This is a genomic window from Paenisporosarcina sp., assembly GCF_057785155.1.
In genome coordinates, this window is record NZ_JBYNRN010000050.1 from 1 (window position 1) to 50,462 (window position 50,462).

At 36.3% G+C, this 50,462-nt stretch carries 52 protein-coding genes, 1 tRNA gene, 2 rRNA genes and 2 riboswitches; of the genes, 47 read left to right on the plus strand and 8 right to left on the minus strand.

Going from position 1 to position 50,462, the window contains the following annotated elements; all coding sequences use genetic code 11:
* Nucleotides 1–74, plus strand: a 5S ribosomal RNA gene (gene rrf, locus AC3EA5_RS17580); the annotation flags it as partial.
* Nucleotides 75–605: 531 nt separating this feature from the next.
* On the opposite strand, the gene AC3EA5_RS17585 is transcribed toward rrf, so the two are convergent.
* Nucleotides 606–1,214, minus strand: coding sequence for a hypothetical protein (locus tag AC3EA5_RS17585; RefSeq protein WP_488609501.1), 609 nt, complete (start codon nucleotides 1,212–1,214; stop codon nucleotides 606–608).
* 183 nt (nucleotides 1,215–1,397) lie between these two features.
* On the opposite strand from AC3EA5_RS17585, the gene AC3EA5_RS17590 reads away from it, so the two are divergent.
* The 5 genes from AC3EA5_RS17590 to tsaD all read left to right on the plus strand — a co-directional run bounded on the left by AC3EA5_RS17590 (nucleotide 1,398) and on the right by tsaD (nucleotide 4,252).
* Nucleotides 1,398–1,473 (plus strand) — tRNA-Asp (locus AC3EA5_RS17590).
* 152 nt (nucleotides 1,474–1,625) lie between these two features.
* Nucleotides 1,626–2,078 carry a tRNA (adenosine(37)-N6)-threonylcarbamoyltransferase complex ATPase subunit type 1 TsaE gene (gene tsaE / locus AC3EA5_RS17595; RefSeq protein ID WP_488609502.1) on the plus strand — a complete coding sequence of 151 codons (453 nt, stop codon included), beginning with the start codon at nucleotides 1,626–1,628 and terminating at the stop codon, nucleotides 2,076–2,078.
* Complete coding sequence (gene tsaB, locus AC3EA5_RS17600) at nucleotides 2,075–2,785, plus strand: tRNA (adenosine(37)-N6)-threonylcarbamoyltransferase complex dimerization subunit type 1 TsaB (protein ID WP_488609503.1); 711 nt, start codon at nucleotides 2,075–2,077, stop codon at nucleotides 2,783–2,785. The genes tsaE and tsaB overlap by 4 nt, the downstream gene beginning before the upstream one ends.
* The gene (rimI, locus tag AC3EA5_RS17605) at nucleotides 2,778–3,233 is read left to right on the plus strand and encodes a ribosomal protein S18-alanine N-acetyltransferase (protein ID WP_488609504.1); all 456 of its coding nucleotides are present in this window, start codon (nucleotides 2,778–2,780) and stop codon (nucleotides 3,231–3,233) included. Before tsaB ends, rimI begins: the two co-directional genes overlap by 8 nt.
* Nucleotides 3,230–4,252 (plus strand): tRNA (adenosine(37)-N6)-threonylcarbamoyltransferase complex transferase subunit TsaD, encoded by a 1,023-nt coding sequence (gene tsaD / locus AC3EA5_RS17610; protein ID WP_488609505.1) that lies wholly within the window; start codon nucleotides 3,230–3,232, stop codon nucleotides 4,250–4,252. The genes rimI and tsaD overlap by 4 nt, the downstream gene beginning before the upstream one ends.
* Nucleotides 4,253–4,780: 528 nt before the next feature.
* Here the strand turns inward: tsaD and AC3EA5_RS17615 are convergent.
* Complete coding sequence (locus AC3EA5_RS17615) at nucleotides 4,781–6,712, minus strand: ABC-F family ATP-binding cassette domain-containing protein (protein ID WP_488609506.1); 1,932 nt, start codon at nucleotides 6,710–6,712, stop codon at nucleotides 4,781–4,783.
* A gap of 124 nt (nucleotides 6,713–6,836) precedes the next feature.
* Here AC3EA5_RS17615 and AC3EA5_RS17620 point away from each other — a divergent pair, with 124 nt between their 5' ends.
* The 13 genes from AC3EA5_RS17620 (at nucleotide 6,837) to AC3EA5_RS17680 (ending at nucleotide 15,833) form a co-directional block, all read left to right on the plus strand.
* Nucleotides 6,837–7,493 (plus strand): redox-sensing transcriptional repressor Rex, encoded by a 657-nt coding sequence (locus AC3EA5_RS17620; protein WP_488609507.1) that lies wholly within the window; start codon nucleotides 6,837–6,839, stop codon nucleotides 7,491–7,493.
* A gap of 63 nt (nucleotides 7,494–7,556) precedes the next feature.
* Nucleotides 7,557–7,751: a twin-arginine translocase TatA/TatE family subunit gene (locus tag AC3EA5_RS17625; protein WP_394191860.1), complete on the plus strand. Its 195-nt coding sequence runs from the start codon at nucleotides 7,557–7,559 to the stop codon at nucleotides 7,749–7,751.
* 17 nt (nucleotides 7,752–7,768) lie between these two features.
* Complete coding sequence (gene tatC / locus AC3EA5_RS17630) at nucleotides 7,769–8,572, plus strand: twin-arginine translocase subunit TatC (protein WP_488609508.1); 804 nt, start codon at nucleotides 7,769–7,771, stop codon at nucleotides 8,570–8,572.
* Between the two features lie 234 nt (nucleotides 8,573–8,806).
* Nucleotides 8,807–9,466, plus strand: a complete 660-nt coding sequence (locus tag AC3EA5_RS17635) for a GntR family transcriptional regulator (protein WP_488609509.1) — start codon at nucleotides 8,807–8,809, stop codon at nucleotides 9,464–9,466.
* A 3-nt stretch (nucleotides 9,467–9,469) separates the two neighbouring features.
* Nucleotides 9,470–10,141, plus strand: coding sequence for a DUF2848 family protein (locus AC3EA5_RS17640; protein ID WP_488609510.1), 672 nt, complete (start codon nucleotides 9,470–9,472; stop codon nucleotides 10,139–10,141).
* Nucleotides 10,142–10,152: 11 nt separating this feature from the next.
* Nucleotides 10,153–10,950: a carbon-nitrogen family hydrolase gene (locus AC3EA5_RS17645; protein ID WP_488609511.1), complete on the plus strand. Its 798-nt coding sequence runs from the start codon at nucleotides 10,153–10,155 to the stop codon at nucleotides 10,948–10,950.
* Nucleotides 10,951–10,962: 12 nt separating this feature from the next.
* Nucleotides 10,963–11,955: a TRAP transporter substrate-binding protein gene (locus AC3EA5_RS17650; protein ID WP_488609512.1), complete on the plus strand. Its 993-nt coding sequence runs from the start codon at nucleotides 10,963–10,965 to the stop codon at nucleotides 11,953–11,955.
* A gap of 41 nt (nucleotides 11,956–11,996) precedes the next feature.
* Complete coding sequence (locus AC3EA5_RS17655; RefSeq protein WP_488609513.1) at nucleotides 11,997–12,449, plus strand: TRAP transporter small permease; 453 nt, start codon at nucleotides 11,997–11,999, stop codon at nucleotides 12,447–12,449.
* Nucleotides 12,450–12,456: 7 nt separating this feature from the next.
* The gene (locus tag AC3EA5_RS17660) at nucleotides 12,457–13,719 is read left to right on the plus strand and encodes a TRAP transporter large permease (RefSeq protein WP_488609545.1); all 1,263 of its coding nucleotides are present in this window, start codon (nucleotides 12,457–12,459) and stop codon (nucleotides 13,717–13,719) included.
* A 235-nt stretch (nucleotides 13,720–13,954) separates the two neighbouring features.
* A complete protein-coding gene (locus AC3EA5_RS17665; RefSeq protein WP_488609514.1) occupies nucleotides 13,955–14,332 on the plus strand; it encodes a hypothetical protein in 378 nt (125 codons plus the stop codon).
* 111 nt (nucleotides 14,333–14,443) lie between these two features.
* Complete coding sequence (locus AC3EA5_RS17670) at nucleotides 14,444–14,917, plus strand: hypothetical protein (RefSeq protein WP_488609515.1); 474 nt, start codon at nucleotides 14,444–14,446, stop codon at nucleotides 14,915–14,917.
* A 177-nt stretch (nucleotides 14,918–15,094) separates the two neighbouring features.
* Nucleotides 15,095–15,352 carry a hypothetical protein gene (locus tag AC3EA5_RS17675; protein ID WP_488609516.1) on the plus strand — a complete coding sequence of 86 codons (258 nt, stop codon included), beginning with the start codon at nucleotides 15,095–15,097 and terminating at the stop codon, nucleotides 15,350–15,352.
* A 61-nt stretch (nucleotides 15,353–15,413) separates the two neighbouring features.
* Nucleotides 15,414–15,833 carry a VOC family protein gene (locus AC3EA5_RS17680; RefSeq protein ID WP_488609517.1) on the plus strand — a complete coding sequence of 140 codons (420 nt, stop codon included), beginning with the start codon at nucleotides 15,414–15,416 and terminating at the stop codon, nucleotides 15,831–15,833.
* 81 nt (nucleotides 15,834–15,914) lie between these two features.
* Here the strand turns inward: AC3EA5_RS17680 and AC3EA5_RS17685 are convergent, their stop codons facing one another.
* Complete coding sequence (locus AC3EA5_RS17685) at nucleotides 15,915–16,649, minus strand: CPBP family intramembrane glutamic endopeptidase (RefSeq protein WP_488609518.1); 735 nt, start codon at nucleotides 16,647–16,649, stop codon at nucleotides 15,915–15,917.
* Between the two features lie 194 nt (nucleotides 16,650–16,843).
* Between AC3EA5_RS17685 and groES the strand changes: the two genes are divergently transcribed.
* Both groES and groL read left to right on the plus strand, forming a co-directional pair.
* Entirely contained in the window at nucleotides 16,844–17,128 is a 285-nt protein-coding gene (gene groES / locus AC3EA5_RS17690) for a co-chaperone GroES (RefSeq protein ID WP_394191846.1), read from the plus strand.
* Between the two features lie 39 nt (nucleotides 17,129–17,167).
* On the plus strand, nucleotides 17,168–18,802 hold the full coding sequence (groL, locus tag AC3EA5_RS17695) for a chaperonin GroEL (RefSeq protein WP_488609519.1): 1,635 nt from the start codon (nucleotides 17,168–17,170) through the stop codon (nucleotides 18,800–18,802).
* A gap of 257 nt (nucleotides 18,803–19,059) precedes the next feature.
* Here groL and AC3EA5_RS17700 read toward each other — a convergent pair whose 3' ends face one another.
* A complete protein-coding gene (locus tag AC3EA5_RS17700) occupies nucleotides 19,060–19,212 on the minus strand; it encodes a hypothetical protein (protein ID WP_488609520.1) in 153 nt (50 codons plus the stop codon).
* Between the two features lie 96 nt (nucleotides 19,213–19,308).
* Nucleotides 19,309–19,734: a hypothetical protein gene (locus AC3EA5_RS17705; RefSeq protein ID WP_488609521.1), complete on the minus strand. Its 426-nt coding sequence runs from the start codon at nucleotides 19,732–19,734 to the stop codon at nucleotides 19,309–19,311.
* Between the two features lie 521 nt (nucleotides 19,735–20,255).
* On the opposite strand from AC3EA5_RS17705, the gene AC3EA5_RS17710 reads away from it, so the two are divergent.
* The 3 genes from AC3EA5_RS17710 (at nucleotide 20,256) to AC3EA5_RS17720 (ending at nucleotide 21,679) form a co-directional block, all read left to right on the plus strand.
* On the plus strand, nucleotides 20,256–20,405 hold the full coding sequence (locus AC3EA5_RS17710; RefSeq protein ID WP_488609522.1) for a hypothetical protein: 150 nt from the start codon (nucleotides 20,256–20,258) through the stop codon (nucleotides 20,403–20,405).
* Between the two features lie 323 nt (nucleotides 20,406–20,728).
* Nucleotides 20,729–21,016 (plus strand): hypothetical protein, encoded by a 288-nt coding sequence (locus tag AC3EA5_RS17715; protein WP_488609523.1) that lies wholly within the window; start codon nucleotides 20,729–20,731, stop codon nucleotides 21,014–21,016.
* A gap of 45 nt (nucleotides 21,017–21,061) precedes the next feature.
* Nucleotides 21,062–21,679 carry a YdcF family protein gene (locus AC3EA5_RS17720; protein ID WP_488609524.1) on the plus strand — a complete coding sequence of 206 codons (618 nt, stop codon included), beginning with the start codon at nucleotides 21,062–21,064 and terminating at the stop codon, nucleotides 21,677–21,679.
* Between the two features lie 110 nt (nucleotides 21,680–21,789).
* Here AC3EA5_RS17720 and gndA read toward each other — a convergent pair whose 3' ends face one another.
* Entirely contained in the window at nucleotides 21,790–23,205 is a 1,416-nt protein-coding gene (gene gndA, locus AC3EA5_RS17725; protein ID WP_488609525.1) for an NADP-dependent phosphogluconate dehydrogenase, read from the minus strand.
* A gap of 26 nt (nucleotides 23,206–23,231) precedes the next feature.
* Nucleotides 23,232–24,575 carry a glucose-6-phosphate isomerase gene (locus tag AC3EA5_RS17730; protein WP_488609526.1) on the minus strand — a complete coding sequence of 448 codons (1,344 nt, stop codon included), beginning with the start codon at nucleotides 24,573–24,575 and terminating at the stop codon, nucleotides 23,232–23,234.
* 373 nt (nucleotides 24,576–24,948) lie between these two features.
* Between AC3EA5_RS17730 and AC3EA5_RS17735 the strand changes: the two genes are divergently transcribed.
* The 5 genes from AC3EA5_RS17735 to rlmN all read left to right on the plus strand — a co-directional run bounded on the left by AC3EA5_RS17735 (nucleotide 24,949) and on the right by rlmN (nucleotide 29,206).
* The gene (locus tag AC3EA5_RS17735) at nucleotides 24,949–25,467 is read left to right on the plus strand and encodes a YehS family protein (RefSeq protein ID WP_488609527.1); all 519 of its coding nucleotides are present in this window, start codon (nucleotides 24,949–24,951) and stop codon (nucleotides 25,465–25,467) included.
* A 123-nt stretch (nucleotides 25,468–25,590) separates the two neighbouring features.
* Nucleotides 25,591–25,977 (plus strand): DUF302 domain-containing protein, encoded by a 387-nt coding sequence (locus AC3EA5_RS17740; protein WP_488609528.1) that lies wholly within the window; start codon nucleotides 25,591–25,593, stop codon nucleotides 25,975–25,977.
* A 239-nt stretch (nucleotides 25,978–26,216) separates the two neighbouring features.
* The gene (locus tag AC3EA5_RS17745) at nucleotides 26,217–26,480 is read left to right on the plus strand and encodes a DUF1292 domain-containing protein (protein ID WP_394191818.1); all 264 of its coding nucleotides are present in this window, start codon (nucleotides 26,217–26,219) and stop codon (nucleotides 26,478–26,480) included.
* A 281-nt stretch (nucleotides 26,481–26,761) separates the two neighbouring features.
* Nucleotides 26,762–27,910 carry a cation:proton antiporter gene (locus AC3EA5_RS17750; protein ID WP_488609529.1) on the plus strand — a complete coding sequence of 383 codons (1,149 nt, stop codon included), beginning with the start codon at nucleotides 26,762–26,764 and terminating at the stop codon, nucleotides 27,908–27,910.
* 225 nt (nucleotides 27,911–28,135) lie between these two features.
* A complete protein-coding gene (gene rlmN / locus AC3EA5_RS17755) occupies nucleotides 28,136–29,206 on the plus strand; it encodes a dual-specificity RNA methyltransferase RlmN (RefSeq protein WP_488609530.1) in 1,071 nt (356 codons plus the stop codon).
* 164 nt (nucleotides 29,207–29,370) lie between these two features.
* Here the strand turns inward: rlmN and AC3EA5_RS17760 are convergent, their stop codons facing one another.
* Nucleotides 29,371–29,835, minus strand: coding sequence for a YhfM domain-containing protein (locus tag AC3EA5_RS17760; RefSeq protein WP_488609531.1), 465 nt, complete (start codon nucleotides 29,833–29,835; stop codon nucleotides 29,371–29,373).
* A 202-nt stretch (nucleotides 29,836–30,037) separates the two neighbouring features.
* Between AC3EA5_RS17760 and AC3EA5_RS17765 the strand changes: the two genes are divergently transcribed.
* The 18 genes from AC3EA5_RS17765 to AC3EA5_RS17850 form a co-directional block, all read left to right on the plus strand.
* Nucleotides 30,038–31,438 carry a hypothetical protein gene (locus AC3EA5_RS17765; RefSeq protein WP_488609546.1) on the plus strand — a complete coding sequence of 467 codons (1,401 nt, stop codon included), beginning with the start codon at nucleotides 30,038–30,040 and terminating at the stop codon, nucleotides 31,436–31,438.
* A gap of 137 nt (nucleotides 31,439–31,575) precedes the next feature.
* Nucleotides 31,576–31,749 (plus strand): hypothetical protein, encoded by a 174-nt coding sequence (locus AC3EA5_RS17770; protein WP_394191810.1) that lies wholly within the window; start codon nucleotides 31,576–31,578, stop codon nucleotides 31,747–31,749.
* A 389-nt stretch (nucleotides 31,750–32,138) separates the two neighbouring features.
* On the plus strand, nucleotides 32,139–32,342 hold the full coding sequence (locus AC3EA5_RS17775) for an alpha/beta-type small acid-soluble spore protein (RefSeq protein WP_488609532.1): 204 nt from the start codon (nucleotides 32,139–32,141) through the stop codon (nucleotides 32,340–32,342).
* A 154-nt stretch (nucleotides 32,343–32,496) separates the two neighbouring features.
* Entirely contained in the window at nucleotides 32,497–33,966 is a 1,470-nt protein-coding gene (locus tag AC3EA5_RS17780; RefSeq protein ID WP_488609547.1) for a nicotinate phosphoribosyltransferase, read from the plus strand.
* Nucleotides 33,967–33,978: 12 nt separating this feature from the next.
* Nucleotides 33,979–34,806 (plus strand): NAD(+) synthase, encoded by an 828-nt coding sequence (gene nadE, locus AC3EA5_RS17785; protein WP_488609533.1) that lies wholly within the window; start codon nucleotides 33,979–33,981, stop codon nucleotides 34,804–34,806.
* Between the two features lie 331 nt (nucleotides 34,807–35,137).
* Nucleotides 35,138–36,088: an AAA family ATPase gene (locus AC3EA5_RS17790; protein ID WP_394191804.1), complete on the plus strand. Its 951-nt coding sequence runs from the start codon at nucleotides 35,138–35,140 to the stop codon at nucleotides 36,086–36,088.
* Nucleotides 36,085–37,299 carry a DUF58 domain-containing protein gene (locus AC3EA5_RS17795; protein ID WP_488609534.1) on the plus strand — a complete coding sequence of 405 codons (1,215 nt, stop codon included), beginning with the start codon at nucleotides 36,085–36,087 and terminating at the stop codon, nucleotides 37,297–37,299. Before AC3EA5_RS17790 ends, AC3EA5_RS17795 begins: the two co-directional genes overlap by 4 nt.
* Complete coding sequence (locus AC3EA5_RS17800; RefSeq protein WP_488609535.1) at nucleotides 37,296–39,488, plus strand: DUF4129 domain-containing transglutaminase family protein; 2,193 nt, start codon at nucleotides 37,296–37,298, stop codon at nucleotides 39,486–39,488. Before AC3EA5_RS17795 ends, AC3EA5_RS17800 begins: the two co-directional genes overlap by 4 nt.
* Before the next feature lie 34 nt (nucleotides 39,489–39,522).
* Nucleotides 39,523–39,624, plus strand: a riboswitch (purine riboswitch).
* A 127-nt stretch (nucleotides 39,625–39,751) separates the two neighbouring features.
* A complete protein-coding gene (gene guaA, locus AC3EA5_RS17805; RefSeq protein ID WP_488609536.1) occupies nucleotides 39,752–41,305 on the plus strand; it encodes a glutamine-hydrolyzing GMP synthase in 1,554 nt (517 codons plus the stop codon).
* Nucleotides 41,306–41,711: 406 nt separating this feature from the next.
* On the plus strand, nucleotides 41,712–42,032 hold the full coding sequence (locus AC3EA5_RS17810; protein ID WP_488609537.1) for a hypothetical protein: 321 nt from the start codon (nucleotides 41,712–41,714) through the stop codon (nucleotides 42,030–42,032).
* A 324-nt stretch (nucleotides 42,033–42,356) separates the two neighbouring features.
* Nucleotides 42,357–43,802 (plus strand): DUF5677 domain-containing protein, encoded by a 1,446-nt coding sequence (locus AC3EA5_RS17815; RefSeq protein WP_488609538.1) that lies wholly within the window; start codon nucleotides 42,357–42,359, stop codon nucleotides 43,800–43,802.
* Complete coding sequence (locus AC3EA5_RS17820) at nucleotides 43,799–44,899, plus strand: hypothetical protein (RefSeq protein ID WP_488609539.1); 1,101 nt, start codon at nucleotides 43,799–43,801, stop codon at nucleotides 44,897–44,899. The genes AC3EA5_RS17815 and AC3EA5_RS17820 overlap by 4 nt, the downstream gene beginning before the upstream one ends.
* Before the next feature lie 214 nt (nucleotides 44,900–45,113).
* Complete coding sequence (locus tag AC3EA5_RS17825) at nucleotides 45,114–45,839, plus strand: hypothetical protein (protein ID WP_488609540.1); 726 nt, start codon at nucleotides 45,114–45,116, stop codon at nucleotides 45,837–45,839.
* 52 nt (nucleotides 45,840–45,891) lie between these two features.
* Entirely contained in the window at nucleotides 45,892–46,449 is a 558-nt protein-coding gene (locus AC3EA5_RS17830; RefSeq protein ID WP_488609541.1) for a hypothetical protein, read from the plus strand.
* Nucleotides 46,450–47,135: 686 nt separating this feature from the next.
* Nucleotides 47,136–47,861 carry an abortive infection family protein gene (locus AC3EA5_RS17835; protein ID WP_488609542.1) on the plus strand — a complete coding sequence of 242 codons (726 nt, stop codon included), beginning with the start codon at nucleotides 47,136–47,138 and terminating at the stop codon, nucleotides 47,859–47,861.
* 60 nt (nucleotides 47,862–47,921) lie between these two features.
* Entirely contained in the window at nucleotides 47,922–48,056 is a 135-nt protein-coding gene (locus AC3EA5_RS17840; protein WP_488609543.1) for a hypothetical protein, read from the plus strand.
* Between the two features lie 84 nt (nucleotides 48,057–48,140).
* Nucleotides 48,141–48,242: riboswitch (purine riboswitch) on the plus strand.
* Nucleotides 48,243–48,415: 173 nt separating this feature from the next.
* Complete coding sequence (locus AC3EA5_RS17845; protein ID WP_488609544.1) at nucleotides 48,416–49,756, plus strand: NCS2 family permease; 1,341 nt, start codon at nucleotides 48,416–48,418, stop codon at nucleotides 49,754–49,756.
* 609 nt (nucleotides 49,757–50,365) lie between these two features.
* Nucleotides 50,366–50,462, plus strand: a 16S ribosomal RNA gene (locus AC3EA5_RS17850); the annotation flags it as partial.

Sequence of the window (50,462 nt, forward strand, 5' to 3'; positions counted from 1 at the left end):
AACACGGAAGTTAAGCTCTTTAGCGCCGATGGTAGTTGGGGGTTTCCCCCTGTGAGAGTAGGACGTCGCTAGGCACTAAGAAATCAGTACCGAGAGGTACTGGTTTTTTTGTGTTCTTTTTTAGGTTGAGCGTGGTAGGGGTAATCGTGACATTCTCGATTTCGCGGGTGGTATTCAAGGATTAGATGGGGCTGTTCTCCATTTGGATGATGCTATTCTAGAATTCGCATGGGCTATTCAAGGATTCGGGCATCACATTCTAAAATTCACGAAATCCAAAGAATTTAACGCGCAAGAATGGTGTCAGTTGGCGAACCAACTGACACGTATTCTGTTCGTGCGGTCTTTTCAACTGTATCATGCCAATACAGGTTGTAGTTTTTAGATATAGAGTAGCCAGAAAAAAGACATTCTCAATTTCGCGGCTGGTATTCAAGGATTAGATGAGGCTGTTCTGCATTTGGACGGTGCTATTCTAGCATTCGCATGGGCTATTCAAGGATTCGAGCCTCACATTCTAAAATTCACGAAATCCAAACAATTTAACACGCAAGAATGGTGTCAGTTGGCTTACCAACTGACACGTTTTCTGTTTGAGCGAATTTTTAACGGGTATTTCGCTTTCGAAATCCAATATAGAATATGACTAGTAATGAAAATGCGATGCCAATCATCACTACTCCACTTAAATTATATTGAATATTGGTTGCCATGGTTCTTTCCATATAGTGAAAAAATGGTTCAGGAATGGGTTCATTGCGTTTTTCTATATATTTTATATGTTCAACAGAATATCCTGAAAGAACGGGTTTCCAACCGTATTCTCCTTTGTCTAGCCAGATTTCGATGACGTCATTGATTGTAATATCCATTGGCTTTCCACCAACATATTCTCTCGCACGCCATGAAGGTAGATAGGAGTAGTAGACTTCGACACTAGTAGCCTGTGCCTCACTATCCTCACTTTTAATCACTTCATCAATTTCTATTGTCATTTTCCTTAATTGATAGGCACCATCTTTTTCTTCTGATAAATCTTTAATCTTCACATCTGCAATTACTTCTCCTGTGATATGGAAAGGTGCTTCCGAATGTCTCTTTTTGATTTCGGCAGGATCCATAGATGCAAACGCACTAGTAGCGAAAAAAGCATGGATAATAATCGTTATTAAGAAATAGACTGTGATACTCTTGAATGTTTTTTTTCTGATCATCAACACTCCCCAATTTCATATCAAATTGTTAGAAATTAAACTAAATTATACCATTTATATATAAAATTCCACTCATTTAATTAACCTTTAAAATAAAATCTATTATATTTAAAACTATTTTCAATTATGCTATTGTTTTTATTTCATACATTGGTATAATAAATCTTGTCGTTAAATATTTGAGGTCCCGTGGTGTAGCGGTTAACATGCCTGCCTGTCACGCAGGAGATCGCGGGTTCGATTCCCGTCGGGACCGCCATTTTAATTTAAATTATCAATCCGCAAAGAGAGGAAACTTTCTATGTGGATTTTTTTGTTTCGTTGATTAATTAAAATTATTAATATAAATAAAGTGAAGTATTGTGATGTATTCGGTACACTAGAGAAAATATGTGCGAAGGAAATGAAATTATGACATACATGAAACAAGTCGCATCACTAGAAGAAACAGAACAATTTGGTCAGAAACTCGGATCGTTGGTTCAAGCTCAAGATGTAATTACGCTTGAAGGTGATCTGGGGGCTGGCAAGACGACGTTTACCAAAAGCTTTGCAAAAGGCTTAGGGGTTCTTCGCAATGTGAACAGTCCGACTTTTACGATATTAAAACAATATGAAGGCAGGCTGCCTTTTAACCATTTAGATGTGTATCGTCTCGCAGGTAGTGAAGAAGATTTAGGATGGGATGAGCTTTTCTATGGGGATGCGGTGACGGTAATCGAGTGGGCAAAGCTGATTGAACATGATTTGCCAAAAGAACGATTACAGATTGAAGTCTATTATGAAGATGAATTTGCTCGCCGTTTTGAAGTAACGCCATTTGGAGAACGGTACGAGCAATTATGTAAGGAGTTATTTGAATGATTTGGTTAGGAATTGATACATCGAATATGCCCTTATCAGTGGCTGTCGTTAAAGATGATACATTATTAGTTGAATGGACAAGTTCTGTTAAGATCACTCATTCAGTCGGGGCGATGCCTGCTGTAGAAGAGGCTCTGAAACAGGCTAACTTGAAGCCATCTGATTTGGATGCAATTGCGGTTGCTGAGGGACCAGGATCGTATACTGGGGTTCGTATAGGTGTCACGATTGCGAAGACGCTAGCTTGGACACTTAAGATTCCATTAGTCGGCGTATCGAGCTTAGAAACATTAGCTGGTAACGGCTCCATGTTTAACGGATTAATTTGTCCTATTATGGATGCGCGTCGACAAAATGTGTTTTCTGCTATCTATTCGAATACAGGTGAGCAAAAGGTAGAAGATGGACATTATGCACTTGAGGATTTATTAACCAAAGTTTCCGATATGAACGAGGATATTTTATTCGTTGGTCAAGATGTTGCGATTCATTGGGATACGATTCAATCAGCTTTAGGCGATCGTGCTGTTCGAGCGCCGTTCTATCAAGACTTGCCTCGAGCATCTGTGTTAATTGCTCAAGCGAAGTTGAAAGAAATCCCGACCAATGAAGCTACTCATCATTTTGTGCCTGATTATAAGCGTATTACGGAAGCTGAAGCTAACTGGCGAGAAGACCAGAAAAAGGCTGGAAATACGCATGACTAACTCGATATCCTATCGTAAAATGACGGTGGAAGATATTGATGCCGTTTTAAAAATAGAACATGAGGCATTTAGCCTTCCTTGGACTCGCGATGCGTTTGTTCAAGAAATGACGACAAATTTACATGCTTATTATGTAGTGGCAGAAACGAATGATAAACAAATTGTTGGTTTCTGTGGGATGTGGTTAGTGATGGATGAGAGTCATATAACCAATGTGGCTGTTACGGAAGCGGTTAAAGGGCAGGGCATTGGGGAAGGGCTTATGCGAGAAGCCATCCGTGTATCTAAAGAACATGAAGTTGTTGTGATGACTTTAGAAGTTCGAGTAAGTAATACAATTGCACAGAATTTATATCGCAAACTGGATTTTCAAAATGGAGGCATCCGAAGAGGGTATTATACGGATACGAATGAGGATGCTTTAGTTATGTGGGTGGAATTTAAATGAGCAAAGATCAACTGATTTTAGGAATTGAAACGAGCTGTGATGAAACAGCAGCTTCAATCGTACGAAATGGAACTGAGATTATCTCTAACGTGGTTTCATCGCAAATTGAGAGTCACAAGCGTTTTGGAGGAGTCGTGCCTGAAATTGCTTCTCGACATCATGTGGAACAAGTGACGCTTGTGATTGAGGAAGCGTTGAAGCAAGCAAATCTTCAACCAGCAGATTTAGATGCCGTCGCTGTAACAGAAGGTCCAGGACTTGTAGGGGCTTTATTAATCGGCATTAACGCAGCTAAAGCATTTGCATTTGCGAATGAACTGCCTCTAGTGGGCGTTCATCATATTGCAGGACATATCTATGCTAACCAATTGGTGGAACCGATGCAATTTCCTTTGTTGGCTTTAGTGGTTTCTGGTGGCCATACAGAGATTGTTTTAATGCGGGAACATGGTTCGTTTGAATTGATTGGAGAAACACGTGATGATGCAGCAGGAGAGGCTTATGATAAAGTAGCAAGAGTTTTAACGCTGCCGTATCCAGGCGGTCCTCATATTGATAAATTGGCACAAGAATCTAAAGAAGAAGCCATTGCATTCCCTCGGGTTTGGTTAGAAGAAGGATCCTATGATTTTAGTTTTAGTGGATTAAAATCATCTGTGATCAATTATATGCATAATGCGGAACAACGTGGAGAAGACATTAAACCTGGAGCGGTTGCTGCTGGGTTCCAAGCGAGTGTTGTCGAAGTCCTGACAGCGAAGACGCTACGTGCTGCAAAAGAATTCAATGTGAAGCATGTTATAGCGGCTGGAGGCGTTTCTGCCAATAAAGGTCTGCGTGCATCATTAGAAACGACATTTGAAAATGAAGGCATTCCATTTACAGTGCCACCGTTATTTTTATGTACGGATAATGCAGCGATGATAGCAGCTGCTGGATCAGTTATGTTTGAAAAAGGAATCTTGGGTACGATGGCTATGAATGGGAAGCCAGGAATGCCGTTATTTAACTGGAAATAAGAAAAATCGACTTTCTCGAAAGAGGAAGTCGATTTTTTTTGTGGCAATCAAATTTGTGATTTGTATCAGGGTGATTATTATAACTGTCCATTTTTTATCCATCAATTAATACGATAAATGTTTTAGAAATTCCATATAGGAAATACATAACTTATTCCATTGTCGATTAAGCTGTTTTTTAAGTTTAAAAAAGAATATGTTATCCCCAAACTCATCTTGTGATAAACAAAAAAGTAGGTCAGTGTCAATAGAGAACATCTGTACTTATGCACAATTTGTTGATAACTTGTGTATAAGTAGGTGGAATTCAATATATAGTAGGTCATTAATCCACCGGTAATGTGTACAAAAACTTTTTTACCTGTGGACAGTGTGGATAAGTCTGTTGATAGATTGATATATCAAGGTTTTGATGTGAATAAATTTGTGGAAAGAAAAATATCGAAATTTGCTATTGACCTATATATATAATCGAAACAAGGCGAAATAAATGCCACATGGTCTCCCATGTGGCAAGAATGATAAAATTTATAAATTTTCCAATTCTTCTTCTAATTCAACCCATTCAGTCATGTAGACATCTTGCTCTTGTTTAACTGAATCTAATTCTTTTTGAAGGGCCATTAACTGTTCGTGATCTTGAAAAATAGCTGGATCACAAAGCTTCTCTTCAACTTGTTGAATTTTACCTTCAATTGTTTGTAATTCAACTTCTAAATCTTCTAATCGACGTGTGATTTGACGTTCTCTTTTCTTCGCATCTTTATCAATCGTTGAAGTAGATTGTTTAGCAGTAGGAGATTCAATTTCTTGAAGCCCCATTTTTTCTAATTTAATTTCTTCTAACTCTTTTTTCTTTTCTACGTAGTAATCATAGTCGCCTAAATACTCAAATGCGCCGTCACTTGATAACTCAATAACCTTTGTAGCTATTCGGTTAATAAAGTATCGATCATGCGAAACAAAAAGGATGGTTCCCGGGTAGTCTATCAATGCGTTTTCAAGAACTTCCTTACTATCAAGGTCCAGATGGTTGGTTGGTTCATCGAGTATTAACGTATTTGATTTCAACATCATTAATTTAGCTAAGGCAACGCGTGATTTTTCGCCACCTGACAATGAAGAAATGGACTTCGTCACATCATCCCCGCTAAATAAGAAGCGACCTAATACATTCCGAACATCTTTTTCATTCATCAGTGGCCATTCATCCCACAGTTCTTTTAATACAGAACGGCTGCCGGTTAGTTTGGCTTGTTCTTGGTCATAATAGCCAAATTGCACATTCGTGCCGTATTTGATATTTCCACTAATTGGCGGGATGTCTTTAACAACTGTTTTTAATAAAGTGGATTTACCCACCCCGTTTGGTCCGACTAAAGCAATTCGGTCCTCACGGAATACACGAAGATTCACATCTGTTGAAACGGGTTTCCCAGCATAACCAACGGTCATCTGATCTATTGCTAAAACATCATTTCCGCTTTGACGTTCAATTGAGAAGCCGAAATTTGCGGATTTCTCCGATCCATCAGGTGAATCCATCCAATCTGTTTTTTCTAAAACCTTACGTCTCGACTGTGCCATTTTCGTTGTGGACGCTCGAGCTAAATTGCGTTGGACGAAATCTTCGAGTTTCGCTTTTTCTTCCTGCTGTTTATCAAAAGTCTTTAAATCGCGTTCATACGTTTTCGCTTTCTCATCCAAATATGCACTGTAGTTCCCTACAAAGCGTTTTACTTTATGACGAGATACTTCATAGACAAAGTTTACAACTTGATCGAGGAAATAGCGGTCATGGGAAACAATTAAAATAGCACCTGGATATCCTTGTAAATAACGCTCAAGCCAACTTAATGTATCGATATCTAAATGGTTAGTAGGCTCATCTAAAATTAATAAGTCTGGTTTTGTTAAAAGGAGTTTAGCTAATGCTAATCGCGTTTTTTGACCACCGGATAAGGATTGAATTGGTTTTGTGAAATCTTCAGGGAAGAATTGCATCCCGTGAAGCACGGAGCGGGTATCAGCTTCATATTGATAACCACCCGAATCCTTAAAATTCACTTGTTTTATGTCATAATCAGCCATTAAGCGGGCGTATGCTTCCGCATCTTCATAGATAGAAGGGTCCGCCATTTGCTTTTCAAGGGTTCGAAGTTCTTGTTCTGCAGCTTGATGATGTGCAAATATGGTCATCATTTCATCCCAAATGGAAAGGTCGGAATCGATTCCAGCGTGTTGCTCCATGTAGCCAACCTTTGTGCCTTTAGGAATGATGATTTCACCTGAATCGTATGACATTTTACCAGCAATAATTTTTAAGAGTGTTGACTTTCCAGCACCATTTCGACCGACTAATGCAACACGATCACGATGATTAATTTCGAGTTTAACACCGCTTAATATTTCATCTACAACAAACGATTTATGTAATTGGTTCACTTGTAAGACAATCATAATTCCACCTCAGTTCTCACTTAGTTTAAAGGATGGTTCAAACACTTGCAACGACCGAACTTTACTTATACATACGACTGATGTAAGATGGAATCGATTTCGCTTAAATCGCAGGAGGAACTGCATGAAACAAGAACCGATTAAAATTCCACAAGCCACGACAAAACGACTGCCACTTTACTATCGTTTCATTCAAAATTTATCGAGCACTGGCAAAAAACGTGTGTCTTCACAAGAGTTAAGTGATGCCATGAAAATCGACCCTGCAACGATTCGAAGAGACTTTTCTCATTTTGGTGCTTTAGGAAGAAAGGGATACGGCTATGATGTCCCTCATCTTTTAGAATTCTTCCGTCAAACATTAGACCAAGATGAAGAAACGAATGTCGCTTTGATTGGAGTAGGTAGTTTAGGAACTGCTTTTTTGAAATACAATTTCCATAAAAATCACAATACACGTATTGTGCTCGCATTTGATACAAGTGCCACTGAAGACGGTACGATGATGAGTGATATTCCTGTTTTCGAACCTAGTAAATTAGAAGAAAAAATCAAAGAGTTTGGAATTGAACTTGTCATTTTAACTGTGCCTTCACGCGCTGCACAAGAAGTAACCGATCGACTAACCAAAACCAATGTAAAAGGGATTCTAAATTTCACCCCTGTTCGTTTATCTGTGCCTGATTCTATTCGTGTACATACGATTGATTTATCTGTTGAATTACAGACCTTGATCTACTTGATTAGACAGGACGAGGAAACGTTCACATATCGTTCATAGTAGCATTAGCATAGATTCGGCAAATACGTTAAAATGAAATCACACTATAAGGAGGTGTCTGCAATGTCTCCAGGTCCATTAAGTTTAATCATTATCGGTATCGTCGCATTACTTGTGTTCGGTCCTAAAAAATTACCTGAACTAGGTAAAGCGTTTGGTTCGTCATTACGTGAGTTTAAAAATGCAACAAAAGGTTTAGCAGATGATGACGAAGAAGATAAAAAGAAAATAGACGTTCAAAAAGACGAACTGAAGTAAGTTAGGATGAACATTCAATGAATGAAAAAGACTTAACACTCGTTGAACATATAGATGAAATAAGAAAACGACTGATGATCATCGTCGTTTTCTTTGTTATTGCAGTAGTGGCAAGTTTCTTTATTGCTGAACCATTAATAAACTTCTTACAATACAGTGAAGAAGCCAAATCGTTACCGCTTCATGCATTTACGATTACAGATCCAATCATGATTTACTTAAAAGTTATCCTATTTGTTGCGTTCTTACTCACGTCTCCCGTTATTTTGTATCAACTATGGGGATTTGTAAGTCCGGGTCTTTATGAGCCTGAGAGAAAAGCAACCCTTAGTTATATTCCTTTTACTTTCTTATTATTTGTAGCAGGAATTTTGTTTTCATATAAAGTGTTATTTCCCTATGTCATTCACTTTATGATCTTACTAGCAATAGATTTAGGAATAAACCAAGTAATTGGAATTAATGATTACTTCAATTTCCTATTCCAAATTACGATTCCGTTCGGTATTATTTTTCAATTACCGATCGTGTTATTATTTTTAACTCGACTTGGCGTGATCACGCCAATGTTCATGGTGAAAGTAAGAAGATATGCATACTTTGTTTTATTTGTCATAGCGGCATTTATCACGCCACCAGATATTATTTCTCACCTAATCGTCACGGTGCCATTGTTCGCATTATATGAACTGAGTGTCATGGTTTCACGTGTCGGATACAAAAAGTATTTGAAATCAGAAGAATTACGTCAACGTGAAGAGCACCAATCACTAGTTGATGAAGCAAATAGACGACGAAACGAAAACCTTCCACCGGAATGATCTAGTGGAAGGTTTTTTTGTTTGGATTTCATTAAGTCGGTTTGTATGATTTTGTACTTGAAGTAAATAGATTGATTGAATACTTTATCAAAATCTATTCTCACTATTTGAAAGGTTATAGATAATAAAATTCAATTTAATAAATAATATATTGACAATTTTCAAATTATTTATGTATTATGTATACATAACACATAATACATAAATAATAATACTTTATTAGGAGGAGGAAAGATGAAACTTCAAATGAAACCGGTTTCAAAAAATAAGACAACTAGAGAATTAATTTATGAAGAGTTAAAAAAGGCTATATTAACAAAAGAGATAAGTGAGAAAGAAATACTTACTGAAACACTTCTAGCAGAAACGCTAAATACTTCAAGGACACCGATACGGGAAGCAGTAGCGGAATTAGTAAAAGAGGGTTTGCTAGTTCATATACCTCGAAAGGGCTTCCAAGTTAGAAAAATTTCAAGAAATGAGAGTAACCAGATTATCTTTCTGCGTCAAACAATTGAAGCTGAAGGAATGAAAAATCTTTCTTCTACAATTCAGATTCATCAAATTGAGGAAATTGAAAATGTAGTGGAACAACAAAAGAATGCGATGGAAAACAATGACCGTATTTTATTTATTGAACTAGATTTGTTGTTTCACACCAAACTATTACAATTTGCAAATCTAAATGTATTTGAACAAGTCTTACATGAAATGTACAATTTAACTCTTTTAGTTGGACACCATGCATTGATGAAAGAAGGTCGGATGAAAGAAGTTATTATTGAACACAAAAATATAATTTTGGCATTAAAAGAATCTGGTAATGCAGAAGAGAAATTGCTTAACCATCTCAATATCACAAAACAGCATGTCATGAATATGTCGGAGGAATAAGAAATGGAAAAAAAGAAAATTATACTTTCGATTGACCAAATCCCTAAAGAATTTACAGTAGAACGCACTTACTGCATAGGTTACACAGGTAGAAATAAAGAAAAAGTATACGAACATATACAGGAATTAGCTGAAATAGGTATACCAGAACCAGTAGAGGTGCCAATGCTTTATCCTGTAAGCGCATACACAGTAAATCAAAATAATGATATTCAGGTCATAGGTAATAAGACGAGTGGAGAAGCAGAGCTCGTACTTATGTTTGAAGAAAATGAGGTTTTTTTAACTGTAGGCAGTGACCATACAGATCGCGGACTTGAAACAGTAGACATTAATAAGTCTAAACAAGTATGTGATAAACCGATTGGAACGGAAGCATGGCATATTAATGAAGTATTGAATCACTGGGATGAATTAATTATTCGTTCTGAACAACTGATTGAAAATGACTGGGTTCTATATCAAGAAAATCCTGTCTCTTCAATAATTACTTACGATGAAATTCTTGCATTTTTAAAGAAAAAAGAGGTTTCTTTAAACAACACATTAGTATTGGCAGGTACTGTTCCTTTAAGTGATGGATTTAAATACGGACAAGCGTTCAAAATGAAAATTATTGATCCGGTTCGTAAGAAAGAAATACAAGCAAATTATACAGTGAATCAAATTGCATAAGAGGTGAGAGAGTGAAATATTCAATCTATCAAATGGATATTGTTCCAGGTAACCCAAAAGCAAATCACCAAAAAGTATTAGAATGGCTAGTTAGTATTTTAGATGTCGAAAAACCCGATACAATCATTCTTCCTGAAATGTGGACTACTGGATATACGTTAGATGTATTAAAGGATATTGCGGATATAAATGGAGAAAATACACGGGAATTTTTAAGTTTACTTGCTGCGAGTTATGGCATCAATATTATTGGCGGGTCTGTTGCGAATAAAGTAGGAGAAAATATTTATAATTCTTCATTTGTTTTTAATAGAAAAGGAGAACTGGTTTATTCATATAATAAGGTTCATTTAGTGCCGATGCTTAATGAACACAATTATTTGACGGGTGGAACAGCGGTACCAGAGATTTTTGAACTAGATGGGATCAAAATGGGATTAATCATTTGCTATGATTTGCGCTTCACAGAAATCATTCGCCCGCTTGCTTTAGAAGGAGCTCAGGTGTTACATATCGTTGCAGAATGGCCATCAGCAAGGACACTGCACTGGAAAAGCTTGCAAGTAGCTAGAGCGATAGAAAATCAAATGTATGTCATTTCATCTAACAGGGTTGGTGAGTATGCCGGAGTTGAATTCTGCGGTTCATCTATGATTATCGATCCTTCTGGAGAAATTTTAGTTGAAGGTTCAAAAGATAAAGAGGAAACGCTCACTTATCAATTAGATTTTGAAAAAGTAAATCAAGCGAGAGTAAATGTTCCGATTTTTTCTAGTCGAGTACCTGGACTATATAAACAACATCAATAGGGGGAAAATATGATGAAAATGAATTTAATGAAAAAGTTATCAGTAGTTGGAATTTTGTCACTTAGCTTAGCTGCTTGTGGTTCAGAAAACGCAGGGTCGGGAAGTGATGGAGATTCAATTACATTGAAACTCGCACATACTGGATCGGAATCTCATCAGTACCATATCGCATCTGAGAAATTTAAAGAACTTGTAGAAGAAAAGACGGATGGAACCGTAGAAGTTGAGATTCATCCAAATGCTACGTTAGGCAGCGAAGGTGAAGCTATTGAGCAAGTCATGGAAGGTACAATTCAAATGACGACAGTTGCGGCGGATAGTTCACTTGCAAACGTTATTCCAGAAATGAATGTCTTTGGACTACCTTATTTATTTGAAGACAAAGAACACGTCTATAGTGTGTTAGATGGAGAAATCGGTGATGAGTTATTAACAAAAGCGAATGATCAAAATATGAAGGGCTTAGGATATTGGGAAGTAGGATTCAGACACTTAACGAATAATAAGAAAGAAATCAATACACCTGAAGACGTAAAAGGGTTAAAAATTCGAGTTCAACCTGCCCCTGTTTGGGAAAATCACATGAAGGCTTTAGGTGCTAATCCAACGCCTGTTGATTTTAATGAACTTTACTCTTCTCTTGATCAAGGTGTAGTAGATGGCCAAGAGAATCCACTGCCAACAATTGATTCTATGAAGTTTTATGAAGTGCAAAAATATGTATCACTCACTGCTCATACATATACACCTGCAGTAGTCCTGATGAACTCTAATGTTTGGGAAGATTTAAGTGAAGAGCAGCAAAAGGCTTTGGAAGAGGCTGTAAAAGAAACTACTGAATACCAGCGGGAATTCTTAGCAGATAAGGAAGAAGAAATTGTAAATACACTGAAAGAAAATGGTGTAACAATTACTGAGCCAGATCGTAAAGCGTTCCGTGATGTTACAAAAGATGTTAAAAACGAACAAGTTCCTGAAGACTTAATTAATCGAATTAAAGAATAGATTAATGTCGGAATCTATCTTACGTTAAGGGGTGGTGAAATTTGCAGAAGGTAGATTATATGTTAGGGAAAGTTCTGCAGGTATTGGCTACGGTTTCTCTATCATTAACAGTGATTATTACATTTTTACAAGTACTGTTTAGATATGTATTTAAATCACCAATTAGTTGGTCGCAAGAAGTTTTAATGATTAGTTTTGTTTACAGTATTTTATTTGGTGCGGCACTGGCAGTTAAGAATAAAGAACACTTAACTGTTGACTTATTTGATAATCTTTCTTCCATAAAAGAAAAGATTCTAGTAGTCATAGAATTTATTATCACTGGTACTGTCATCCTTATCCTTTTGTATTTTGGTTGGGAACTAGTAAGGGCTAATCTTGAATCTGGTCAGATTGTAGGTATTCTACCTCTCAAGAAAGCTTACGTCTATTTAGCTATTCCTTTAAGTGCATTGTTTATGTTGTACTTCCATATTAGGAAGGTGATTAAATGATTGGCTAATCGTTTTACTATTCGTATTGATTTTATTAAGAGTTCCAATCGCATATGGATTAGCGTTTGTTTCAATAGTTGGGATTTTCCTAACAAACTCAGATCTATTAATTAACGTTCCAAGAAATATTTTCAGTGGAATTGATAGCTTTACTTTGGTCGCAGTACCTTTATTTATACTTGCAGGTGAAATTATGACCAAAGGAGGAATCTCTAAAAGACTCGTTGATTTCTCGAAAATGATTGTTGGACCTTTACCAGGTGGATTGGCAATGGTCGTGATTTTAGCAAGTATGTTCTTCTCTGCTTTAACGGGAACAGCAATAGCTGCAGCTGCTGCTATAGGTGGAATGATGATTCCTGCTATGACACGTGAGGGGTATGATATCAGGTTTTCATCAAGTCTAGTGGCAAGTGCGGCAACAATTGGACCTATTATTCCCCCTAGTATTGTATTAATTCTGTATGGAGTAATTGCGAGTGTTTCCATTGGGGACTTATTTATTGCGGGTGTTATTCCAGGTCTATTAATGGGAATTGGATTAATGATTTACAGTTATTACGTAGGGAAGAAAAATAACTACAGATCAAGTGATACCCGTGCTTCTTTTAAAGAGATATTGATTGGTGCAAAAGATGCATTACTTGCACTACTGATGCCTATAATCATAATCGGGGGAATTATTTCTGGAGTATTTACTGCGACAGAGTCAGGAGTAATTGCTGTAGTTTATGCAATTATTATTGGGATGTTTGTTTATAAGGAGATTACATTTAAAGATCTTGGACCAATTATGTTAGAAACTGCAAAGACAACGTCTGCAATTGTATTTCTAATTGGTGCAGCATCACTTTTCATTTGGTTCCTATCATTTAATCAGATTCCTAACCAATTAATCGATATTCTTGGACCAGTGGCAGATAATCCATTGTTATTATTATTGATTATTAACGTGGTCTTACTAATTTCAGGAACATTTATAGATACGATTAGTGCCGTATCAATTTTCACACCGTTATTTTTGCCATTAATTCTTGTAGCTGGTATAGACCCAATACATTTTGGCATAATTATGGCTGTCAATTTGACTATTGGTATGGTTACTCCACCACTTGGAGTATGTCTATTTGTTACTGCTTCAATTGCAAAAATAAAAGTGCCACAAATGTTCAAATATCTTATTCCACAAATTGCAGTTTTGATAATTGTATTGATAGTTATTACTTATATTCCTAGTTTAGTATTGTTCCCAGTAGAGCTCTTTAATTAATAACAAATAGAGGATGACTTCGGTAAAGTTCCGGAGTCATCTTCTTATAACTCCATGCTACTGATTAAGATTAATACTAAATAATAAGAACAAACAGAAGACGAAACGAAAACCTTCCACCGGAATGATTTGGTGGAAGTTTTTTTTGTTTTCATTAATTACCAAATATTGAAACTTAAGTGATTTCATTTCGTAAATAAACGAAAGCATTTTGAAAAAGTTGGAGGTGAGAGATATGAAAAAATTGTGGGTAGTGCTATTCTCAACGTTCTTTTTAGCAGCATGTACAAACGAATATCCAGCAGAGAAAAGTCACTTAGAAGACATCATATTTTCTGAACAAGGTAACACAAGTAATCAACTCATTTTCAGTGAAGGTACCTTAACGATTATCCAAAGTGGTCTTGAAATAAAACCTGATATGGACCCTAAAGATGGAGAACGAAAGGAACCCTCTGAGGTTGTATATCGAGACATTCAAGTTAAAACAAAAGGGGACACCTACTTCATAACAAGTGGCAATGATTTGTCATTGGAACTACAACGAATTGGTGAGCGTATTTTGCAAGATGAAAATGGGGAGAGGTATGGTACAAGTCAAACTCTTGAATAAAACTGCGGAAATAAACTGCAGGTATTTGTTTGAACGTGTTGAATTAATTCATGAAGAAAGTTTCGGCAATAAATAGAGTGGGAACTTGAAGTTTTACCTAAGGGGGATAAGATGAAATTTAAGTTGGCAATTATATTTTCAGCAATAATCTTGCTAGGTTTATTAGTCGGTTGTTCACCTAATTTCACTGAATTTAATGATGAAAAAATTGTGTTCAATGTAGTCAATACTAAATCAACTAGTGAATATAACTCGTATACCATTGAAATAGAAAATGAGACAGGATTTGAATTAACCCATCTAATGTTTACTATGAGTTATCCAATTAAAATTTCGAATGGTACAAAGGAAAATCCTTTCGTAATTGAAGGGAAAACAGTTAATACGGTAAACCCGGTAACTTTAAAATCAGGAGAGTCCATTCAATTTTCTATTTCTGCACCAATTAAAGAGGTTTTTTCAGTTAATGATTTACTTGATTTTGAGAATCCGGATGTAGAATTGAAAGGTTTTGTGAAAGAAAGATACAAGGAAATTCCTTTTGGCATAGCTGGTGGACTAAACATTTTGGCTGATAGTAAATAACCTGCAAATTAAGTTGAATTGCTGAGATAAATTGAAAAATTCATCATTGAGGAGAAGAATTCCTTTAAAATAAAAAATATCATAATTGTATTATCCATTGTCCTTAATTTTATATTAGTTACTATGATTTTTATTGAAAAGAATGATGACAATAATGGTCCTACCGAGGTAGGGATTTTGTTCAAAGAAGCAGTAAGAACTGAGGATTATACGCTTGCTAAAAGAATAGTTGCTCAAGATCGAGATGAGTATGTTACTGAAGAAACTCTAAAAAAAATTAATGAAATCATGAGTTCTAAAACCAGCTTTAAAACATACGAATTGTTAGAGTTTGATAATGGCGAAATGGTCTTACTTAACTTAACTCCAAATAACGAATATAAGATTCTGGACGTAACAATTGTCCCCGAAGAATTTAAAGCGGTGTTTAAATAAATACCGGTATAAGGAAGGGGAAAGAAATATTAGTTGAAATTAATTAAAGGAGGCAATCAGAGTGAATGAAACATTATTGAGGGTTGGAACTATGTATATCCCAGTTTCCAACGTTGAACTTTCATCTGAATGGTATGTCAGTAAATTAGGGGCAGAGTTAAGCTATAAGGACGATGATAAAGCAATATTAAACTTTGCAAACCAAAGTTTCTTCCTTGTTAAATCAAATGAAAACCAGAGCTCTAATTTTCATGATTGTTACGGTACGGAGCGTTTTTCAATCACATTTGAAGTGAATGGGTTAAATGCATTAGAAGCTATACATAAAGACTTTATTGAAAAGCAAATAAGAGTTGGTGTAATTGAAGAGAGAGGTCACTCTGGCAAAAATTTCGTTTTCACCGATCTAGATGGCAATAAATTTGACGTATGGAGTGAATTAAGTCCAATTTTCAAGGAAAGGTATTTTATTTCTCAATAGACAAATTCAAAAAGAAAGCACATTTTAGATTAGCCTAAAATGTGCTTTCTCTTACTTTCAATTAGAAGCCTTCATTTGATTTCAATAAAACAAATTCAAAATCATTTCAAGTTTCGGCTGCATCTTTTGAATGACGTCTTGATTTAGTTGAACAAGGACGACAAAGCCATTTAATAACATATGGGCAATAATCGACGTGAGAATTCGTTTCGTTTTATAGTACAAATATGCGAATATAAATCCTGATACCGCATAGAGTAGTATGTGTGTAAAATCAAAATGGATAATCGCAAACACGATTGCACTAACAGATCCAGCTATAAAGAAATTAGTCGTTTGGACAAGAGTTCCAAAGATTACGCGTCTAAAGATTAGTTCCTCTAAGATCGGAGCAAAGATTGCAATAGAAAGAATTGTAACAGGAGCCGTTTTTGCAATCGTCATGAACATGGTGGTGTTTTCGGAACCAGGGTCAATTCCAAGTTGTTGTTCTATTAAAGCGGCCATCGTTTGGCCAAATAAAACAAGGAAGAAACCTAGAATTCCGTAAAGGACAGAAACGCCAATGGAACTTTGTTTGCCGCGTAAGTTATTAAAAAAGGTTTTATCCTTTCGAATAATGGCGACAAAGATCAATGTAGCTACTGACATACTGATGAATACCCACCAACCACTCGCGAGTAATTCAGCTCGCTCTGTGGACGTTCCATTCTGAGAAGAAAAGAACATGAAAAGTAAGGGTGCAAAAAGTAGTCCAGAAAGCTGCATAGTGATATATACCATGATTAAATAAAATGCGGTTTTGTTATTTTTCACGAGGTAATTCCTTTCATTCTAAGAAGTTCTATTTATATTGTAGGGCTTTTTGGAAAGCCTCGCAAAGAATACAAAAATTTACGAGTTCCTACTTGCAAAAATTCAGCCAATTCATTATGATAATACTTGTGTTAGCACTCAAAGACAGAGAGTGCTAATAAAACATATTTAACCAATCAGGGAGGTTGTTTCACTTGTTAAAACCATTAGGCGATCGTATCGTAATTGAATTAGTCGAGTCTGAAGAAAAGTCAGCATTCGGTATTGTACTTCCAGACTCTGCTAAAGAGAAGCCACAAGAAGGCAAAGTAGTAGCAGTTGGTACTGGACGAATTTTAGACAATGGCACACGTGTCGAGCTAGATGTTAAAGAAGGAGACAAAATCATCTTCTCTAAATACTCTGGTACAGAAGTGAAATTCCAAGGCACTGAATTCTTAATTTTACGCGAGAGCGATGTTTTAGCTGTAATTGGCTAATAAATAAATAATCAACCAACTACTAGGAGGGTTTATTAAATGGCAAAAGAAATTAAATTTAGCGAAGACGCGCGCAGCTTAATGCTTCGCGGTGTAGATAAATTGGCAGACGCTGTAAAAGTAACACTTGGACCAAAAGGACGTAATGTCGTTCTTGAGAAAAAATTTGGTTCACCACTAATCACAAATGACGGTGTAACGATTGCAAAAGAAATCGAACTTGACGATCCATTTGAAAACATGGGTGCTAAGCTAGTTGCTGAAGTAGCTTCTAAAACAAATGAAATCGCTGGAGACGGTACAACAACTGCAACGGTTCTTGCGCAAGCAATGATTCGTGAAGGTTTGAAAAACGTTACAGCTGGAGCAAACCCAGTAGGTATCCGTAAAGGTATCGAAAAAGCAGTTGCTGCAGCAGTAACTGAGTTAAAAGAAATTTCTAAAGAAATCGAAGGCAAAGAGTCAATTGCTCAAGTAGCAGCAATCTCTGCAGCTGACGAAGAAGTAGGTCAATTAATCGCTGAAGCGATGGAGCGCGTTGGGAACGACGGCGTCATCACGATTGAAGAATCTAAAGGATTCACGACTGAACTTGATGTAGTTGAAGGTATGCAATTTGACCGTGGATATGCATCTCCATACATGGTAACTGATTCAGAGAAAATGGAAGCTGTTTTAGAAAATCCATATATCTTAATCACAGACAAAAAAATCACAAGTATTCAAGAAATCCTTCCAGTTTTAGAGCAAGTAGTTCAACAAGGTAAACCGTTGATCTTAATCGCTGAAGACGTTGAAGGCGAAGCATTAGCAACATTAGTTGTGAATAAATTACGTGGTACATTCAATGCTGTAGCTGTTAAAGCTCCAGGATTTGGTGATCGTCGTAAAGCAATGCTAGAAGATATCGCGATCTTAACAGGTGCTGAAGTAATTACGGAAGAACTTGGATTAGATTTGAAATCAGCTAACATCTCTCAATTAGGACGCGCAGCGAAAGTTGTTGTTACTAAAGAAAACACAACAATCGTTGAAGGTGCTGGCCAACCTGATAGAATCACTGGTCGCGTAAGCCAAATTCGTTCACAATTAGAAGATACAACTTCTGAATTCGATAAAGAAAAACTACAAGAACGTTTAGCTAAACTTTCAGGTGGTGTTGCCGTAATTAAAGTCGGTGCAGCAACTGAAACAGAACTAAAAGAGCGCAAACTTCGTATTGAAGACGCATTAAACTCTACACGTGCAGCAGTTGAAGAAGGTATCGTTTCTGGTGGTGGTACTGCACTAGTAAACGTATATAACAAAGTAGTAGAAATGACTTCATCTGAAGTAGGCGACGTAGCAACTGGTGTGAAAATCGTTCTTCGTGCACTTGAAGAGCCAGTTCGTCAAATTGCTAACAATGCAGGCCTTGAAGGTTCAATCATCGTTGACCGCTTGAAGCGTGAAGAAATCGGTATCGGTTTCAACGCAGCTAACGGCGAATGGGTAAACATGATGGAAGCGGGAATCGTGGATCCAACGAAAGTGACACGTTCTGCACTTCAAAACGCAGCATCTGTAGCAGCAATGTTCTTAACTACTGAAGCAGTAGTTGCAGACATCCCTGACAAAAATGCTGGTGGTGGAATGGGCATGCCTGATATGGGTGGCATGGGCGGCATGATGTAATAAATTCTGAAATTAAGTGCGAGAAACCCTATTATTAAAGGGTTTCCGTACTTTTTTTTATAGGGTTATTTTAATATTGACTATCAAATAGACCATCAAACGGTAAATTAATCATTCCTTTCTTAGAAAAGATGTCTTATTGTACATTTTGCGTTTACTACAAGATTTGGCTGATCATTGCATCTGAGTATTTCTCTAATGTCCCACTAAAAAGCGTGTTAAAACCTAAGTGTTTAGGTTTTAACACGCTTTTCGAGTTAAATTATATTTTCATTTTCGACAACTTCATCATTCTCTAAATAATTTTGATTTTCTTCTTCATCACTTGAATACTTCTTTTTTGGCATTTTGAATTTCTCGGTAGGGTTTTTGGAAATCATATCCCAATTTACTGCTGCGGTGAACATCATACTTGCACTTCTATGCATACCATCTAGGTAATTCTTCGAGTATAAATAACAAGAAGTCTTTCTGTTTTATCAGAAAGACTTCTTATTTTGAAGTTGTTAATCAGGTTGTTTATTTGTTCGGTATCTAACGCCTTTTTCATCTTTAATAATACGTTCTCCAATTTTTGTAAACACAAGATTAATTCCATCATCTGCTGTAATCGTATACTTATCTTTATCTGTTGTTATTTTTACATTAGAAAAAGTTTTAACTCGTTGTTCCCCTGTTCCGACACTAATAGTGGAAATAATGTCATCTAGGCTTGTTTTAATCTTTGCTTCTTTATCATAGATTCCTGAAATTCTCAGTTCTTTTCCGAGTACACCAATGCTTTGATTTTGACTACTATTATAAATGTTGTCCTCAAAATCACTTACCTTAGCAATGTAGTTCTCTGTTGTATGTTCATTAGAACATCCTATAATGAGCAATGAAATACTCAGTAAGAAAACTGAAAACAACGATCTTCTCAAATGTTTCATTTAATGCTCCCCCTTTATTTTTCCTCATTAGTTAGTACGATTGAGAATGTAGAAAGTTTCAGAAAATTTCCAAACCTTCCAGCGGTAACCTAGCTGTTAAATTGAAGACTTAGTCTGAGGCTCATTAGTCGTAGATGAGAGTAAATTAATTTTTGACCATCACTTAGACCATCATCTATTCAAATTTTGTACAAACATAATTAAAGTAAGTCCAATTTAACGTTAATAAATAGACGTTTCATTAATTATAAAGAGTTATTTAGTGGTTAATGGAATGAGCGGCATGATGTAAGGGTTGAGCAACTTTTACACCTTGTAAAATGAGCTTAAATTTTTCGAGAAATATTCACTTTTTCTGAAGTGGTATAACTCCCAATTTAAACGTAAAGCAATTACCATCTCCCAAGAGTAACTCTTGGGAGGTGGTTTTTTTATGCTCTTTAAGGTTTACTTCAGTAAAATAAGGTATATTATATTTGTGAATAGATTCTCTTTCAGGACAAGAAAAGTAGGTGAACAAAGTGGGGAAATATCATTTGGATACCAAAGGTAAGGCAGCTGTGACAAAGTATCATGAAAAACAGAAGCCTGCCAAATTTGATAAAAAGCAGCAACTTGAAAAAATACGTGCGGAGTATTTAAAAAAGAAACAAGAACAAGAAGATAAATAATATCAATGAAAACATATAACGGGTTCAACAGCTACAAGTGAGCAAAAGAATTACATGAATTGAACATCAATACTTGTGTACAGAAACTTTTATTAAAGTAGATGACCCAGCGGCCTAGGGGTAACAGACGAGTTACATTTTCTTGAATTAGATTTTTCATTTTAGAGGTTTCCCATTAGTTCTTTGAACTTTTGGGGAGCCTCTTTTTTCATTTCAAGAAGGAAAAGCAGTGTTTTTAGAGAACTAAATAAATGCTGGAGAGTGCAAGAATGACCATTACGAATCTCCTTGTAGATAAATAGTAAGAAAGGGGAAACGAAAGGATGAAAAAAGTGATTAAACCTACAATGAAGTATAAATTGCATGATCGCATTTCACAAAATGTTGATAGTGAGTATGACATTGTGTTTGATAAATGCACGGCTATTGTTAACGGTGTTCCACAAAAAGATGAACAACTATTAATGAGGTACACCAAAAACGGAAAAACAATTAATAATGCTCCTGCTTTCAATGAAATTGATATGATGAAAATCATCGTAAAACTGTATAACAGTACGCTTATATCAGCGGAAGCAAAAGGGGTTTTAAGAAAAGGTATCATTAAGTAAAAGCATTATTGAAGTGAATGGCTTAATCAATTGTCGAGGTGAAATATGTTAATAAATATATCTCAGTTAGAACCTAATAAACTTACTGACCTACAAATGACCGAACTCATTTATAAAAATTTGGAAGATGATAACGAGATTGGTGATTGCATTCTTGTTCCAGGTAGTAATAAGGCTGTGGAATATCGCTTACCAAAAGCTATACAACTGTATAAGGAAGGTAGAGCAAATAAGATTTTGTTTTCAGGTGGAGTAATTTGGGAAGGTAACAAGTTATCAGAAGCACAATTATTAAAAGAGAAAGCTATTGAACAAGGGATACCAGAAGAGGACATAATAGTAGAGGATGTTTCCCTTCATACGAAAGAAAATGTTCTTGCTTCTTTGCTAGTTTTGGATAGAGTTTTTTATTTACATAATATAAAGAGAATAATTGTGGTTACCACAAATTTTCATATGCGTAGGTTCCATTTAACACTAAAAACGTTTATGCCAGATTGGATAGAATATTCTCTGTGTACAGTTAATGACCAAACAACCAGGGAAGATAACTGGTTTAATTATCCATGCGGCAGGAAAAGAATAGAGATGGAATCGGGCAAACTAATAAATTACGTTAAACAAGGGGTTATTATAGATGATAAGGTTGAAATATCTAAATAATAATTGATTATAGACGATATTTTTCGTGCAAATTCAAGAACAGGAAAAAGCATCAGGCACGAAACAACTTTATGTTGTTTCGCTACCTGATGCTTTATTATTGCTACTAATTATTTAGCCGACCACTCCGTATGGAACGTTCCCTCTTTGTCAGTACGCTCATACGTATGTGCACCAAAGTAATCACGTTGTGCTTGGATCAGGTTAGCTGGTAACGTTTCTGTACGATAACTATCATAGTAAGCTAATGCACTTGAGAAAGCAGGCGTTGGAATCCCTTTTTGGATTGCCAATGCTAGTACTTCTCGAAGTGAACTCTGATAGTCACCAACGATTTCTTTGAAGTACGGATCCACTAATAGGTTAGGCAAGTCACTGTTCTGGTCAAAAGCTTCTTTAATCTTTTGTAAGAACTGAGCTCGAATGATACAACCTCCACGGAAAATCATCGCTACATCTCCGTAAGGAATGTTCCAACCGTACTCCTCAGATGCTGCACGCATTTGTGCAAAACCTTGGGCATATGAACAAATTTTACTCATATACAGAGCTTTACGAATCGCTTCAATAAATTCTTTTGGATTACCTTCATACTTTTTCGACTCAGGACCTTTAAGTATTTTACTTGCTGCCACGCGTTCTTCTTTAATAGAAGAAATAAATCTCGCAAATACGGATTCAGTAACAATTGGGAGAGAGACACCTAAATCTAAAGCATTTTGACTCGTCCATTTTCCAGTCCCTTTTTGACCAGCTACATCTAAAATCTGATCAACGAGTGGGTTCCCGGTTTCATCATCCATCTTAGTGAAAATGTCCGCAGTGATCTCGATTAAGTAGCTATCAAGTTCTCCTTTATTCCACTCTGAAAAGATTTCATGCAATTCCTGAGCTGTAAGACCAAGTGCATGTTTCATGATGAAGTACGCTTCAGAAATCAGTTGCATATCTCCATATTCAATCCCATTATGAACCATCTTCACATAATGTCCTGCTCCATCTGGTCCCATGTATGTGCTACATGGTGTGCCGTCGACTTTTGCAGAAATGGCATCGAGAATAGGTTGAACCTGTTCGTAAGCTTCTTTCGGTCCACCAGGCATAATAGAAGGGCCAGTTCGTGCACCTTCTTCTCCACCAGAAACTCCTGCACCAATGAAATTCAAGCCTAATGCCTGTAATTTTGCGGTACGTCTATTTGTGTCTTCATAAAATGAATTCCCGCCGTCCATCAGAATATCCCCTTGTTGAAGATGAGGGATAAGAGAGTCGATGACCGAATCAGTTGTCTCTCCAGCCTTTACCATCAATAAAATCTTGCGTGGAAGTTCTAAAGAAGCGACAAATTCTTCTAAGCTGTAGGCACCTTGAATGTTTTTACCTTTCGCTTCTTTAGTAGAAAATTCTTCTGTTCGATCTGTCCAGTAATCGTAAACCGATACCGAAAAGCCTTTGCTTTCCATGTTTAGCGCTAGATTCAATCCCATTACGCCTAAACCGATAACACCTATTTGTTGTTTCGTCATATACTTACCTCATTTCTTCCTGATTCTTACCCTAATGTGGATAGTCGATTCTCTAATTCTTCTTTTTCTTTTTCAAAACCATCTTTGCCGAGTAATGCAAACATATTCGTTTTATACGCTTCGACTCCTGGCTGGTCAAATGGATTAACTCCAAGTAAAGTTCCACTGATCGCGCAAGCCTTTTCAAAGAAATAAACCAATTCCCCAAAAGTGAATTCGTTAAGTTCGTCTAACTCAATTAGTAAATTTGGAACACCTCCATCAATATGAGCAAGGGTCGTTCCAAGAGCTGCTTTTTTGTTCACTTCATCCATTGTTTTTCCAGTTAGGAAATTTAATCCGTCAATATTTTCAGGATCCGCTTCAATAATCCGTTCAATTGCCGGTTTTTTCACCTGTAGAACTGTTTCAATTAAAAGCCTACGTCCTTCTTGAACGTATTGTCCCATCGAGTGTAAATCGGTTGTAAAGTTAACTGAGGCAGGGAAGAGGCCTTTTTCATCCTTACCTTCACTTTCTCCAAAGAGTTGTTTCCACCATTCAGCCACATAGCTTAAGCCAGGCTCATAGCTTACAAATAACTCAATTGATTTGCCTTTGTTGTAGAAAAGATTTCTGATAGCGGCATATTGGTAACTTTCGTTCGATGCCAAATCGGGATTGTTATATTTATCGAATGCTTGCTTTGCACCATCCATCATTTGGTCAATATTAAGACCGGCAACTGCAATAGGAAGTAAGCCTACTGGTGTCAGAACCGAGTAACGACCACCAATATCATCAGGAATAACAAATGTTTCATACCCTTCTTCACCAGCAAGTTTTAGAAGAGAGCCTTTATTCTGGTCGGTCGTCACATAAATTCGATTTCTTGCTTCTTCTTTTCCATACTTCTTCTCCATAAGTTCACGGAAAATGCGGAATGCTAATGCCGGCTCTGTAGTTGTACCTGACTTGGAAATAACATTAACCGAAATGTCTTTTCCTTCTAATACCTGCATTAAATGCTCGATATAGGTAGAACTAATATTTTGTCCTGCAAAATATACTTCTGTATTGCCTTTGATTTGATTATGAAACGTATGCGATAAAGCCTCAATTGCAGCTTTAGAACCTAGATAAGAGCCACCAATGCCGATAACAATCAATGCGTCTGACTGTTCTTGAATTCGCTTAGCAGCTAGCTTCACTCTAGAAAATTCTTCTTTGTCGTAATTAACTGGCCAGTCAATCCAACCTAAGTAATCAGAACCAGGCCCTTGTTTTTGGTGAATTTGATGATGTGCTTGTTTAACAAACTCACTTAAATTTTCAACTTCACTATTTTTCATAAACGATAAAGCATTGTTGTAATTAAATGATACGGTCATCTGTTACATCTCCTTTTAACTTCAACTTTTATCTTACCACCACTTAACTTGATTGGTTAACAATAGCTGACTTGTCTAAATGTCTATTATTTAAATAAATGCATAAAAAATTAGGATTTAACTAAAATTCTTTCCACCTTCAATGATACGATAAAGTCCGTTTTATATCATGGAAATATTTTAGGTTTATGGATAGAGGGGATCGAGTTTTGTAAGATCTATATGAATTGGAGTACGTAGATATACTCTTAGCTAGCCCATTTGAATAAAACCTGACTAATTGTGCTATTATTAGGTTGAATTCAATTGAATAATTCGGTTAAATTCACACCATAAAATGGTGTGAACAGGGAATGTACTAGGAGGTTTAACAATGGATAATAACGATATATTAATTCGATTAAGATATGCGCTAGATATAAAAAATAAAGATATGATTGAGATATTTAAACTCGGTGGCATGGAATTCACAAAAGAAGAAGTGCTTTTAATTCTTACGAAATCAAAAGACGATTATTATGATGATTTTGACCATTATGATGATGAAGTCGAAAATGATGAAAACATCAAATGTGATAATGCGATGTTAGAGTCGTTTTTAAATGGGTTTATTGTTTTCAAAAGAGGCAAACAAGATCCACAACCAGGGCAACCTGAAAGACCCGCACTGACAAATGAAAGAGCGAATAATATGCTCTTAAAGAAATTAAAAATCGCCCTCTCTTTAACAAGTGAGGATATGCTCGAAATTTTAGAATCAGCTGGCGTCACTGTAACAAAAGGTGAATTAGGGGCTCTATTAAGAAAAGTAGGTCATAAAAACTATAAAGAATGTGGCGATCGATACGCACGAAATTTCTTAAAAGGGTTAGCGATTAAGTATAGAAAATAGACACACTATAAATAGAAAGAATCGAAACACGGAATCCATCGGGTTCCGTGTTTTTGTTTATACCGACTTGGGTATACTGAAATGTGTGTTTATTTCAATAATAATTTCAAAGGAGCGATACGAATGAATTTTCATTATACGGTCGAAACCGAGAAATCAATGGATGAAGCGGTAAAAGCACTTGAGGCATCACTTAAAGAAGAACAATTTGGCGTTTTGTGGGACTTTGATTTAACAGCAAAATTACAGGAAAAAGGATTGGACTTTAATACAGGCTATCGTGTTCTCGAAGTGTGTAATCCAAAAGAAGCGAATCGAGTATTACAGGAAGATAAAGTAGTGGGCTACTTTTTACCTTGTAAAATTGTCGTATACGAAGATGAAGGCAAAACGAAAATTGGTTTACCGAAACCAACGACGCTTATTGAATTAGCAAACAACGATAAATTAACTGAAATTGCGACCGATGTAGAAAATCGACTGATTCGAAGCATTGATCAAGCAATTTAAATGGAACACTAAACCGCTGCAGGGAAACCTGAGCGGTTTATTCTTATATATAGAAACTTCATCCAACAGGAAATCGGAAATTCATCACAAATTTGCATTCCATTCCAGATAACCTCTATTATTGACTTATAAAATTCAACTTGGAAACGTACACTTTTACATGCAATCACTTCATGTTTTGAAAAATCATGAAGTGGTATGATAAGCATATGAAGTACAAGTCATAGGAGGGAAAACCAATGGAGAAAATCGAAGTAGGCGACATTTTTACATTGTTTGATGAGAATAATGAGGAGCAAGAAATCGAAGTATTAGGTACGCTAAGTATCGATGGCATCGAATATGCAGCAGTTGGTTTTGCTGAAGAAACACAAGATGATTCAACAGATGATATCGATGTTTTCTTTTTAAGAGTTGAAGAAGGAGAAGAATTATCGATTATCGAAAGTGATGAGGAATTCGAGATGGTATCTTTAGCGTTTAAAGAGGCTGGAGAAGAGTAAACTCATTGAGATATAGATAAAGACCGTTTGGAAGTTTCAATCTCCAAACGGTCTTTTACGTATTGACTATATAAGACGTTTAACATCCATAATAATTGTACTTGCCGCAGCGGAATTAAACTCATATATTCATCAGTTTCTCCAATCACATTAATGTGTATTTATACTTCACTCATACTAATTGGAGGAGTGATTAAAGACTTAAATGAATTTTATTTAAGTATTCTTCATTCAAAAGGGTATACTCCTTTTATTAAGTAACGAACGGATGTGATATTGGGATGAATTTACCTTTAGCCATAGGGTTAACATTGTTTGCTTTATTTGTTGCGGCTTTCATTGGAATTAAATTATTGCGTATTCCGGATATCGTCATTTACATACTAGTTGGAGCGGGACTTTCATTAACTGGTTATTTTGGTGATACAGATGCGTTTAAAATAGCAGGTGAAATCGGATTAATCGTCTTATTCTTTTTACTGGGAATGAAGTTCACATTTCGAGAACTTGGACGCAAAGGACGTAAAGTATGGAAGGCTAGTTTACTAGACATCGTTTTAGGTATAGGTGTCACTTTTGGAATATCCATGATTTTTGGACACGATCTCTTTACATCCCTCTTAATCGCAGGGCTTGTTTATGCAACAAGTTCATCTATCACAGTGAAATTATTAGAACATAAAAACAAACTAGACAATAAAGAGTCCGGATTTATTTTATCCTTACTCATATTTGAAGATCTAATAGCTCCTATTTTAATTACAATTTTAATTGGGTTAAGCGGGGACGGTTTTAAAGGAATGGACTTTGTGTTCATTATTCTTAAGATAGCACTCTTAGTTATTGGGGCTGTTGTTATCGGGAAAGTCGTCTTTAAGAAAGCACATAAAGTGATTACAAGATTTTTGAATGAAGACTATTTTGTCTTATTTATACTTGGAGTGGCTATTACCTATGGTGGTTTTGCTTACTACCTACATTTATCTGAAGTCATTGGTGCTTTTCTAGCTGGAATTATGATGGCTGAAACGAACTTTAAGGATAAGGTAATGGAGGTTTCCATGCCAGTTCGTAACTTATTCCTTCCTTTCTTCTTCTTGAATTTTGGATTAACACTTGAATTTACAGATGAAGTGCCAGCTTTTGGTCTTTTAATCGTCATTGTCATTTGGTCAATACTGGCGAAAATGATTGTGGGATACTACGGTGGTAGATGGTATGGATTGGACAAACGTGAATCCTTTGAGACAGGTCTCGTACTAACCCCACGTGGAGAATTTTCTGTTATCATTGCAGCCCTCGCATCTGGAGTCGTTCAAATCTTTGCGGGTATGTATATATTGATTGCAGCCTTAATTGGGATGTTTTTAGTTCAAATGGCTCCTAAAATAGGCGAAAAAATTTGGGGTCAGCGTAAGGACTCAAAATAGTAGGAACATACTTTCAATAAAACCTGGTCAGCAATGGCCAGTTTTTTTGTGCAAAAAAAGTCATTCGATTAATCGGACAAACGAATGTGTAATTATTGTTGTTCGGTAAATACTACTCACAACTTCTTCGGTTAAAAAGTCTTTGCAAAATTCAATCAGTTGTGCTATAAGTTCATTTCTAGTAGAATGGATAGGAATTTCGTTTTTTGAAAAGAGGGTATACAAATGAAAACATCAATTTTTAGTTTAACATTAGAGCAACTTACGGCATGGCTTATAGATCACGGACAAAAAAAATATAGAGCAGAGCAAATCTGGGATTGGTTATACATCAAACGTATTACAGATTTCTCTGAAATGAACAATGTAAGTAAAGAATGTATTCAATTACTAGAAGATAATTTTGTTCTTTACACATTGGAGCAAGAAGTAAAACAAGAATCATCAGATGGAACGATTAAGTTTTTATTCAAAATGAAAGACGGCAACTTAATCGAAACCGTTTTAATGCGTTTTAAATATGGCTTGTCTGTCTGTGTAACTACGCAAGTGGGCTGTAACATTGGTTGTAGTTTCTGCGCGAGTGGATTACTGAAGAAGAGTCGTGATTTGAATTCTGGAGAAATCGTAGAACAAATCATGCAAGTTCAACAACATTTAGATGCAGTGAAAAAAGAAGAACGTGTAAGTCACATCGTGGTAATGGGTATCGGTGAACCATTCGATAACTATACAAACTTAATGAGTTTCTTAAGCGTAGTAAATTCTCAAAAAGGATTAGCAATCGGTGCACGTCATATTACCGTTTCAACAAGTGGTATTGTACCTAAAATTTACGATTATGCGGACGAAGGTCTTCAAGTGAATTTAGCAATCTCTATTCACGCACCAACAAACGAATTACGTACGCGTATTATGAAGATTAACAAAGCGTATCCAATCGAGAAATTAATGGATGCAATCGACTACTATTTGGAGAAAACCAACCGTCGTATTACGTTCGAATATATTTTACTTCGCGATGTAAACGACCACGTAGAAGAAGCAAACAAATTAGCCAAGTTGTTAGAAAACAAACGTCATTTATCGTACGTCAACCTAATCCCTTACAATCCAGTGGATGAACATGCTCAATACGAACAAAGTACACCTGAAGCCATCAGTGCCTTTTACGATGCATTGAAGAAAAAAGGAATCAACTGTGGCGTTCGTCATGAACAAGGTGCAGATATTGATGCAGCGTGTGGTCAATTACGAAGCAAACAAATTAAAAAAGGCGATAAAGCTACGGTTTAAGCCTTCTATAAGCACAAATTGCGTACCTACTTTGTAGGTGCGCTTTTTTCATTTCAGCTAACAATTGTGGTGAACATTAATTTAGTATTAATTCCATTAAAATATTTAATTTGGGTAGATTTGAGCCACTAAGGAGTGCATAAAAAAAGACCTCTCACAAGAGGTCAATTCTCAATGCTTTCAACTAATTCAATTGCCATCTCATTCATTTCTGCTGAAACAGTATAAATTGTATGCGTATCATTCGTTTTCATCAATGTGCTTTTTTGCCCTTTTTCGCCTATCCATAAATAAAAACTTTGTTTATTTTCATTTTCATAAACAACATCCAAATATAACTCAGGATTAGCCATATTTACTATGCCACTTTCTTTTATAGCACCTGAAATTATACTCTTAAATGTTTCAATAACTTCCTCCTTTTCAAAAACGGTTGCATTAACGCCTTTTGTTTTAGAAACGATGATTTCTGTGATTTCTCCATCTAATTTCAATTGATTATTATCTTCTACTTGTATTTCAGTAGAAGTTTTTTCTGTCTCCATTGCCATGTTATCTTTTGATTGGCAGCCAAAAAGAAAAGAAGAGATTAGAACCACAGTTAAAATAGTTACAATGTTTTTCCTCATAAATTATAAACTCCTTTATGTAATACTTCATTATTCAAGTTAGACGATTACGCAATCTCTAAGTTTCAATTTTATTTTAGTTAAGAATTATAATTGAGCTGAAATTCCTCACGTCCCTTTTTTTCATCCTCATATCTTATAGTACATACCGTTTGGGTGAATAACCCATTCATAAAAGGAGTACAGAAGGGAGAAGATGAAAGTGGGCATTGAATTAACGGCCCTGCATTGGACGTATGTCGTGTTCATATTCTTGATAATTGGATTTATGGTGATGAGACGAGATACCACGCTCATTAGTATTTCGGGAATATTTTTAATCGCCTTATTTGCAACAGGCTCTTTAAGCGATTCAATAAGTAGCATTTTCACCAGCTTTATATACGCAATAACCGAATTACTCCCAACGATTTTGGTCATCTCGATCATTGTGGCTATGAGTCGAACCTTAACTACCACAGGTATTAACGATGTCATGATATCCCCATTCTCAAAATTGATTCGAACCCCAGCTCTTGCTTACTGGACGATTGGGATTCTGATGATGGTCATTTCATGGTTTTTCTGGCCATCACCAGCTGTGGCATTAATGGGTGCTGTCTTATTGCCAGTAGCTATTCGGGTAGGATTACCAGCACTTGGTGTTGCGATGGCAATGAATTTATTTGGTCATGGGATTGCCTTGTCGGGCGATTTCATCATCCAAGGTGCTCCTAAGTTAACAGCTGATGCTGCTGGGTTGCCTGTAGGTGATGTAATTCAAGCGAGTATTCCACTAGTGTTTGTTATGGGGATTGTTACGACTGTTCTCGCTTTTTATTTCTTAAAGAGGGATTTGAAGTCAGGCGCATTAACAATGGAAACAGGTCTAGCTGTTACAACAATTACTGAACCTACAGATAAAGAGGAAAGTTTATTATCAAAAGGACAGAAACGATTTTTTGCTTTATTTATCCCTGCATTATTTGCGGTTGATGTTTGGGCAATGTCTATTCTTAAGTTACAGGGTGGCGATGCAACAGCGCTAATCGGAGGTACGGCAGTTTTCATTCTGTTAGTCATCACCATGGTTAGTCATGGGAATAAAGGACTTGAAAAAGCGACATCTTTTTTAATAGAGGGATTTCAGTTTGGGTTTAAAGTATTTGGAGCAGTTATCCCAATTGCAGCCTTCTTCTATTTAGGAGATTCAGGATTTTTAACAATCGTGGGTGATTTATTACCAAAAGGTTCTCATGGGATTGTCAATGATCTCGGCGTAGCACTGGCATCTGTCGTGCCGTTAAGTAAAGAGGTTGGGGCAGTCACGTTAGCCGTGACAGGTGCAATAACTGGTTTAGATGGTTCAGGATTTTCTGGAATCTCGTTAGTAGGATCTGTAGCCAATATCTTTGCGACGGCAATTGGAGCAGGTGCCGCAACCTTGACTGCACTTGGTCAAATTGCTGCAATCTGGGTCGGTGGAGGAACTTTAGTTCCTTGGGCGCTAATTCCTGCAGCGGCTATCTGTGGCGTTGACCCATTTGAACTTGCTAGAAGAAACCTTTTACCGGTAACGATTGGTTTAATAGTAACAACGATTGTTGCCATGTTTTTGATTTGATTTTTGCGTATTATTCATAAAAATAGTTGGAGAGAATTGATCGATTTTTCTCTCCTTTTTTTATTGTATTTCATGAATTTCACTAATCAATGGTATACTTATGGCAATAGTTAGTTCCGGAAAGGAGTTTACCGAATATGAAATTCGTAAAATCAAAAATGAAGATACTCGTTAAAGAAAATGAAGAACTTAAAAAGCGTTTACGCGATTTAATGGACGAGCTTGATATCGACAAAGATGCAGCTTTAAGAGCGATGTATCATTCCGATGTAGAAGGCGGAAAATATCAAGTACCATATCAACAACTCTGACTTGCCAATTGGTAAGTCTTTTTTTATTTGTAGGCTTAGATGAGTTGATTTCATGGAAACATTTAAGTGGTTTTTTGTTAATTGTCCTTTAGTGGTATCGTTGATTGGGGCGCAAGGCGGCGAATCCAGTGGAATCAGCACGAGCTGAAAGCCCTGCAGACAAGATGCTGGCCAAGAGCCAGTGTCTTTGTGACGAGTAACCGCAGGAGCACATTTTTTTAAGCGACGAGGAGACAGAAGCCATGCCCGCGGAACGCGTCCGTCTGAAACGAAAATCACCAATAACAATTAAAAAAGTTTAATTTCAAGGTAGTCTAAAATATTTTTGAATTAACGTGCATGAAAAAATGAAAATAGCACAACATAATAGTCACAAGGAGGTGAGTCATATGGCAAACAACAATTCGAACGGTAGTCGTAACAAACTTGTGGTTCCAGGTGCTAAACAATCTTTGGATCAACTGAAATACGAAATTGCACAAGAATTTGGTGTTCAAGTAGGACCAGATGCTACAGCTCGTGCTAATGGATCTGTTGGTGGAGAAATCACTAAACGATTAGTACAACAAGCACAAAACCAATTACGTGGATAAAAATTCAACATACAATGAGCCGATGGCAACAAGCTATCGGTTCTTTTTAATATGCGTGAAATGTCGAACCTTATCCAGAGCGTTTATAAAAGGCATGAAAAAGGGTAAATAGTGTATACTTATGTCAATTATGAAGGTGGAAGTAGGGATGAATATGAAGTCTCCATATGCAGATGACAGTTTAGCGTTGCATACAGATTTATATCAAATTAACATGGCCGAGGCTTATTGGGCGGATGGCATACATAATCGAAAAGCTGTTTTTGAATTATTTTTCCGTAATTTACCTTTTGGCAATGGATACGCTGTGTTTGCGGGACTAGAGCGTGTACTGGATTACTTACGAGATTTCCGATTCTCAGAAAGTGATTTAGCATATTTAAAAAACGAACTAGGATATAAAGATGATTTTATCGATTTTTTAAAAGACATTCGATTCACTGGAGATGTTTATTCAATGGTGGAAGGAGAATTGGTTTTTGCTAATGAACCAATCATTCGAGTAGAAGCTCCACTTATAGAGGCTCAATTAATTGAAACGGCGCTTTTAAACATAGTGAATTACCAAACATTAATAGCGACAAAAGCAAGTCGCATTAAACAAGTTGTCAAAACGGATACCGTTATGGAATTCGGAACGCGTCGTGCTCAAGAAATGGATGCTGCGATTTGGGGTTCACGTGCAACAATAATTGGCGGATTAGAAGCAACAAGTAATGTACGTGCTGGGAAAAAATTTGGTATTCCTGTAGCGGGAACGCATGCGCATTCACTTGTTCAAGCATATAAGAGTGAGTATGAAGCATTCCATTCTTATGCGAAGCGTCACAAAGACTGTGTGTTTTTAGTGGATACATATAACACATTGAAAATTGGTGTACCAACGGCAATTCAAGTGGCGAAAGAACTTGGTGACAAAATCAATTTTGTGGGCATTCGATTGGATAGTGGGGATATTGCCTTCCTTTCAAAAGAAGCTCGAAGAATGTTAGATGAAGCAGGGTATACAGACGCTAAAATAGTCGTATCGAATGATTTAGATGAATATACAATATTGAACTTAAAAGCTCAGGGTGCAAAAGTGGATATGTGGGGAATTGGTACAAAACTGATTACTGCCTATGACCAACCTGCCCTTGGAGCTGTTTATAAAATCGTTTCAATTGAAAGCGACGAAGGAGTAATGGAAGACACGATTAAGATCTCTTCCACAACTGAAAAAGTAACAACACCTGGTCGCAAGAAGTTGTATCGAATTATTGATCGTGAGAACGGGAAGGCAGAAGGCGACTACATCACGATGTATGACGAAGACCCGGCTTCTGAAGAGCGTCTTAAAATGTTCCACCCGGTTCATACATTTGTTTCTAAATTCGTAACCAACTTTGAAGCGATAGACCTTCATAAACTTGTCGTTGAAAAAGGACAAGTCGTATATGAAAATCCAACTTTAAATGAAATGCGCGATTATGCGATAGCTAATTTGGATTTGCTATGGGATGAATATAAACGTTCACTTAACCCGGAAGAGTACCCAGTCGATTTAAGTCAAAAATGTTGGGACAATAAAATGCGAAATATTCAAGAGGTCAAAGAAATCGTCGATAACATGAATTTCGCTTAAGGAGGAAAACCAATGTCAACTTTACAGCAGGAAATTATAGAAGAGTTGAAAGTAAAACCTGTCATCGATCCAAAAGAAGAAATTCGTCGCACGATTGATTTTTTAAAATCTTATATGAAAAAACATACTTTTTTAAAGTCCATGGTTCTTGGCATCTCAGGTGGACAAGATTCTACCTTAGGAGGAAAACTGGCTCAGATGGCTGTTGATGAACTGAATGAAGAATCAGGCAATGACACGTATTCATTTATTGCTGTTCGTTTACCATACGGTGTGCAGTTTGATGAAGATGATTGTCAAGATGCATTAAATTTTATTCAACCTACAAAAATCTACACAGTTAATATTAAAGACGCTGTCGACGCTAGTAAAAAAGCATTGGACTTATCAGGCATTACATTAACTGACTTTGCAAAAGGGAATGAAAAAGCGCGTGAACGTATGAAGGTTCAATACTCAATTGCGGCTATGCATAACGGTGTAGTACTGGGAACAGATCATGCAGCTGAAGCCATTACAGGTTTTTACACAAAATTTGGGGATGGCGCAGCAGACTTAGTTCCGCTTTTCCGTCTGAATAAAAGACAAGGCAAAGAACTCCTAAAGGTATTGGATTGTCCTGAACACTTATATATGAAAATACCAACTGCTGACTTAGAAGAAGATCGTCCTGCAGTGCCGGATGAAATTGCATTAGGTGTAACCTATGATCATATTGACGATTATTTAGAAGGAAAAGAAATTCCATCTGAACCTCGTGAAAAAATAGAAGGTTATTTCAACCGTACGAAACATAAACGACACTTACCAATCACAGTATTTGATGACTTTTGGAAATAAGGAACGTTTAAAGTACAATTCTAGTTTATATTAGGTAATAAAAAATAGTGCAAGACGGCGACTCCAGTGGGAATAGCATGAGCTGAAGGCCCCGCAGAAGCGAAGCGACGAGGAGACTGATGCCATGCCCACGGAACGCGTCCGTCTGTAACGGAATTCACAACATTAAAAAAGGGACTATCTCTCAGTCATTAAATGACTTTTGAGATAGCCCCTTTTCTAGGTCTTAAGAAGTTGTCTTATAGGAAAAATTTAGGTATGATTAATTTACATTGTGACAATTTTCTAATAAATGCAATAGTTCAGCAAGACAACTGGGGGAAAAATAGAGATGAACAATCAACAGAAATTACAGCTAATAGTAGATAATATCGAAAAAGTAATGATCGGTAAAAGAAATATTGCTGAGTTAAGTGTTGTGGCATTAGTAGCACAGGGCCATGTTCTTTTAGAGGACGTTCCTGGCGTAGGGAAAACGATGATGGTACGAGCACTAGCTAAATCAGTGGGTGCGCAATTCAAACGAATTCAATTCACACCTGACTTATTACCTTCCGATGTTATTGGTGTATCGATTTATAACCCGAAAGATATGCAATTTGAGTTCCGTCCCGGACCGATTATGGGGAATATCGTTCTAGCAGATGAAATTAACCGTACATCTCCGAAAACACAATCCGCTCTTTTAGAGGGAATGGAAGAGGCGTCGGTCACAATTGATGGTGAAACGATGATGATTCCAAAGCCTTTCTTTGTTATGGCTACTCAAAATCCGATTGAATATGAAGGGACGTATCCATTACCTGAAGCACAATTAGACCGATTTTTATTGAAATTAAGAATGGGTTATCCTTCTCACGCAGAGGAAATTGAAGTATTAAAACGTGCGGAAAGACAAGCGCCAATTGAGGATTTAACATCCGTTCTTTCATTAGAAGACTTGATTCGTTTACAACAAGAAGTGAAAGAAATTACAGTTGATGACACGATCAAAAACTATATTGTTGACTTAGCAAACCGTACGCGAAAAGATTCTTATGTCTATTTAGGTGTGAGTCCTCGTGGATCTCTTGCGTTAATGAAAGCATCTCAAGCCTATGCCATGTTACAAGGTAGAGATTATGTGACACCTGACGATGTGCAATATTTAGCACCATTTGTTTTTAGTCATCGTATGATTTTGCGTTCTGAAGCTAGATATGACGGCATCACTCCTGAAGAAATCACGGAACGAATTTTAGCCAAAACGAATGTACCGATTAAAAGGCTTGTGAAACAATGAAGTTTAAAAAAATAACGTGGGCAATCGGAGGACGATTACTATTTGTCCTTTGTATTGTTCTATTTGCTTTCGTTTTTGCTATGTTTCAAGGTGGATTTGTTAGTTGGTTTATTTTTTACACCTTGTTGCCATTTGCAGCGTATTCAATTGCATTTTTCTTTAGTCCCATTTCTAAAATAGAAGCGGAGCGATATATTCAAACGGCTCAAGTTAGAAACGGCGGGAAATTGATTGTCACGGTTAAGTTAACAAGACCTTCTCAATTTCCAATGCTTTATTTATTAATAAAAGAGAAGACTCAAAGTGAAGTTTTGGCCAAGCATGCAGGGAACGAATTGAAAACGATTAAACTAGTAGGATTTCAGAAAGTCATCGAGTGGACGTATGAAATTGAACATATGCCTCGTGGCGAACACGCTTTAGATGGGATTGAAATTGAAGTAAGTGACTTTTTTGGGTGGGTAAAGAAATCACATTTCACACCTATTAGACAAAGTATTATTGTTTATCCAAATGTTACGGACATGATTTATATGCCAATTGAAACAAGATACGATCAGGGTGCGGCTTCTTCTCCATTTACGATTGTCAAAGATACGACAATGGCAACAGGGATAAGAGATTACCAGCCAGGTGACCGCGTCTCTTGGATACATTGGAAGTCATTTGCCCGTACTCAAACACTTCGCACAAAGGAATTTGAGGATCGCCAGTCCCAAGATTTGTTTATCCTCATTGACCGCCAACCATCTGAAATGTTTGAAGAACAGATTGAACTCACGGCGTCTGTTTTACAGGCAGTTGTGCGACATCAAGCGAGTGCCGCCTTTTTATCTTTAGGTGCCAATCGGTTTTATTACCCAGCTATTCAAGGTGAAGAACATTTGCAGAAATCGATGTTTCATTTAGCAAAAGTTACGCCTGATCTCAAACAGCCAATTGAACAGATTTTACCAACGGACCCGGCGATGTCGACTGCGACTTCCGTTTTGTTCATTACAGGTAAATTAACTGCTAATTGGATTGATGCCATACCGAAGGCAGCGAAGAATTTACGTGTATGCACTTGCTTTGTGGTAGTGAAAAAAGGTGTAAAGCTTTCAAAACAAGATATAACTATGCATCAATTAGCAAGGTCTAGAGGAATGGTTGTTCACGTGTTGTCACAAGATCACTTTGCCAATGCGTTTACGGAGGTGGGGAGATCATGAAAGCAACATTAGAGAATAAATGGCTATCTCTTCTTTTCTATGTGTTAGTGTTTTTCCTATTCCGCGAGTGGTTATTACCAGTAATGGAACTTACGGAAACCAATTATTTAAACGTATTTTTAGTGTTTATTGGCATGTGTTTTCTATTGTCATTGTTTCATGTAAAAGGTTGGATTAGTGCACCTTTGAAGATTTTGTACATAGCGTGGGTACTCATTTATATTTACGCAGAAACAATGTTATTTAGTGCGCCAGCCATCCAATTTTTGATTATGGATTTCACGACAAATGTTCAAGCTTTAGTTACGCAAGACTGGAATTCAGTTACGGATTCCTTTAGGACGGTATTGTTCTTTGCTTTAATCTGGATGACGACCTATCTGATTCATCATTGGATTAGTATTCGGTTAAATATATTCTTATTTTTCTTTATGACGGTTGTTTTTATTGCCGCTTTGGATACATTTAGTCCTTACGCAGGTGATAAAGCCATTGTAAGAGTTATGATCATCGGGCTATTACTGTCCGGATTGCTAAAAATTGCTCAATTATTTAAGAAAAATGAAGTGGGTCTTCCACGATCGACTTATGGGACACTCATCGTTCCTCTCATTCTATTAATCTCTTTAAGTGGAGCTCTCGGTTATTTATTACCAAAAGCCGGTCCGGTATGGGAAGACCCTGTGCCATTCATTCAATCTTTTGCTGAAGGTGCTGGTGGAGGCCCTGGTGGAAATGGGGTCATTGGAAAAATAGGATACGACGAAGATGATTCGAGATTAGGTGGTGCATTTGCAGGAGACAACACAGTTGTTTTTGAAGCGGTTGTGCGCACACCTCAATACTGGAAAATCGAAACGAAAGATACGTATACATCAAGAGGTTGGGAACAGTCTATAGGGTCTGATCAACGAAGAAATTACACAGTTGGAGATCCGATTGAAACAGACTACCCACCTAATCGAGAAGAAGAAAGCCTTGAAGCATCTTTAGTGTTCGCCACGCCTTACCCTTTCATCATGCAACCTTATGGTACGGATGTGGTGACGGCTGATGGAGATACCACATTTACTCAAGATGTGAATACACAAAAAATCAATACGTTTCAACAAAATGAGGAAGTCGAGTTAACGAACTATAGTGTGACTTTTAGTGAACCTACGTATAGTCTCACTGCCCTGCGTGAAGTAACAACTGAATCCTTGGCAAATGTTCCCGCTGAATTCGATCAGTATTTACAATTACCTGAGAATTTGCCTGAACGAGTAGGTGAATTAGCGGCATCTATTACCGCAGATGAAACAAGATTATATGACAAGGTAAAAGAAATTGAACGGTATTTTGCGCAAAATAGTTTTATTTATGACCAGCGAAACGTTTCAGTTCCTGCTGCGGGTAAGGATTATGTAGATGAATTCCTTTTTGAAACGAAGCGAGGATACTGTGATAACTTCTCATCTTCAATGGTTGTGCTACTCCGCTCACTAGATATCCCGGCAAGATGGGTAAAAGGTTTTGCTGAAGGAGAAGAGATTGGCCGTCAAGATGGCAACCGAATCTTTGAAGTGACAAACAATAATGCCCATTCATGGGTGGAAGCTTATTTACCAGGAGTAGGTTGGATGCCTTTTGAACCGACGATTGGTTTTAGTGGAGCGGGCAATATTGATTTTGACGTTGAGTTTGACTCAACAGAAGCACCAGAACCAGTAACACCTGAGCAAGCTGACAAACCAGACGCTGCTCCTAAAGAAAAGAAAGAATCAATTTCAGAGCGATTTTCAGAAATTTTGAAAGATGCAGTGTCATGGATTTCAGACAATAAAGTCAAAATACTAATTTGGACTGCCGTTGGACTTGCTGTTATCGCGTTACTGTATCGTATTCGTAAAAGATGGATGCCAAAATTGTTGGTTCCATATTACCGATTACGGAAAGAAAACTGGAATTCGTTCGAGCAAAGTTACCACCATTTGTTAAAACAACTAGCTTTATATGGCATTGAACGAAGAGATGGCCAAACGTTGAAAACGTACGCTAAATATGTGGATTCTTTCTTTGGATCGAATGATATGAGAGATCTAACAAAAGCTTATGAAAAAGGATTTTATGGTGGGAATATTGATAAGCATGAATGGGCAAAACTAAGAGAAAGTTGGGAATATTTAATCAATCGCACTAGCGGTTGATTTTACACCAAACTACCTGTAAAATTGAAAAAAATTATACAGACCGGTTTGCCCTCATATATGTCCGAAGATATGGTTCGGATGTCTCTACCAAGTTGCCGAAAATGACTTGACTATGAAGGCGGATGCAATATGTCTATTTAAGACGTTTATTTGCATTCGCCTTTTTCAAGTAGAGAGCAAAAGAGCGCGTAGAAAGGTTTACTTTCGTACGCGCTTTTTCTATATAGGGGTTCGGATATCATAGTGAAGAGGTGGACGCATTGTCAGCAACTCCGTTATTAAAAGAACAAGAAAAAATAGTCGTACTCGATTTTGGAAGTCAATATAATCAATTAATCACTCGTCGTATTCGTGAGTTTGGTGTTTATAGCGAACTACATCCTCATACAATAACGGCAAAAGATCTAAAGGAAATGAATGCTACTGGCATTATCTTCTCTGGTGGACCCAATTCTGTATATGATGAAAATGCCTTTCATGTTGACCCTGCAATCTTAGATTTAAATATTCCGATCTTAGGTATTTGTTACGGAATGCAGCTAATGTCTCAACATTTCGGTGGGAAAGTAGAAAAAGCGTCACACCGTGAATATGGAAAAGCTGAAATTACCGTGTTAAAAGAGAATCTTTTATTCAAAGGATTACCTAACGAACAAGTGGTATGGATGAGTCATGGAGATCATGTAACGATTGCACCTGAAGGTTTTGATGTGATTGCAACTAGCCCATCTTGTTCAGTGGCTGCAATTGCAGATGAAGCTCGTCGTTTGTATGCAGTACAATTCCACCCAGAAGTTCGTCACTCGATTTATGGGATTGATTTGCTACGCCAATTCGTATTCGGTGTTTGTGAAGCAAAAGGCGACTGGTCAATGGAAAGCTTCATTGAATTAGAAATTGAAAAAATCCGTCAAGAAGTTGGCGATAAAAAAGTATTATGTGCCTTAAGTGGTGGAGTCGATTCATCTGTTGTTGCAGTCTTAATCCATAGAGCAATCGGAGATCAGCTAACATGTATGTTCGTCGATCATGGATTATTGCGTAAAGGTGAAGCAGAAAGCGTAATGAAGACTTTTGCTGACGGCTTTAACATGAACGTGATTAAAATTGATGCTCAAGAACGCTTTATGAATAAGCTGGCAGGTGTATCTGATCCTGAAACAAAACGTAAAATTATTGGAAATGAATTCATATATGTATTTGATGATGAAGCAGCCAAACTAGAAGGAATGGATTTCCTTGCGCAAGGTACGCTTTATACAGACATCATCGAAAGTGGAACAGCAACAGCACAAACAATTAAATCTCATCACAATGTTGGTGGTTTACCTGAAGACATGCAGTTCAAACTCATTGAACCATTAAACACATTGTTCAAAGATGAAGTCCGTGCACTTGGAACTGAGTTAGGAATGCCAGATGAAATCGTTTGGCGTCAACCATTCCCAGGACCAGGTTTAGGAATTCGTGTACTTGGCGCAATCACCGAAGAAAAACTTCAAATCGTTCGTGAATCGGATGCGATCTTACGTGATGAAGTAACAAAAGCCGGTTTAGAGCGCGACATCTGGCAATACTTCACGGTGCTACCCGATATTCGCAGCGTTGGCGTAATGGGCGATGCTCGTACTTACGATTACGCAATCGGTATCCGTGCCGTAACATCGATTGACGGAATGACATCCGACTGGGCACGTATCCCATGGGATGTATTAGAGAAAATCAGTGTTCGTATTGTAAATGAAGTACCAAATATCAACCGCGTACTTTATGACATTACGAGTAAGCCACCAGCTACTATTGAGTGGGAATAACGTATAAAATAAAAATGAAGTTTTTACGCTGATTTAATAGGGATTTACGAGTTATAGGAAGGTTAATTTTAGTTAAAATAAATTGGTTTCCCGCCAAACTCCCCGCCAAAAATAGGTGAGAGTGAAGATTTTACCCCTGTCAAAATTTGATGGGGGTAATTTTTTTTTGGATTCATTAAATAACAAGGCTCTGTTAAAGAAGAAAGTTGATTAATCGTTAATGTATGTTGAACATGGGTTTCCCTATTTAATAACACTGGATATTTATGGTAAACTAAATATAAGATTGTGAAAGTGTTCACTTAAACTAACGCAGAAGTTTAGTTGAATAAGCAATATTATAATTTCCTGAAAATAAGGGAGGAAAATCAATTATTTCGACAGTTCAATTCGAGGGGGGAAATAAATGAAATATTTGTTATCGGTAATAATTTTTATCTTTCTAGTGGGGTGCAGTTCATCTACATCTTGGGCGTACCAATTCCTAAAATACAATGACGTGCATTATATTGTTACGGAGGAAAAAGTTGAGAGTTATGACCTTGGGGAGAAATTAGGAGAAGTGAAATACTACCTTGAGGAAGAACAAAACAGCAAGGATTTATCTTCAAATATTTACCCTAAAGGAACAGAGTTTTATGAGATTAATGGGATAAGTTCGTTAGAGGCAATAGCAGTCAAAGATGTTGAAGGGGAAATAATTAAACTAGTGGCAGAGGGAGAGTGAGGTAAATAAATCTTGTTCTTATTCAACTAACGAGTGCTTTAGTTGAATATTCGCCTCCCGAAACAATCAATCTTTTTTAAAAAAGTGAATAGAATAAACAGGTAAAACCCCGTATTTTGATCAAACTTTGTTCAAAATACGAGGTTTGTTTATATCAAGAAATTGATGAATCTCGCTACAGCCCAACTGTCCATTCATACCAATATGGATCTGCTATTCCTGATGTTGGATTTTTTATTTCATTCATTAAGCACCATCCTTAATAGATATTATTAATTAATTATTTTCATTCCGATATACACAAAAGAATACTGGAGGTTAGCTATGGAATATAAAGGGCACAAACTAAAAAAGGGAAAATTTATAACTCCTTTTAATGAGATATTAACTGAAATTGGTAAAGAAGAACAATGGTATTTAGGGAGGCTACCCGAATATTTATGGATTGTTTTAATTTATAAATCTAATCTTAGAAAAAATTCCTTTCAATTAATTCGAAATATCTTACAGGAACTAAATAAACATTTACCTGAAGGCAATATGCACCCCAAGATTTCTAATATTTTGAAGCTCTCAGAAGAAAAACAGGATCTGTTTTATGAATATTTATTAACTAAAATCAGCAAGAATATTTTAAGCCCCTTATCAATCATCATTAGCTATTCCGTCAGTCGGCCTTTTGCAAAACATTTTTCAAGTAATGAACAGAGTGTTGAGCAGAAAGTAAAAACATTAGAAATGGTTCTGAAAGAATTCTCTAGTCAGCATTCTAATCAAACGACAGATATTAGATATCTAGTCTATTGCTATATGCAAATCCAAAACAGAATAATTATGCCTTTAGAACAACGAGAATTGATTAATCAATACCCATTGTTAAATCATGAGAATCCAATTATGACAATGATTAGACCTACTATTAGAACTGTGGAAATGATGACAACCACATTTGAAAAAAGTATAGATACAATATATCTAGAACTATTTTGGGAAAGGATGAGCGAATTGACAGAATGTGAACTTTTTCATATTGAATTTGAAGTAGAAGATTTATTAGATAAGAAAGTAGCTTTAGAAAACACACATAAAGAGCTGAAATATTTCACAGAACTTTTTCATACAGTATCACCATTAGATCATAAAATGTTAGTTTTATTAGGTATAGCAACTTATTCATATAAACGATTTTTGGAGTTAATAGAACATAACCTATATAACACTATTACGGGGCGAAGTATTATTAGGTCTTTAATAGAAAATTATATTATGATGAAATATTTGCTCTTAAGAGAACTAGATAATGATAATATTTGGGAAGAATATCAATATTATGGATTAGGCCAATTTAAACTTATAACTGAGAGATATGAAGATAGCGGTGATATTTATCCAAATAGTCATGTCGATTATAAATATATAGGTTTTTTAGTTGAAGAGTATAAGAGCAAAAATTTTGTTGATATGGATTTTAATTATTTTGGTCGTCATAACATAAAAACCAAAGCTGAAATGGTAGATGAATCTGATTTATATAAGCATTTGTACGACTATGACTCTATTTATGAGCATGGCTTATGGGGAGCTATTAGGGAGAGTAGTTTATTAAAGTGTGATACTGCTAGTCATCAATTTCATTGCGTGCCAGATATTGAAAATCAGCAAAATCTTAAAAGTGTGTGGCATGATTGCAAATTAATTATGCAAAAGACACTTGATGTTTTAAAAGAATTATATGGATTTCCTACAAATTTAGAGGTGAAATCTAAATGAAAAACACTAAATTTATGGAGGAATTGATAGATATACAAAACGAATATATGTCCTTATTAAAAAAAGGATTAGAGGAATGGGACGATAAATATTTTACTGAATTTATAACTGAAATTAATTTGTTTTGGAAAAGAAATGAACCAGCATTATTAAACATATACGAATACGAATTTCCCAATATAGACACAGTATTTCTCACGGCTGTTACTAAAGTAGATGTAGAATACATGCAACATTATGCTATGAAGATTACCGGTAGTATTTGCATAATAGATGATCCCTTAATCAGTTACTTGAATCTTTTAGATAAAGAACTCTCATATAAAATGAAGGGAAAATTTTCTACAGCTATTAAAAATAACATAAGAGACTCTTTAAAATTATTTGAAACTTGTTCATTTGATTTCTTTATATTACCTATTCGAACAATAATTCCTTTTGACTTAGTTTCAGCTGCTGCAGAACAATTTTTCGTTTCATTATTTGATGACATAGAAGATATCGAGGACTACTTTGCTAAGATTAAAAGTTTTGAAGATATCGATCAGCACTTAAAAGTCATTATAAAAGATTGGATATTATTCGGGTGGGACGATAAAGGCTATAAAGATAAAAATTTGAAAGATAGATTTACAAGCTTTATTAATTCAGAATATATGGGAAACAAAAACGCTCCTGCTAGTGAAATATTTTTCTTTTCACAAATAGGATATTTATCACAATCCATGAATATTTTATTTAGTATGTCTTCACTTGGATTTGTGCCTTATATACGAAGTGAAGTTCCTTTTAGATATCTTACAATTTTATACACTAGTCTTAAATCAAACATGAATTTAGATTTAGATGCCCAAATAGTTCGAACAACTATTAGTTACTTTTTTGAAAAGTTCTTTGATTTTCATAAGGTCAAGACAATTGCGTATGAGGATTATTTAAATATAGTATCTGGATTGAATTTATATAAACATGTTGAAGATGCCTTATTCTTAAAAGATAAAGACCTAGATGAGATAAGACTGAGCGACATTAATTTAGTGGTAGAGAAATTTTACGAGGAAGTATTTTTGAAAAAGATTCAATCGAAAACTATTTAATCATTATTTTAAATTTGAGCTTAACAATGAACAGGTTTATTCAAAAAAATTCTATATTAGATTAAAAGAAAACATTAATGAAGACTTGAAACCATTAATGTTTTCTTTTTAATCAAGTTAGAGGACTCGTTAATAACAAAATCCATCGTTATTGTTTGTTCTATTTTTCACTACTCTTCATAAGTTGGAGTAGTGAAAAAAAGGAGAGGTTTGGATGTACATTTGTAAACATGGGACTGATACTCCCCATTCTGCTGTGGAATGGGTCAAAGCAAATGTCGAGTTTATGGGGAATATCACTAGCATTGAAGTCTATCAACATGAAGAGGATATCCCAATAAAGTATAAGAACGTACCTGATGTTTATGTAATTAACGACAATAGAGAAGACAACCATAGAAGCTATTCTTTTATCCTTCGGGATGACGAAGCAGCGAGGGAAACATGGCTAGGGGGGTGCAGTTGCGGCTATCAAGGATCGGGACCTGGTGCAACAAATGAAATCCTTCAAATTGTAGGGATTAAAATGGACTATAATCTAATCTCAAAACAAAGAATTGTCAAGAGAAGTGATTTAATCCCACATCACGATTTAAACATCGTTGTCTTAAAACCAATAAATAGCATGCATAACCGAAAGGAAGAACGACTGGTAGTAAAGATGCAATTTGAAAAAGCCCATCAGAAATGGCAAGCTAAGAAGATGCTGGAAGTATTGGGGGATTTTCAGCCACTAAAAGATGAAAGTACATCTATTTTAGAGGCGACTTATTTTACTGATCTTCCTTATTCAACAGAGCATGAATTTTATGAGTATGCTACAAATAACGGGTTATTGTTAAATAAACCATTTCATAGCTTAAGTAATGATACCTTAACCAGTATCATTGAAAACATAGGATATAAATTCAATGCAGGATTATACATCAGAGAACTATAAGCTCTTTTTCTTCTTCAACTAGCGGGGCAGGTTAGTTGAAGAACAACGAATTATGATATTAAAAATCAAAAGGAGATCGAAGAACCTGTATCCTCTAAAGGTAAAACTTACAGATGATTTGACAAAGTATCATGAAAAATTAGTGATTGGTACAGAAGGGAATGCGATTGGAATCTTTGGTCCTTTCAGTAGAGGCAACGATATGTTCATCACGGTTGACTTTAAATTCAAACAGTTGGATGTCAATTGGAGTGGGTTGGAGATCATTGATGAAAAATACTTAGCAGAAAAAGCAGAAGGAAAACGGAAGTTGAACAAAGGTTTGAAAAAGGCAAAAGACATTGTTCTCACTGTTGGTCCAGCTGGTGGTTTCCAAAATTTAAAGTTCAATTACAAAGATGAAAAAGGTGCAGAAGTTAGATTTGAGACATGGACTAAGAATGAAGGTTTGGAAGTCTTGCAATCACTTGAGGAATTGGGCAAAAAAATCAAGAAAGACATCAATGAAACAGATGTACAGAAACAAAGAAGGCTAGAACGTGAAGCAAAGAAGAAAACAACAGAAAAGAACAAAGCATCAAAGAAGAAGAAAGAAAATCCGAATCCTTGAGATATAAAATAGAAGCTATATAGATAGATATCTCAATTGAAAAAGTATTGAAATTTTGAAGTTGGATAAACCGAGAATTGATAGTTCAAAGAACTCGAGAAGGAGCGACTTCAGCTAAGGGTAGAGGTGTCAAAAAAGTAGACCAACCTTAGATATCATACTATGAATATTCCTTCTATATATAAATTAACTTTCGTTGAAGTTGCCAAGGTTGTGGTGGGTATTGTGTTGGTAAAGATTGACCTTGTGTTTAATGAAGAAAACAGTACAGTATTACTCGGAACTGAATATCAATAATCAAAACTACTATAAGACACTTGCTGAATTGCGAGTGTCTTTTTGTTTGTTTTTAATTAGTCAATAGAAAACCATAGATAGCAAGGGAGCATTGATCTTTCGTCATCATATGGTGGGGCATACAGAAACTGCCCCAGAGAAAAGGGAAATGAGGCATAGAATATAGGCACGCGTCACGAAATTACTTCCACCTTAAATATGTTTCCTCAAAACCTGTAACACGTTTTACCTAGTGAAATATTGGTTCCATTAAGTATTAGAAATGCATATTACATATTTCAGTAAAAATTTTAGGAGCATAAATATCAACAAAATCTTTGGTGTTTGGTATTTTTTGACACAAATGTTACTCTGGAGTATAAGAAGTCTGATGGCTTGAAAAATGGGAGATGATTAGTATTAGTAATGAGTTATTTGAAGATATAGAAATTTTAAAGAATATACTAGTTACCCATGCCACAGGTGGAAACGCTAATGCAGCAGAGTATATTGAACTTAGGAATAAACTACTTAACAATTCATTTATTAAGGACGATTTGCCACGTTTTGTGAAAACTTGTCGTTCATTAAATGAGTTCTGGTGTCATATTAAGGAAAAGTCACCTAAGTATGAAGGAAGAAGAGCTTACTTACGGAATGAATTTGACTATGTATTAAACAAGATAGAGAATCATTATTCTTCTTCATCTCCTTTAGATGAGGTCGGTTTCAATTACGAATTTGTACAGCAAGCTTGGCAAAAGGCAATTGAAAGACGTACAAATGATCCAGAGGGTGCGATTACTATGGCAAGAACACTCCTAGAATCCTCCTGTAAGCACATTATGGATGAAGCTAACTATGAATATGACGATAAAGCAGAACTTCCTCAATTATACAAAGGGGTTCAAAAGGTACTTAACTTAGCTCCTAGTGAACATACTGAACAAGTTTTCAAAGAAATTTTAAGTGGATGTGTGTCGGTAGTGAAAGGGTTAGGAGCTGTAAGAAATAAATTGAGTGATGCACATGGAAAGGGTCAAAATGGTTTTGCTCCATCTGCTCGACATGCTCAATTAGCTGTAAACCTATCGGGAACAATGTCTTCTTTTCTGGTATCTTCATGGGAAGAATAGAAGAATCGAGAAGGTAGTTAAATTAACGGAAAAAGTAAAGAGTATTATAGGAGGGATAAAATGAAGAGAGTTGTGTTAACAGGTAATGGGTTATCAGTGGCTTTAAACACTGATTTTAGTTTGAAGTCTTGCGCAAGCAAGGTTGATGTTTGCGTCGAAAGCGAAGCGGCAGACGCACTTTTTAGTGGTAATTAATGTGTTTTCCGAACTTTATTCGTAAAATTTTAATAATTGTTCGGAAAAGGGATTGAAATACTTAAAATAAGATGTTATATTACTATTGAAATTAAATACTGTCGTCGTATAAAGTCGGGAATATGGCCCGAAAGTTTCTACCGAGTTACCGTAAATGACTCGACTACGATTTTTAGATAGATGAAGCAATTCATTTTTCTACTATCTTGATGATCAAACCATCAAGTAAATCGGAGGCATGCGACTTTTTTGTTGCATGCCTTTTTTTATTTGTATAAAGAAGAAAGCTAGATTTATTGCTTAAACTTCTTTATATAGAAGAAAACCGATTTATACGCGACAAAAAGTGGAGGAACAAAATGAAAAAGTATTTCCAATTCGATGAGCTAGGAACCAATTTTCGTCGAGAGATTATCGGTGGCTTAACAACATTCTTGTCTATGGCCTACATATTAATCGTTAACCCATTAACACTTTCGCTAGACTCGGTACCTGATTTACCAGACGCAATGCGCATGGACGCAGGTGCAGTTTTTGTCGCAACAGCATTAGCTGCTGCTGTTGGTTCGCTCTTTATGGGACTCATAGCCAGATATCCGATAGCTCTCGCTCCTGGTATGGGTTTAAATGCATTCTTTGCTTATACAGTGGTACTAACTTACGGTATACCGTGGCAAACAGCTTTAACAGGCGTATTATTCTCTGGACTTATTTTTATCATTCTTTCATTAACAGGTATACGTGAAACCATAATTAATGCAATTCCAGCTGAATTGAAATATGCGGTTGGAGCAGGTATCGGTTTATTCATTACGTTTATCGGATTACGCAACGCAGGAATTATTGTGAACAATGATGCAACATTAGTCGGTCTGGGTGATTTATCTGCTGGTAATACGTTGCTAGCAATCTTCGGTATTGTATTAACTGTCATATTTATGGTTCGAGGTATTAATGGTGGGATCTTCTATGGTCTACTTATCACCGCTATTGTCGGTATGATTTTCAAGTTAGTAGAAGTTCCTTCAGCAATCGTAGGAAAAGTTCCAGATGTTACACCAACTTTAGGTGCAGCATTTGACCCAATTCTTAATGATCCAGGTTCTTTATTTACACTTCCGTTCTTAATCGTAGTACTTACTTTCTTGTTTGTAGACTTCTTTGATACTGCTGGTACATTAGTGGCTGTAGCGAACCAAGCAGGATTAATGAAAGAAAATAAGCTGCCACGTGCAGGCAAAGCTTTATTGGCAGATTCTTTAGCAACTGTAACTGGAGCAATCTTTGGTACATCAACAACTACTTCATACATTGAGTCAAGTGCAGGAGTAGCTGCAGGTGCACGAACAGGATTCGCGGCGATCGTTACAGGTATATTGTTCTTGCTCGCTTTGTTCTTCTCACCAGTATTATCTGTTATGACGTCAGCTGTTACAGCACCGGCTTTAATTATAGTAGGTGTGTTGATGGTTTCATCTTTGAATAAAATCGAATGGAATCGATTTGAAATTGCCGTTCCAGCATTTTTAACGATTATTGCAATGCCATTAACGTATAGTATTGCAACAGGTATTGCGATGGGCTTCATTTTCTACCCGATTACCATGATCTTAAGTGGGAATAGAAAACAAGTACATCCAATCATGTATGGAATGTTTGTAATCTTCATCTTGTACTTCGTATTCGTAGAAGGACATTAATAGTAAGGAAGAACTTCACTTTTCATTAAGTGGAGTTCTTTTTTGTTTAATAAAAAATTATCGGGTGATGAAAGATAGAGAAGGATAGGATATTTGATTTTTGAAAGATACTAGTATCTGAACTTGAAATAGAATCTCAATGAAAATCTACCGCCAGCTTTATAAAGAAGGCTGTGCAATTGGTTACCAGCATTTTCATTTTTGTCATGAAATTGTTACTTGAATTAATCGAAATTTCTGTTAATATTATGAGTACAAAAACATTTCAATAATATGTTGACTTCCTCTATCGAGGCTGATATATTAATAAAGTTGCTGATTTGAAAGCGACGAAATGAATAACAAATACTTAAAAGTTTTTGTTGACACAAACAAAACGATTTGGTATGATATAAAAGTTGCTGTCGCGAGAGTGACCAACAAGTGAACCTTGAAAACTGAACAGCAAAACGTCAACGGAATATAGCGATGATCGCTTTGGCGATCGGAGCAAAAACGTTTTCTTCCGCCGACACCTGTCGGTATCGAAAACAAACTTGAACTTAAACGTTCATTATAAACGTCAAAATATTTGACGCCAGCAACAAAGTCGAGCTAATCGACTCACCTATTATGGAGAGTTTGATCCTGGCTCAGGACGAACGCTGGCGGCGTGCCTAATACATGCAAGTCGAGCGGAATGATGAAGAAGCTTGCTTCTTCTGAT

Bases quoted from the DNA above. Each gene is read 5' to 3' on its own strand.
- AC3EA5_RS17800 (WP_488609535.1), top strand. From the start codon at position 37,296: ATGAAAGCAACATTAGAGAATAAATGGCTATCTCTTCTTTTCTATGTG.
- tsaE (WP_488609502.1), top strand. From the start codon at position 1,626: ATGACATACATGAAACAAGTCGCATCACTAGAAGAAACAGAACAATTT.
- AC3EA5_RS17625 (WP_394191860.1), top strand. From the start codon at position 7,557: ATGTCTCCAGGTCCATTAAGTTTAATCATTATCGGTATCGTCGCATTA.
- AC3EA5_RS17740 (WP_488609528.1), top strand. From the start codon at position 25,591: ATGAATTTTCATTATACGGTCGAAACCGAGAAATCAATGGATGAAGCG.
- AC3EA5_RS17670 (WP_488609515.1), top strand. From the start codon at position 14,444: ATGAAATTTAAGTTGGCAATTATATTTTCAGCAATAATCTTGCTAGGT.
- AC3EA5_RS17780 (WP_488609547.1), top strand. From the start codon at position 32,497: ATGAAGTCTCCATATGCAGATGACAGTTTAGCGTTGCATACAGATTTA.
- rimI (WP_488609504.1), top strand. From the start codon at position 2,778: ATGACTAACTCGATATCCTATCGTAAAATGACGGTGGAAGATATTGAT.
- AC3EA5_RS17705 (WP_488609521.1), bottom strand. From the start codon at position 19,734: ATGAAACATTTGAGAAGATCGTTGTTTTCAGTTTTCTTACTGAGTATT.
- AC3EA5_RS17815 (WP_488609538.1), top strand. From the start codon at position 42,357: ATGGAATATAAAGGGCACAAACTAAAAAAGGGAAAATTTATAACTCCT.
- AC3EA5_RS17700 (WP_488609520.1), bottom strand. From the start codon at position 19,212: ATGATGTTCACCGCAGCAGTAAATTGGGATATGATTTCCAAAAACCCT.
- AC3EA5_RS17620 (WP_488609507.1), top strand. From the start codon at position 6,837: ATGAAACAAGAACCGATTAAAATTCCACAAGCCACGACAAAACGACTG.
- AC3EA5_RS17790 (WP_394191804.1), top strand. From the start codon at position 35,138: ATGAACAATCAACAGAAATTACAGCTAATAGTAGATAATATCGAAAAA.
- AC3EA5_RS17615 (WP_488609506.1), bottom strand. From the start codon at position 6,712: ATGATTGTCTTACAAGTGAACCAATTACATAAATCGTTTGTTGTAGAT.
- AC3EA5_RS17775 (WP_488609532.1), top strand. From the start codon at position 32,139: ATGGCAAACAACAATTCGAACGGTAGTCGTAACAAACTTGTGGTTCCA.
- AC3EA5_RS17635 (WP_488609509.1), top strand. From the start codon at position 8,807: ATGAAACTTCAAATGAAACCGGTTTCAAAAAATAAGACAACTAGAGAA.
- AC3EA5_RS17760 (WP_488609531.1), bottom strand. From the start codon at position 29,835: ATGAGGAAAAACATTGTAACTATTTTAACTGTGGTTCTAATCTCTTCT.
- AC3EA5_RS17750 (WP_488609529.1), top strand. From the start codon at position 26,762: ATGAATTTACCTTTAGCCATAGGGTTAACATTGTTTGCTTTATTTGTT.
- groL (WP_488609519.1), top strand. From the start codon at position 17,168: ATGGCAAAAGAAATTAAATTTAGCGAAGACGCGCGCAGCTTAATGCTT.
- AC3EA5_RS17810 (WP_488609537.1), top strand. From the start codon at position 41,712: ATGAAATATTTGTTATCGGTAATAATTTTTATCTTTCTAGTGGGGTGC.
- AC3EA5_RS17845 (WP_488609544.1), top strand. From the start codon at position 48,416: ATGAAAAAGTATTTCCAATTCGATGAGCTAGGAACCAATTTTCGTCGA.
- AC3EA5_RS17730 (WP_488609526.1), bottom strand. From the start codon at position 24,575: ATGACCGTATCATTTAATTACAACAATGCTTTATCGTTTATGAAAAAT.
- AC3EA5_RS17650 (WP_488609512.1), top strand. From the start codon at position 10,963: ATGAAAATGAATTTAATGAAAAAGTTATCAGTAGTTGGAATTTTGTCA.
- AC3EA5_RS17745 (WP_394191818.1), top strand. From the start codon at position 26,217: ATGGAGAAAATCGAAGTAGGCGACATTTTTACATTGTTTGATGAGAAT.
- AC3EA5_RS17715 (WP_488609523.1), top strand. From the start codon at position 20,729: ATGAAAAAAGTGATTAAACCTACAATGAAGTATAAATTGCATGATCGC.
- AC3EA5_RS17640 (WP_488609510.1), top strand. From the start codon at position 9,470: ATGGAAAAAAAGAAAATTATACTTTCGATTGACCAAATCCCTAAAGAA.
- AC3EA5_RS17830 (WP_488609541.1), top strand. From the start codon at position 45,892: ATGATATTAAAAATCAAAAGGAGATCGAAGAACCTGTATCCTCTAAAG.
- tsaB (WP_488609503.1), top strand. From the start codon at position 2,075: ATGATTTGGTTAGGAATTGATACATCGAATATGCCCTTATCAGTGGCT.
- tsaD (WP_488609505.1), top strand. From the start codon at position 3,230: ATGAGCAAAGATCAACTGATTTTAGGAATTGAAACGAGCTGTGATGAA.
- nadE (WP_488609533.1), top strand. From the start codon at position 33,979: ATGTCAACTTTACAGCAGGAAATTATAGAAGAGTTGAAAGTAAAACCT.
- AC3EA5_RS17835 (WP_488609542.1), top strand. From the start codon at position 47,136: ATGATTAGTATTAGTAATGAGTTATTTGAAGATATAGAAATTTTAAAG.
- AC3EA5_RS17665 (WP_488609514.1), top strand. From the start codon at position 13,955: ATGAAAAAATTGTGGGTAGTGCTATTCTCAACGTTCTTTTTAGCAGCA.
- rlmN (WP_488609530.1), top strand. From the start codon at position 28,136: ATGAAAACATCAATTTTTAGTTTAACATTAGAGCAACTTACGGCATGG.
- gndA (WP_488609525.1), bottom strand. From the start codon at position 23,205: ATGACGAAACAACAAATAGGTGTTATCGGTTTAGGCGTAATGGGATTG.
- tatC (WP_488609508.1), top strand. From the start codon at position 7,769: ATGAATGAAAAAGACTTAACACTCGTTGAACATATAGATGAAATAAGA.
- AC3EA5_RS17735 (WP_488609527.1), top strand. From the start codon at position 24,949: ATGGATAATAACGATATATTAATTCGATTAAGATATGCGCTAGATATA.
- AC3EA5_RS17720 (WP_488609524.1), top strand. From the start codon at position 21,062: ATGTTAATAAATATATCTCAGTTAGAACCTAATAAACTTACTGACCTA.
- AC3EA5_RS17795 (WP_488609534.1), top strand. From the start codon at position 36,085: ATGAAGTTTAAAAAAATAACGTGGGCAATCGGAGGACGATTACTATTT.
- AC3EA5_RS17825 (WP_488609540.1), top strand. From the start codon at position 45,114: ATGTACATTTGTAAACATGGGACTGATACTCCCCATTCTGCTGTGGAA.
- AC3EA5_RS17820 (WP_488609539.1), top strand. From the start codon at position 43,799: ATGAAAAACACTAAATTTATGGAGGAATTGATAGATATACAAAACGAA.
- AC3EA5_RS17770 (WP_394191810.1), top strand. From the start codon at position 31,576: ATGAAATTCGTAAAATCAAAAATGAAGATACTCGTTAAAGAAAATGAA.
- AC3EA5_RS17585 (WP_488609501.1), bottom strand. From the start codon at position 1,214: ATGATCAGAAAAAAAACATTCAAGAGTATCACAGTCTATTTCTTAATA.
- AC3EA5_RS17840 (WP_488609543.1), top strand. From the start codon at position 47,922: ATGAAGAGAGTTGTGTTAACAGGTAATGGGTTATCAGTGGCTTTAAAC.